The organism is Pseudomonas sp. RA_15y_Pfl2_54, assembly GCF_963971015.1.
Classification (GTDB): Bacteria; Pseudomonadota; Gammaproteobacteria; order Pseudomonadales; family Pseudomonadaceae; genus Aquipseudomonas; species Aquipseudomonas baetica_A.
The window spans coordinates 1-55191 of the sequence record NZ_CAXAPN010000017.1; the positions used below are offsets into that span (position 1 = coordinate 1).

General features: G+C 59.3%; 58 protein-coding genes and 2 pseudogenes (1 of these 60 only partly in view). 20 read left to right on the forward strand and 40 right to left on the reverse strand.

Annotation, left to right across the window (positions count from 1 at the left end; translation table 11 throughout):
- Window positions 1-237 precede the first annotated feature (237 nt).
- The 6 genes from hglS to AACY50_RS13985 all read right to left on the reverse strand — a co-directional run bounded on the left by hglS (window position 238) and on the right by AACY50_RS13985 (window position 7879).
- Window positions 238-1623, reverse strand: a complete 1386-nt coding sequence (gene hglS / locus AACY50_RS13960) for a 2-oxoadipate dioxygenase/decarboxylase HglS (RefSeq protein ID WP_339538718.1) — start codon at window positions 1621-1623, stop codon at window positions 238-240.
- An 88-nt stretch (window positions 1624-1711) separates the two neighbouring features.
- Window positions 1712-2932 (reverse strand): glycolate oxidase subunit GlcF, encoded by a 1221-nt coding sequence (gene glcF / locus AACY50_RS13965; protein WP_339466563.1) that lies wholly within the window; start codon window positions 2930-2932, stop codon window positions 1712-1714.
- 2 nt (window positions 2933-2934) lie between these two features.
- A complete protein-coding gene (gene glcE / locus AACY50_RS13970; protein ID WP_339466565.1) occupies window positions 2935-3981 on the reverse strand; it encodes a glycolate oxidase subunit GlcE in 1047 nt (348 codons plus the stop codon).
- Window positions 3981-5480 (reverse strand): glycolate oxidase subunit GlcD, encoded by a 1500-nt coding sequence (gene glcD, locus AACY50_RS13975; RefSeq protein ID WP_339538719.1) that lies wholly within the window; start codon window positions 5478-5480, stop codon window positions 3981-3983. Before glcD ends, glcE begins: the two co-directional genes overlap by 1 nt.
- Window positions 5477-6403 (reverse strand): alpha/beta fold hydrolase, encoded by a 927-nt coding sequence (locus AACY50_RS13980; protein WP_339433934.1) that lies wholly within the window; start codon window positions 6401-6403, stop codon window positions 5477-5479. The genes glcD and AACY50_RS13980 overlap by 4 nt, the downstream gene beginning before the upstream one ends.
- Before the next feature lie 21 nt (window positions 6404-6424).
- Window positions 6425-7879, reverse strand: coding sequence for a flavin-containing monooxygenase (locus AACY50_RS13985; RefSeq protein ID WP_339538720.1), 1455 nt, complete (start codon window positions 7877-7879; stop codon window positions 6425-6427).
- A gap of 191 nt (window positions 7880-8070) precedes the next feature.
- Here AACY50_RS13985 and AACY50_RS13990 point away from each other — a divergent pair, with 191 nt between their 5' ends.
- Window positions 8071-9144 carry a diguanylate cyclase gene (locus AACY50_RS13990; protein WP_339466568.1) on the forward strand — a complete coding sequence of 358 codons (1074 nt, stop codon included), beginning with the start codon at window positions 8071-8073 and terminating at the stop codon, window positions 9142-9144.
- A gap of 108 nt (window positions 9145-9252) precedes the next feature.
- Here AACY50_RS13990 and AACY50_RS13995 read toward each other — a convergent pair whose 3' ends face one another.
- From AACY50_RS13995 to AACY50_RS14030, 8 genes are all read right to left on the reverse strand, one after another.
- On the reverse strand, window positions 9253-10122 hold the full coding sequence (locus tag AACY50_RS13995) for an isocitrate lyase/PEP mutase family protein (RefSeq protein WP_221733829.1): 870 nt from the start codon (window positions 10120-10122) through the stop codon (window positions 9253-9255).
- Between the two features lie 175 nt (window positions 10123-10297).
- Window positions 10298-11332 (reverse strand): arginine N-succinyltransferase, encoded by a 1035-nt coding sequence (astA, locus tag AACY50_RS14000; protein ID WP_339433931.1) that lies wholly within the window; start codon window positions 11330-11332, stop codon window positions 10298-10300.
- Between the two features lie 61 nt (window positions 11333-11393).
- Window positions 11394-12410: an arginine N-succinyltransferase gene (locus AACY50_RS14005; RefSeq protein WP_339466572.1), complete on the reverse strand. Its 1017-nt coding sequence runs from the start codon at window positions 12408-12410 to the stop codon at window positions 11394-11396.
- Between the two features lie 118 nt (window positions 12411-12528).
- Window positions 12529-13878 (reverse strand): APC family permease, encoded by a 1350-nt coding sequence (locus tag AACY50_RS14010; protein WP_339538721.1) that lies wholly within the window; start codon window positions 13876-13878, stop codon window positions 12529-12531.
- 81 nt (window positions 13879-13959) lie between these two features.
- Window positions 13960-14712 (reverse strand): N-formylglutamate amidohydrolase, encoded by a 753-nt coding sequence (locus AACY50_RS14015; RefSeq protein WP_339538722.1) that lies wholly within the window; start codon window positions 14710-14712, stop codon window positions 13960-13962.
- The gene (locus tag AACY50_RS14020; RefSeq protein ID WP_339494744.1) at window positions 14696-16027 is read right to left on the reverse strand and encodes a glutamine synthetase; all 1332 of its coding nucleotides are present in this window, start codon (window positions 16025-16027) and stop codon (window positions 14696-14698) included. Before AACY50_RS14020 ends, AACY50_RS14015 begins: the two co-directional genes overlap by 17 nt.
- Window positions 16024-16668 (reverse strand): isochorismatase family cysteine hydrolase, encoded by a 645-nt coding sequence (locus AACY50_RS14025; protein ID WP_339433927.1) that lies wholly within the window; start codon window positions 16666-16668, stop codon window positions 16024-16026. The genes AACY50_RS14020 and AACY50_RS14025 overlap by 4 nt, the downstream gene beginning before the upstream one ends.
- A 2-nt stretch (window positions 16669-16670) precedes the next feature.
- Entirely contained in the window at window positions 16671-17525 is an 855-nt protein-coding gene (locus tag AACY50_RS14030) for a MurR/RpiR family transcriptional regulator (RefSeq protein ID WP_339433926.1), read from the reverse strand.
- Between the two features lie 329 nt (window positions 17526-17854).
- On the opposite strand from AACY50_RS14030, the gene AACY50_RS14035 reads away from it, so the two are divergent.
- Both AACY50_RS14035 and cobF read left to right on the forward strand, forming a co-directional pair.
- Window positions 17855-18424, forward strand: coding sequence for a histidine phosphatase family protein (locus AACY50_RS14035; protein WP_339538723.1), 570 nt, complete (start codon window positions 17855-17857; stop codon window positions 18422-18424).
- Window positions 18424-19179 (forward strand): precorrin-6A synthase (deacetylating), encoded by a 756-nt coding sequence (gene cobF, locus AACY50_RS14040; RefSeq protein ID WP_339538724.1) that lies wholly within the window; start codon window positions 18424-18426, stop codon window positions 19177-19179. The genes AACY50_RS14035 and cobF overlap by 1 nt, the downstream gene beginning before the upstream one ends.
- Window positions 19180-19381: 202 nt before the next feature.
- On the opposite strand, the gene AACY50_RS14045 is transcribed toward cobF, so the two are convergent.
- From AACY50_RS14045 to AACY50_RS14055, 3 genes are read right to left on the reverse strand one after another with little or no spacing between them, the layout of a single operon-like run.
- Window positions 19382-20563, reverse strand: a complete 1182-nt coding sequence (locus AACY50_RS14045; protein WP_339538725.1) for an acetyl-CoA C-acetyltransferase — start codon at window positions 20561-20563, stop codon at window positions 19382-19384.
- A gap of 11 nt (window positions 20564-20574) precedes the next feature.
- The gene (locus tag AACY50_RS14050) at window positions 20575-21240 is read right to left on the reverse strand and encodes a CoA transferase subunit B (protein WP_339433922.1); all 666 of its coding nucleotides are present in this window, start codon (window positions 21238-21240) and stop codon (window positions 20575-20577) included.
- 24 nt (window positions 21241-21264) lie between these two features.
- Window positions 21265-21963: a CoA transferase subunit A gene (locus AACY50_RS14055; RefSeq protein WP_221733817.1), complete on the reverse strand. Its 699-nt coding sequence runs from the start codon at window positions 21961-21963 to the stop codon at window positions 21265-21267.
- A gap of 149 nt (window positions 21964-22112) precedes the next feature.
- On the opposite strand from AACY50_RS14055, the gene AACY50_RS14060 reads away from it, so the two are divergent.
- Window positions 22113-22988 (forward strand): LysR family transcriptional regulator, encoded by an 876-nt coding sequence (locus AACY50_RS14060; protein WP_339538726.1) that lies wholly within the window; start codon window positions 22113-22115, stop codon window positions 22986-22988.
- A gap of 25 nt (window positions 22989-23013) precedes the next feature.
- On the opposite strand, the gene AACY50_RS14065 is transcribed toward AACY50_RS14060, so the two are convergent.
- From AACY50_RS14065 to AACY50_RS14085, 5 genes are all read right to left on the reverse strand, one after another.
- Entirely contained in the window at window positions 23014-23856 is an 843-nt protein-coding gene (locus AACY50_RS14065) for an NAD-dependent protein deacetylase (protein ID WP_339538727.1), read from the reverse strand.
- A gap of 54 nt (window positions 23857-23910) precedes the next feature.
- Window positions 23911-24957, reverse strand: coding sequence for a class I SAM-dependent methyltransferase (locus AACY50_RS14070; protein ID WP_339433918.1), 1047 nt, complete (start codon window positions 24955-24957; stop codon window positions 23911-23913).
- A gap of 215 nt (window positions 24958-25172) precedes the next feature.
- A complete protein-coding gene (locus tag AACY50_RS14075) occupies window positions 25173-26219 on the reverse strand; it encodes an NAD(P)/FAD-dependent oxidoreductase (protein ID WP_339538728.1) in 1047 nt (348 codons plus the stop codon).
- Window positions 26206-28389 (reverse strand): hypothetical protein, encoded by a 2184-nt coding sequence (locus AACY50_RS14080; RefSeq protein ID WP_339494730.1) that lies wholly within the window; start codon window positions 28387-28389, stop codon window positions 26206-26208. Before AACY50_RS14080 ends, AACY50_RS14075 begins: the two co-directional genes overlap by 14 nt.
- The gene (locus AACY50_RS14085; protein WP_339466589.1) at window positions 28386-28538 is read right to left on the reverse strand and encodes a hypothetical protein; all 153 of its coding nucleotides are present in this window, start codon (window positions 28536-28538) and stop codon (window positions 28386-28388) included. Before AACY50_RS14085 ends, AACY50_RS14080 begins: the two co-directional genes overlap by 4 nt.
- 237 nt (window positions 28539-28775) lie before the next feature.
- Here AACY50_RS14085 and AACY50_RS14090 point away from each other — a divergent pair, with 237 nt between their 5' ends.
- Window positions 28776-29048 (forward strand): DUF4242 domain-containing protein, encoded by a 273-nt coding sequence (locus AACY50_RS14090; protein ID WP_064120013.1) that lies wholly within the window; start codon window positions 28776-28778, stop codon window positions 29046-29048.
- A gap of 33 nt (window positions 29049-29081) precedes the next feature.
- Complete coding sequence (locus AACY50_RS14095) at window positions 29082-29894, forward strand: class I SAM-dependent methyltransferase (RefSeq protein ID WP_339494729.1); 813 nt, start codon at window positions 29082-29084, stop codon at window positions 29892-29894.
- Window positions 29895-30017: 123 nt separating this feature from the next.
- Here AACY50_RS14095 and pcsA read toward each other — a convergent pair whose 3' ends face one another.
- A complete protein-coding gene (gene pcsA, locus AACY50_RS14100) occupies window positions 30018-30740 on the reverse strand; it encodes a phosphatidylcholine synthase (protein ID WP_221733809.1) in 723 nt (240 codons plus the stop codon).
- Between the two features lie 258 nt (window positions 30741-30998).
- Between pcsA and AACY50_RS14105 the strand changes: the two genes are divergently transcribed.
- Complete coding sequence (locus AACY50_RS14105) at window positions 30999-31772, forward strand: tellurite resistance TerB family protein (protein WP_339538729.1); 774 nt, start codon at window positions 30999-31001, stop codon at window positions 31770-31772.
- Window positions 31773-31843: 71 nt separating this feature from the next.
- Here the strand turns inward: AACY50_RS14105 and AACY50_RS14110 are convergent, their stop codons facing one another.
- Window positions 31844-32245 (reverse strand): hypothetical protein, encoded by a 402-nt coding sequence (locus tag AACY50_RS14110; protein WP_339433911.1) that lies wholly within the window; start codon window positions 32243-32245, stop codon window positions 31844-31846.
- 80 nt (window positions 32246-32325) lie between these two features.
- Window positions 32326-32640, reverse strand: a complete 315-nt coding sequence (locus tag AACY50_RS14115; protein ID WP_221733806.1) for a DUF2388 domain-containing protein — start codon at window positions 32638-32640, stop codon at window positions 32326-32328.
- Window positions 32641-32858: 218 nt separating this feature from the next.
- Between AACY50_RS14115 and AACY50_RS28785 the strand changes: the two are divergent.
- The 3 genes and pseudogenes from AACY50_RS28785 to mqo all read left to right on the forward strand — a co-directional run.
- Window positions 32859-33617: pseudogene (locus tag AACY50_RS28785) on the forward strand (MCP four helix bundle domain-containing protein); the annotation flags it as partial.
- Between the two features lie 129 nt (window positions 33618-33746).
- Window positions 33747-34472, forward strand: coding sequence for a methyl-accepting chemotaxis protein (locus tag AACY50_RS28790; RefSeq protein WP_445261489.1), 726 nt, complete (start codon window positions 33747-33749; stop codon window positions 34470-34472).
- A gap of 516 nt (window positions 34473-34988) precedes the next feature.
- Window positions 34989-36638 carry a malate dehydrogenase (quinone) gene (gene mqo / locus AACY50_RS14125; protein ID WP_339433908.1) on the forward strand — a complete coding sequence of 550 codons (1650 nt, stop codon included), beginning with the start codon at window positions 34989-34991 and terminating at the stop codon, window positions 36636-36638.
- Between the two features lie 94 nt (window positions 36639-36732).
- Here the strand turns inward: mqo and AACY50_RS14130 are convergent, their stop codons facing one another.
- The 5 genes and pseudogenes from AACY50_RS14130 to AACY50_RS14150 all read right to left on the reverse strand — a co-directional run bounded on the left by AACY50_RS14130 (window position 36733) and on the right by AACY50_RS14150 (window position 39135).
- Window positions 36733-37161, reverse strand: a complete 429-nt coding sequence (locus AACY50_RS14130) for a nuclear transport factor 2 family protein (RefSeq protein WP_339433907.1) — start codon at window positions 37159-37161, stop codon at window positions 36733-36735.
- 96 nt (window positions 37162-37257) lie between these two features.
- Entirely contained in the window at window positions 37258-37638 is a 381-nt protein-coding gene (locus AACY50_RS14135; protein ID WP_339494723.1) for a hypothetical protein, read from the reverse strand.
- The gene (locus AACY50_RS14140) at window positions 37589-37783 is read right to left on the reverse strand and encodes a hypothetical protein (RefSeq protein ID WP_221733894.1); all 195 of its coding nucleotides are present in this window, start codon (window positions 37781-37783) and stop codon (window positions 37589-37591) included. The genes AACY50_RS14135 and AACY50_RS14140 overlap by 50 nt, the downstream gene beginning before the upstream one ends.
- Window positions 37784-37996: 213 nt before the next feature.
- Window positions 37997-38815, reverse strand: a pseudogene (locus AACY50_RS14145) (amidohydrolase family protein); the annotation flags it as partial.
- Between the two features lie 74 nt (window positions 38816-38889).
- Window positions 38890-39135, reverse strand: a complete 246-nt coding sequence (locus tag AACY50_RS14150; protein WP_339466596.1) for a hypothetical protein — start codon at window positions 39133-39135, stop codon at window positions 38890-38892.
- Window positions 39136-39264: 129 nt separating this feature from the next.
- On the opposite strand from AACY50_RS14150, the gene AACY50_RS14155 reads away from it, so the two are divergent.
- Window positions 39265-39813, forward strand: a complete 549-nt coding sequence (locus AACY50_RS14155; RefSeq protein ID WP_007950154.1) for a cupin domain-containing protein — start codon at window positions 39265-39267, stop codon at window positions 39811-39813.
- Between the two features lie 32 nt (window positions 39814-39845).
- Window positions 39846-40454, forward strand: a complete 609-nt coding sequence (locus AACY50_RS14160) for a sce7726 family protein (RefSeq protein ID WP_339538731.1) — start codon at window positions 39846-39848, stop codon at window positions 40452-40454.
- On the opposite strand, the gene AACY50_RS14165 is transcribed toward AACY50_RS14160, so the two are convergent.
- The 5 genes from AACY50_RS14165 to AACY50_RS14185 all read right to left on the reverse strand — a co-directional run bounded on the left by AACY50_RS14165 (window position 40443) and on the right by AACY50_RS14185 (window position 44330).
- Window positions 40443-41516, reverse strand: coding sequence for a beta family protein (locus AACY50_RS14165; protein WP_339538732.1), 1074 nt, complete (start codon window positions 41514-41516; stop codon window positions 40443-40445). The genes AACY50_RS14160 and AACY50_RS14165 overlap by 12 nt on opposite strands.
- Window positions 41503-42069: an ImmA/IrrE family metallo-endopeptidase gene (locus AACY50_RS14170; protein WP_339538733.1), complete on the reverse strand. Its 567-nt coding sequence runs from the start codon at window positions 42067-42069 to the stop codon at window positions 41503-41505. Before AACY50_RS14170 ends, AACY50_RS14165 begins: the two co-directional genes overlap by 14 nt.
- Window positions 42070-42073: 4 nt before the next feature.
- Window positions 42074-42715, reverse strand: a complete 642-nt coding sequence (locus AACY50_RS14175) for a hypothetical protein (protein ID WP_339538734.1) — start codon at window positions 42713-42715, stop codon at window positions 42074-42076.
- A gap of 277 nt (window positions 42716-42992) precedes the next feature.
- A complete protein-coding gene (locus AACY50_RS14180) occupies window positions 42993-43286 on the reverse strand; it encodes a fructose-bisphosphate aldolase (protein ID WP_339538735.1) in 294 nt (97 codons plus the stop codon).
- 612 nt (window positions 43287-43898) lie between these two features.
- On the reverse strand, window positions 43899-44330 hold the full coding sequence (locus tag AACY50_RS14185; RefSeq protein WP_339538736.1) for a hypothetical protein: 432 nt from the start codon (window positions 44328-44330) through the stop codon (window positions 43899-43901).
- A 164-nt stretch (window positions 44331-44494) separates the two neighbouring features.
- Here AACY50_RS14185 and AACY50_RS14190 point away from each other — a divergent pair, with 164 nt between their 5' ends.
- The 4 genes from AACY50_RS14190 (at window position 44495) to AACY50_RS14205 (ending at window position 47208) form a co-directional block, all read left to right on the forward strand.
- Window positions 44495-44884 (forward strand): hypothetical protein, encoded by a 390-nt coding sequence (locus AACY50_RS14190; protein WP_339538737.1) that lies wholly within the window; start codon window positions 44495-44497, stop codon window positions 44882-44884.
- A gap of 15 nt (window positions 44885-44899) precedes the next feature.
- A complete protein-coding gene (locus tag AACY50_RS14195) occupies window positions 44900-45322 on the forward strand; it encodes an HD domain-containing protein (RefSeq protein WP_339433245.1) in 423 nt (140 codons plus the stop codon).
- Between the two features lie 27 nt (window positions 45323-45349).
- Complete coding sequence (locus AACY50_RS14200) at window positions 45350-46369, forward strand: AbrB family transcriptional regulator (RefSeq protein ID WP_339538738.1); 1020 nt, start codon at window positions 45350-45352, stop codon at window positions 46367-46369.
- Window positions 46370-46773: 404 nt separating this feature from the next.
- Window positions 46774-47208: a hypothetical protein gene (locus AACY50_RS14205; protein WP_339466097.1), complete on the forward strand. Its 435-nt coding sequence runs from the start codon at window positions 46774-46776 to the stop codon at window positions 47206-47208.
- Here AACY50_RS14205 and AACY50_RS14210 read toward each other — a convergent pair.
- Genes AACY50_RS14210 through AACY50_RS14220 form a run of 3 tightly spaced genes read right to left on the reverse strand, consistent with a single transcriptional unit; the run spans window position 47193 to window position 50878 of the window.
- Window positions 47193-48218, reverse strand: a complete 1026-nt coding sequence (locus AACY50_RS14210; protein WP_339466098.1) for a DUF2955 domain-containing protein — start codon at window positions 48216-48218, stop codon at window positions 47193-47195. The two genes, AACY50_RS14205 and AACY50_RS14210, sit on opposite strands and share 16 nt — an antisense overlap.
- Window positions 48208-49332 carry an HlyD family secretion protein gene (locus AACY50_RS14215; RefSeq protein ID WP_339538740.1) on the reverse strand — a complete coding sequence of 375 codons (1125 nt, stop codon included), beginning with the start codon at window positions 49330-49332 and terminating at the stop codon, window positions 48208-48210. Before AACY50_RS14215 ends, AACY50_RS14210 begins: the two co-directional genes overlap by 11 nt.
- On the reverse strand, window positions 49325-50878 hold the full coding sequence (locus AACY50_RS14220) for a TolC family protein (RefSeq protein ID WP_339538741.1): 1554 nt from the start codon (window positions 50876-50878) through the stop codon (window positions 49325-49327). The genes AACY50_RS14215 and AACY50_RS14220 overlap by 8 nt, the downstream gene beginning before the upstream one ends.
- A gap of 120 nt (window positions 50879-50998) precedes the next feature.
- Here AACY50_RS14220 and AACY50_RS14225 point away from each other — a divergent pair, with 120 nt between their 5' ends.
- A complete protein-coding gene (locus tag AACY50_RS14225) occupies window positions 50999-51517 on the forward strand; it encodes a transporter suffix domain-containing protein (protein ID WP_339433239.1) in 519 nt (172 codons plus the stop codon).
- Between the two features lie 87 nt (window positions 51518-51604).
- On the opposite strand, the gene AACY50_RS14230 is transcribed toward AACY50_RS14225, so the two are convergent.
- Window positions 51605-52381, reverse strand: a complete 777-nt coding sequence (locus AACY50_RS14230; RefSeq protein ID WP_339466101.1) for an NAD(P)H-dependent oxidoreductase — start codon at window positions 52379-52381, stop codon at window positions 51605-51607.
- Between the two features lie 84 nt (window positions 52382-52465).
- Between AACY50_RS14230 and AACY50_RS14235 the strand changes: the two genes are divergently transcribed.
- The 3 genes from AACY50_RS14235 to AACY50_RS14245 are packed head-to-tail and all read left to right on the forward strand — an operon-like array spanning window position 52466 to window position 54399.
- On the forward strand, window positions 52466-53359 hold the full coding sequence (locus tag AACY50_RS14235) for a LysR family transcriptional regulator (protein WP_339466103.1): 894 nt from the start codon (window positions 52466-52468) through the stop codon (window positions 53357-53359).
- A 10-nt stretch (window positions 53360-53369) separates the two neighbouring features.
- Window positions 53370-53570 carry a hypothetical protein gene (locus AACY50_RS14240; RefSeq protein ID WP_339538742.1) on the forward strand — a complete coding sequence of 67 codons (201 nt, stop codon included), beginning with the start codon at window positions 53370-53372 and terminating at the stop codon, window positions 53568-53570.
- A 43-nt stretch (window positions 53571-53613) separates the two neighbouring features.
- On the forward strand, window positions 53614-54399 hold the full coding sequence (locus tag AACY50_RS14245; protein WP_339433236.1) for a DeoR/GlpR family DNA-binding transcription regulator: 786 nt from the start codon (window positions 53614-53616) through the stop codon (window positions 54397-54399).
- 103 nt (window positions 54400-54502) lie between these two features.
- Here the strand turns inward: AACY50_RS14245 and AACY50_RS14250 are convergent, their stop codons facing one another.
- Window positions 54503-55191: the 3' portion of an NAD(P)/FAD-dependent oxidoreductase gene (locus AACY50_RS14250; RefSeq protein ID WP_339538743.1), read on the reverse strand. It continues 595 nt past the right edge of the window; only the last 689 of its 1284 coding nucleotides appear in the window; its start codon lies off the right edge, out of view; it ends in the stop codon at window positions 54503-54505.

Sequence of the window (55191 nt, forward strand, 5' to 3'; positions counted from 1 at the left end):
AGTAGCGTGCCAGGTTTTGTGAAGTGCCCGGGAGCCGGGGGTGAGGCTGCACCTGATCGGGTTTTTGACTGTTTTTCGTGCGGATTTGAGGTCTGAAGTGCGCAACTTCTTGCGCAGTACTGCGCAAGAAGTTGCGCACTCGTCTGTACAGAACGGATTACGTGGGCTGTAGAGATGTGTCCACACGGTTATCCACATTTGAGTGCGCAAGAAGTTGCGCACAATGGCGTGTGGCCACTATTGGCGAGATTCAAGCGCAGCAACGCATTCCTCAATCGAACGTTGCTGGGTTTGCGCATACAACCCCAATTCATCAATCGTCGAGCGTCCCAGCGCCAGCTCGAATGCCTGTCGGTTGGAATGTTCGCCATAGTGGGCCTGCGCTGCATCCCCAAGGTTCGATTGAAAGATCCCCGCCGCACTGACTGGCAGGAAATCTTCGTACACCAGCGGTTCAGCTTTCACATAACCGTCGCGTAACAAATCCTCCAAAGAAGCGGCATTGAGGCTACCCGCCGCCACGCCTTTTTCCGTGGCGAAATAGCGAAAGTACGCCAGGCCCTGTTCGCGCATGCCCTCGACGCTGTCAGGAAATTCGCCAAAGTGTTGAGTCATCAGCGCGTTGTAGCGTGCGGCGTTGGCTTCATTGGGGAAGTCGCCGAGTTCGTCGCGGGCGGCATTCAGTAAACGGTCATACAGCGCCCGGCCCTTGGGCGTCAGCGCTGCGCCGCGTTGTTCGATTTCGCCGAAACGGGCGCTGTGGCTGCCGCGGGTTTCACGCTGGTCGGTGAAGGCGATTGGTTCGTCCAACGCTTTGAAACTGGTCTGACGCAGCAAGATCGGGCACTGCCGGCGTGGCGGGCCTTCGATGACCGCTTTTGGGGTGATGCCGTGGGTTGGCATCTGCGCCTGCACGCTGTCGATATCCAGTGTGCGCGGTGTCAGGTGGTTGATGTGCGGGCCTTTGAACGCGACGACGTCAGCGATCAAACGATGCTGGGCGCTGAGCGTCTGGTACTGCGCGGCGGTGACGGTTGCGCTGTGATGCCAGCGAAAGGTCTCCAGTGCCTGTAGGACAAACTCCGCGGCGTCTGCCTCACTCAGTCCTCCGGCCGTCTCAGCCTGTGCGATCAAACGTAATGCCGCCTCAGTAAAGATTGAACGCTTGGCCAGCACCGATTCGGCAAAGGCGCGCAGTTCAGGATCGTCAATCAACTCCAGGCGTAACAACGAGGTAAACACGCGAAATGGGCTGATTTGCAGCGCCTCTTCATGCACCGCACGAAACGCGGTGGAATGCACCGGTACGCCCGCCGGCGTCAGGTCGTAATAACCCACCGGTTGCATGCCCATCACGGCGAACAGGCGGGCGAGGGTGGCCAGTTCAGTCGCGGTGCCGACGCGGATCGCGCCATGGCGCTCCATGTCCAGCCGTTCGATTTCACCCGTGCTGTTGAGCTGTCGGGCGATGTCTGGCTGACGTGCGAGCACATCGCGGTTGGTCTGCTCCACCAGTGCCAGCAGTGCGCCGTACAGCGGCACTTCTTCGCGGTACATGTCGGACATCGCTTTGGAGAAGCGTTGGCGAATCAGGTCGGGGCTGACGAAAGGCTGCACGGTCATGAAAAAAATTCCTGCCACGGTCACGTAATGGATGGAGGAAAAGATCGCAGCCTTCGCCTGCGCGGGCAAACGAAGAATCCTACGGACTTCATTCTGCCAACGACTGATCCACCCATTCGACCCAGTGCAAAACCTGTGTGCGTCCAGCACTGGCCAGGTGGCTCTGACAACCGATGTTTGAAGTGACGATCAGTTGCGGGCGGCCGCTTTCCAGCGCGTTGAGGCGGTTATCACGCAGTTGCCGGGCCAGCACCGGTTGCGTCAGCGAGTAGGTGCCTGCCGAACCGCAGCACAAATGCCCGTCCGGCACGGCCGTGAGGTTGAAACCCAAACGCGTCAGCACGGCTTCCACCGCGCCGCCGAGTTTCAGTGCGTGTTGCAACGTACACGGGCAATGCACGGCGATCCGTCGTTCGCTGGCGGCACAGACCTGCTCCAGCGGTTCTTGCGCAAGCACTTGCACCAGATCCAAGGTCAGCTCGCTGATCCGCCGTGCCTTGTCGGCATAGCGCGGATCGTCCCTGAGCAAATGCCCGTAATCCTTGATGAACGCGCCGCAACCGCTGGTGGTCTGCACAATGGCTTCAGCGCCGTTTTGCAGATGCGGCCACCACGCGTCGATGTTTTGCCGGGCGCGGTCGAGGCCCTTGGCCTGGGCGTCGAGGTGATAGTCCAGCGCGCCGCAGCAGCCGGCTTCGGCCACCGGGGTGATGCTGATCCCCAGGCGATCCAGCACCCGCGCCGTTGCGTCATTGGTATTGGGCGACAAACCTGGTTGCACGCAGCCTTCCAGCAGCAGAACCCGGCGCGCATGCCGTGGGGACGGGCGCACACCCGAGCTCGGCAGGTGCTGCGGCAGTTTGCTTTCAATCATGCGCGGCAACAGCGGCCGGAATGTCGTGCCCACTCGCAACAAACCTTTAAACAAACCGGGATTCGGCGCGAGTGCCCGCAACCCTTCACGCAGCATGCGTTGCGCCACCGGGCGCGGCACCGCCTGATCGACCACTGCCCGGCCGATGTCGAGCAAGTTGTGATAATCGACGCCGGACGGGCAGGTGGTTTCGCAGTTGCGGCACGACAGGCAGCGATCCAGATGCAGTTGTGTCTGCGCAGTCGCCGGCGCGCCCTCAAGCACTTGCTTGATCAGGTAGATACGCCCACGCGGGCCATCGAGTTCATCGCCGAGCAGTTGATAAGTCGGGCACGTTGCGTTGCAAAAACCGCAATGCACGCAGGTACGCAGGATTTTTTCCGCCTCGGCGGCGCGGGGCAGTTGGCGGGATTGCTCGCTGAGGGTGGTTTGCATGGCTAGAACTCTGCGTACATTCGACCGGGGTTGAACAGCCCTTGCGGGTCGAGTTGCGTTTTGAGTTGCCGGTGATAGCGCAGCAGTGCCGGCGCCAAGGGCTGAAACGGCGTGTCGTGGCCGTGGGTGAAGCAAGTGGCGTGGCCGCCAAGGCCCTCGGCGAGGGCGTGAATGCCTTCGTTGGCAGATTTGAGCCAGCGTTGCGCGCCGGCCCAGTCGATCAATTGCTTGCCGGACAAGTCCAGTGGCCCGAGATTGTTCGGCAATGACAGGCGCCATAACGGCAGGCCTTCGTCGAAAAACGGCAAACGGTGCTCGTTCAAATCGCGCCAGAACACCGAGTCCAGCGGCTCTCCGCCCAAGCGTTGATGCGCCGCCGTCACCGAGCCTTCGCCTCCCTCAAGACGCAGGTACAGACTGTCGCCATCGTGACACGCCGCGCTGATGGGCAGCGGTTGCTGGCCCCATTCGGCCAGATTGGCCAAGGCGCGGGCGCAGTCGATGTCGAGGCGGATGCTCAGGCATTGCCGAGGTTTGGGCAGGACTTTGAGCGAGACTTCAGTCAGTACGCCGAGGCAACCGAAACTGCCGGTCATCAGCCGCGACAGGTCATAACCGGCGACGTTTTTCATCACTTCACCGCCAAAACGCAGGTGCTGGCCGAGCCCGGTGATCACCCGAGTGCCGAGGACGAAATCGCGCACCGAGCCCGACCATGGCCGCCGGGGCCCGGACAGGCCTGTGGCGATCATGCCGCCGACCGTGGCGCTTTCAGCAAACGCCGGCGGCTCGCACGGCAACATTTGCCCGGCAGCGTCCAGCGTCGCGAGCAGTTCGGCTAATGGCGTGCCGGCACGAACCGTGATCACCAGGTCGGTCGGCTCATAGTGAACAATGCCGCGATGCTCACGGGTGTCGAGTACCTCGCCGGCCACCTCGCGCCCCAGAAACGCTTTGCTGTTGCCGCCCTGGATTTTCAGTGGCGTGGCACTGTTCCGCGCCTCGTTGACCTGATCGAGCAGGGCGCTGGCGGCATCGAATTCGGCCATCAGAAACGCTCCAGCTCGGGGAATGGCAGTTGCCCGGCATGAATGTGCATGGCGCCGAATTCGGCGCAGCGGTGCAGGGTTGGAATGTTTTTGCCGGGGTTGAGCAAGCCTTGCGGGTCGAACGCGGCTTTTACGGCGTGGAACAGGCTCAGTTCAGCGCTGTTGAACTGCGCGCACATCTGATTGATCTTCTCGCGGCCGACCCCGTGTTCGCCGGTGATGCTGCCGCCCACCTGCACGCACAATTCGAGGATCTTGCCGCCCAAGGCCTCGGCGCGGTGCAGCTCGCCGGGCTGATTGGCGTCGAACAGGATCAGCGGGTGCATGTTGCCGTCGCCGGCATGAAATACGTTGGCCACGCGCAAACCATATTCGGCGCCGAGGCGGGCGATGCCTTGCAGCACACCGGGCAGTTCGCGGCGCGGTATGGTGCCGTCCATGCAGTAATAATCCGGGGACAATCGGCCAATGGCCGGGAACGCGTTCTTGCGTCCTGCCCACAAGCGCACGCGCTCGGCTTCGTCGCGTGCCTGGCGTACTTCGGTGGCGCCGGCCTTACTCATGACCTCACGCACGCGCAGGCAATCGTCGTGGACATCGGCTTCGACGCCGTCGAGTTCACACAACAGAATGGCCTCGGCGTCGACCGGGTAACCGGCGTGGATGAAGTCTTCGGCGGCACGGATGGCGAGGTTGTCCATCATCTCCAGACCGCCGGGAATGATTCCCGCCGCGATGATGTCGGCCACCGCCCGGCCAGCCTTTTCCACGGAATCGAAACTGGCCAGCAGCACCTTCGCCACTTGAGGTTTTGGCAGCAGTTTGACCGTGACTTCGGTGATGATCCCCAGCAAACCTTCGGAGCCGGTGAACAGCGCGAGCAGGTCGAAACCCGCTGCATCGAGGGCGTCAGAGCCCAGAGTCAGGCGTTCGCCCTCGATGGTCAGGATTTCGATTTTCAGCACGTTGTGTACGGTCAAACCGTACTTGAGGCAGTGCACGCCCCCGGCGTTTTCGGCAACATTGCCGCCAATCGAGCAGGCGATTTGCGACGATGGGTCCGGCGCGTAATACAACCCGAACGGTGCGCCAGCCTGGGAGATCGCCAGATTACGCACGCCCGGTTGGACTCGTGCGGTGCGCGCGGCCGGGTCGATGTGCAGGATGTTGTTGAAGCGCGCCATCACCAGCAACAGCCCTTTTGCCAGTGGCAAGGCCCCGCCGGACAAACCGGTGCCAGCGCCACGGGCAACAACGGGGACGTTTTGTTGATGGCAGAGTTTGAGCAGCGCCTGCACCTGATCAAGACGACGGGGCAGGGCAACCAGCATGGGCGTGGTGCGGTAAGCCGACAAACCATCGCATTCGTAAGGCTTGAGCTCTTCATCGCGCCACAAGACGTCGAGATCCGGGATGGCTTGCTGCAAGGCCTTGAGCAATTGAGCTTTGTTCACCTCAGGCAACGGGCCGTCGAGGCGCTCGTCGTAGAGGATGTTCATCGCTGATTTCCCAAGAACTCCCGGTACAACCGTGCGGTATTCCCCGGCTGCTCGACCATCGGCATGTGCCCCACGTTATCCCACACGTCCACCCGCAAATTGGCGATGCCCTTGCTCCAGACCGGCACGCTGCTGACGTCGATCAAGCGATCCTTGCGCCCCCACAGCAGCAGGGCGGGGCATTTGATGTCGGCCAGTTTCGGCTCCATCGGCGGGCTGGCGCGCAAGTCGCGGAAGATCTCTTCCAGTTCATCGCGTTGCTGCTCGTAGCGCTGGGCGATGGCATCCAGCACCAGGTTCGGCACCCACGGCGGCGAAGCCATGGTCATGGCATAAAACTGGCGGAATTCTTCCCGGGAGTTGATCAAAAACGGGTTATGCCCTCGGGCCAGATGACGCTCCATGTCGCTGGCCTGCGGTGCCGTCACACCGGCCGGGTCGATCAGCGCCACCGAGGCAATGCGATCCGGATACGTCGCCGCCAGCCACGCAGCAATGTAGCCCCCCATTGAATTGCCGATCACATGGACCTTCTCCACGCCGCAGACGTCGAGCAACTGGATCATGCGTTTGGCCTGCAGCGCAATGTCGTAACCGCCTCCTGCCTTGAAGCCGGTTTCACCGTGGCCGGCCAGGTCCGGAATGATCACCCGATACTGACGCACAAAATGCCGGGAGAAGCGCAGCCACAGGTTCTTGTCGCCACTGTAGCCGTGCAGCATCAGGATCGCGCTGGCGGCCTCATACGGCCCGCCCTGCCAGGTCGACACCGTCATCTCGGCGATGGGCACTTCAATTTTGTGCAGCTTGTACCACTTGGCCTCGATGGCCATGTTCAAGTCATAGAGCCAATGACCGACCGCCGGATAACTCAACCAGCTCCAGGCCACGAAAACCGCGAGGGCGACAAACAGCAAAAGCATCGACGTCTTCCTTTTACGTGTTCAGGACAGAATGTGGTCGGCCGGTTTCAGCGACCGGGTCAACCGGTAATAGCTGAAACTGAAGCCGGGAAACATCGCGATCACATGACCGCTCTTGCTTTGATACCAACTGTGGCAGCCGCCGGACTTCCAGACGGTGCGCTCCATCTCCCGGTGGATCATCTCAGTGTAGGTACGTTCCGCTTCGGGGCGTACTTCGATGCTGCGCAAACCATTGGCTTGCACGGTGCGGATGCAGTCGAGGATGTAATTCATCTGCGACTCGATAATAAACAGCGCCGAAGTGTGGCCAATGCCCGTGTTGGGGCCGGTGACGATAAACAGATTGGGGAAGTCCGGCAGGCTGGTGCCGAGGTAGGCGCGGGGATACTCGGCCCAGACATCTCTGAGTTGCACGGCGTTTTTTCCGCTGGCCGAGTAGGAAATAACGCCATCGGTGGCGTCGTAACCGGTCGACCAGACAATCAGGTCGACATCAAGGTGCTGGCCGTCCTGGGTGTTGATCCCGGTTTCATCGATGGAGGCGATACCTTGCTCACGGGTGTGCAGCGTGACGTTGGGTCGGGTCAGTGCCGGGTAGTAGGTGCTCGAAACCAGTACCCGCTTGCAGCCGATGGTGAAGTCGGGAGTGAGTTTTTCTTGCAGCTCTGGATCCGCTACCTGGCGTTTGAGAAAGCGCAGCGCTTGCTTTTGCACCAGGTGAATCGCCGGTTTCGAGTATTTGAAGGCGATGACCCGGGTTTCGAATTGCCAGTAGATCAGCCAGCGCAGGAGTTTGTAAGCCGGTTTCAAACCCAGTAGCCAACGCTGAACCGGCCCGAAGATGCGATCAGCGCGAGGCAACACCCAGTGCGGCGTGCGCTGGAACACATGCAGTCGTTCGACGTGCGCCGCAATGGCCGGAATCACCTGTGCCGCGCTGGCACCGCTGCCGACGATGGCCACGCGTTTACCGCGATAGTCGTAGCTGTGATCCCAATGGTTTGTATGAAACGTCTTGCCTTCAAAGCGCTCCTGCCCGGGGAAGTGCGGGATCACCGGTTGGCTCAAGGGGCCGGTGGCGTTGATCAGGAACCGCGCGTAGAACGTGCCCTTGGTGCCGGTGTGGACCGCCCAGTGCTTTTCAGTGTCGTCCCATTCGATGCGTTCGACATTGGCTTGCAGTTCCACCCGCTCGCGCAGGCCGAACTCGTCGATCACATGCTCGGTGTAACGGTGCAACTCCGCTTGTCCGGCAAACATCTGCGACCAGCGGTACGGCGCGAACGACAGTGAATACAGTGGCGACGGCACGTCCACTGCAGCGCCCGGGTAGGTGTTCTGGCACCAGGTGCCGCCGAAGAAGTAGCGCCGTTCCAGCAGGCGAAAATCGTCGATCCCGGCCTTGAGCAGATTGACTGCCGCGCACTGGCCACCAAAACCGCTGCCGATGATCAACACTTGGCAGGTCTGCATGGGCCTCCTTCTTATAGTTGTTTTTCCGTTTTCCTCCTTTCATGTATAGCCAAATATTTGCTTTGTGGGAGCGGGTTTGTGTACCGGGTCGAGCTCGCGGGCCGGCGATGGCTATTTAACGTCGCCCTGATAGACTCCAGACACATCCGTCTGACGGTGCGCCAAGGTTCTTTTAAACGAACGAGGCCCTTATGAGAAACACCGGGGGAAAGGGACTTTCATTGGCCAGGAGGCTTTATACATCGCGAATCCTCGGTCTGGCGTTGGGGTTGTTATGCGTGAGCATGGCGATGTACCCGCTCGATCCGTCGCTGTGGGTTTGGGCCCTGATGCTGTTCAACGGCTTGCTCTGGCCACATCTGGCGTTTCAGTGGGCGCGTCGGGCCAAAGTGCCTTACTACGCCGAACACCGAAACCTGTTGATCGACGCGTTTCTCGGCGGTTTCTGGGTTGCGGCGATGCAGTTCAATCCGCTACCCAGCGCCACGACCATTTCGATGATGGCGATGAATAACGTCGCCATCGGCGGTTTGCGTTTTTTGCTGGCCGGCACGGCGGCGCAGATTCTCGGTGTGTGTGTCGGTCTGGTGGTGTTTGCCCCGGTGTTCATTCCCCAGACAACGCCCTTGCAGTTATATGCCTGCCTGCCATTGCTGATGCTGTATCCGTTGGCGCTGGGCTGGATCTGCTTTCGTCAGGCCTACACGCTGGGCCTGCATAAACGCGAATTGCTGGCCCTGAGCCGCACCGACAGCCTCACCGGATTGCTCAACCACGGCGCGTGGAAGGATCAACTGGAGATTGCCTTTCAGCGCTGCAAACGGCAGCAGCAGGGCGCGGCGATCGCGTTGATCGACATTGACCATTTCAAGGCGATCAACGACACCTACGGCCATGTGGCCGGCGACATCGTGCTACGGCAGTTGAGCAAAATGCTCAAGCAAAACCTGCGCGTGACCGACATTGCAGGGCGTTACGGGGGCGATGAATTCTGCGTGATCCTCCCGGAGTTGCCGCTGTTCAACGCCGCCCAGGCCATGGAGGCGTTGCGTGAGCGCTTCGCGACGCTGGGTTACGAGCAGAATCCGGCGTTGAAGGTCAGTTTGAGTATTGGCCTGGCGGCGTACGAACCGGCCCATGCCGATGCGACGCGCTGGCTCAATGATGCCGATCAGGCGTTGTACGAAGCCAAGGCCGGCGGGCGGAATCGGGTGATCTGCAATTGCGACAACCTGCCCAGGCAGCCATTGCTCGACTCGGTCTGAGTCCCTCTATGTTGCATCCGCGATAGAGCGAATTCTGACGCGGGCGATGCAGCGGGAGGTGGCGTACAAGGCGCCGGTTTAGCGGCTGACGTCAGTCCGGCCACCGCGTTACTCCTTGACGCTCATGTATTCCTTCGCCCAGAGAATGTACTCCTCCGGCTGGGTATAGGTGTGCGTCAGTTCGGTCGCGCTCAAGTCCGAAGCCTGGGTGAAAATCTGCCGCTGTTCGCGCAGGCTGTCGTAGGTGGCCTTGATGGCCGCGAAGTAAGCGCCATGGCCATCGATGGTCACGCGCACGCCCAGTTCGGCCAGACGCTTGTCGTCACGCAGTGCCGGGTTGCCGTAGGTGACCAGCATCAGCGGCACGGTCAGGTGTTCGGCGATTTGTTCCAACTGATCGAAATCCTGCACCCCGACCATGCAGATACCATCGGCGCCTGCGGCCTGATACTGACGGGTGCGGCTGATGATTTCCTGGTTCGGCAGGATGCCGGCGTTGGTGCGGGCGATGATGGCCATTTCCGAATCGACCCGGGCTTCGAGTGCGGCGCGGATCTTGCCGACGCCTTCGGCGACCGTGATCAGGTCGGTGGATTTGCGCCCGAATTGCGCGGGCAGCAAGGTGTCTTCGATGGTCAGGGCGGCGACGCCGGCGCGTTCCAGTTCGACGATGGTGCGCATCACGTTGAGGGCGTTGCCGTAGCCGTGGTCGGCGTCGGCGATGACCGGCAATTGGGCGACGCGGCCAATGCGGGTGGCCTGTTCGGCAAACTCGCTGAGGGTGATCAGGGCAAAGTCCGGGGCGCCGAGCACCTGCAACGAGGCCACCGAACCACCGAGAATCCCCACTTCAAAACCCAGGTCAGCGGCAATGCGGGCCGACATCGGGTCGAACACCGAAGCCGTGTGGTAGCAGGTATCGGATGCCAGAAGTTGACGGAAATTACGGCGCAAATCTTGATGAGAAAGCCTGGTCATACGAGTTCCACCAATACAAAGGAATGGAAGGGCTTGAGCAAAGGTGTCAACGCCGAAGGATGAAAAGGCTATCACGCGAATGGGTCAAGGATCATGACGAATTTGCGGGGCTGGGGTTAAACATGCGCCTTTGGCTGAAAGGATTCATCTTTGGCGGCAGATTTCCATGGCCGGTTCATGCCGCCACGGCATGCCGCTGTTGATTGGGCAGCATCACCGCCCGTACCGAGTTGCCTGGTTGCAGTTGCAGGCGTTTGGCCGTGAGGCGGTCGATCACCAGGCTGCTGCCGACGCAACGGGCGCGAGCGACGGTGATGCGGCAGTTTTCCAGGCGACGGTTGTGGATCAGCCACAAGGGGGCCTGCTCGTCGGGGCTGCCGAGGCTCAAGGTCAGCTCAAGGCTGTCGCGCACCGTGCGGATGTTTCGGATCGGTGATTCGATCACCGGGCCACCATCGAAAATGTCGATATAGCCTTTGTGCGCAAAACCTTCGGCCTGAAGGATTTTCAGCGCCGGCTCGGTATTGGGATGCGCCTGACCGATAGCGGCCTGGGCCTGCTCAGTGAGCAGGCAGGTGTACAGCGGCTGGCGTGGCATCAGCTCGGCGATGAACGATTTGTTGCCCAGCCCCGACAGGTGATCGGCGTGGCTGAAGTCCATCTGGAAGAAATGCCGGCCCAGGCTGTCCCAAAACGGCGAACACCCCAGTTCATCGGCGCTGCCGCGCAGTTCGGCGATCATCTTTTCGCCAAACAGATGCGGAAATTCGGCGACGAACAGCAAGCGCCCCAGTGACAAAAGCCGACCGTTACTGCCATGGCGCTGGTCATGCCGCAGGAACAGCGAGCACAGTTCCGATTGGCCGGTCAATTCGTTGTTCAGGAACAGCGTGGGAATCTGGCGTTGAATGCCCAGATCCGGCGCCGAACTCACCGTCAAACCGACCCGATAGTTGTACCAGGGCTCGCGCAGGCCGACCGCTCCGGCCATTGCGCTGACACCGACCACGCGCTGGTCATCGTCTTCGAGCACAAACAGATAGTCGGCATCGGCACGTTCCACTTGCTCGGCGAATGCACGTTGCGCCCAACGCACGCGGTGGGCCAGGCGATCTTCGTTGACCGGCAGGGTGGTGAACCCCGGGCCGGCCTGTTGTACCAGCGCCATCAAGGCGGGCAGGTCACTGACTTTAACCGGGCGGACAATCATGCTGTAACTCCTTCTGCGCGCCTGTTCGGGCACTGTCGTTGGGTGCGGAGCCGGGCGCGGTTCACAGGGCTATCAGCCGGATCGGGTTGCCATCGGTCACATTCAGCGCCGCACACATTGCAGGGGTGAGAGACAGCGGTTGATCGGGGTGGTAATCGAGTTCGGCGACGATGCACCGAAAACCGTGCAACGCATCGTTGCTCAGCAGATAACGGCCACGCGCATCGATTTGCGACTGTTGCCGCACGTGTACCGTCTGGCTGCGGGCGATCGAGCGGATAGTCGCTGTGCGTGCATACAGGGTCGGGCCGGCGTCGAACAGATCGATGTAGCTGTTGGTTTCAAAGCCTTCACGCTCAAGAATGTCGAAGGCTTCCTGACCGTCCGGGTGGATGCGGCCAATGCAGTCTTGTGCGGCCTGCGGCAGCATCGGCACGTAGATCGGGTATTGCGGCATCAGTTCAGCCAGAAACGTACGGTTCTGCAATCCGCACAGACGCTCGGCTTCGGCATAGGGCAGGTCGAAGAAGTGCTTGCCCAGCGCGTCCCAGAAGGGCGAATGGCCGTTTTCATCGCTGTAGCCGACGATTTCGGTAATCACGGCTTCGGCGAACCGTTGCGCATGGGCCGCGATGAACAGCAGGCGCGCCCGCGAGAGCAATTCGGAAAACGGCGTCCCCACCAGCGCAGCGTTGATGTGGAAACCGCGCAGCAGCGTGTGGTCGTTCAGGTCGTGGCACAACGAAAGCGCCGGCACGCCGTGTTCGATGTTCAGCTCTCGCGAGGCGCTGGTGAAATGGCGATTGCGCAGGCTGTAGAACGGTTCGTCGAAACCGGCAGTGGCGAGGATTTCGGAGCAACCGAGCAGTTGTTGGCTGTCGAGGTCTTCCAGCACGAAGAAGTAGTTCTCCGGGCCATGGGCGGTGGCGTCTGCGGCAAACGAAGCGCAGGAACCGGCGATTTTTTCACGCAAACGGTCGCTGTCGTCCGGCAGGGACGTCACGCCCACCAAACTGTCGCGGGCCAGTTGTTGTAGCTGGGGCAGGTCAGTCTGCGCGACTGGGCGTAAGGCCAGCATGGATGTACTCCTGTATCAAAAGGTTCGGCGAATTCACCGAACCTGACTATCACTGTCGGTTTCCACGCGTTAAATCGGCGTGCGCCTGATTTGTTGTCAGACGCTGCTCTTTTTCTTGTCAGCCGTTGCTTGGGTCCGGCAGCGCGGTGCTAGCCCCGAGTTTGTTGAGGAAGAACAGGTACACCAGGCCCAGAGCGATCCAGATCAGGCCGAGTTTCTGTGCATCGACGCCCATGTTGTACATGATGGCCGCGACGATGATGAAACCGATCACCGGGCAGATCAGATGGCGCACGATCTGACCGGACTTCTGCCGACGCCAGTAGTAGTTGATCACGGTCAGGTGCAGCAGCATGAAGCCGCTGAGCGCGCCGAAGTTGACCAGCGACGTCAGGGTGTCGACCGAGTTGATGAACAGGTAGCAGATCACCAGCGACAGCACCGCCACCAGATAAATGCTCAAGTACGGTGTGTTGTGTTTGGGGTGGACCTTGGCCAGCACTTTCGGCAGTTTGCCGTCGCGGGCCATGCCGAACAGCAGGCGCGATACAGCCGCTTGCGAGGTGATTGCCACCGCTACACCCCAAGCCAGGGCGGTCGCGACACCGGTCAGGGTGGCAAGCCAGCTGCCAGCGGCGATTTCGGCGATTTCATAGAACGCAGTGTCGGCGGACGTGAAGCCCATGCCGGCGGCGAGGTCAGTGGCAATCCAGGTTTGGGCAACGAAAATCACGCCCATCACCACCAGCGTGATCAGTGCCGCTTTGCCGACACTGCGGCCCGGATCACCCTTGATTTCTTCGGCCAGGGTCGAGATCGCGTCGAAGCCCAGGAAGGACAGCACCGCAATCGACACCGCTTGCATCAGCAGGGCGAAGTTGAAGGTCTCGGTGTTGTACAACGGCGCCAACGTCAGTTCGCCGTTACCGCCACCGTTGTGCAGGGCCGTCCAGGCATAGAAGAGGAAGATGCCCAGAACGACCAGTTGGGCCAGCAGGAAGATGATGTTCATCCGTGCGGTGAAGGTGATGCCGCGCAGGTTGACGAACGTCGCACTGACCAGGAAGGCCAGAATGAAACCGACTTTCGGAATATCCGGGTACAAATGGTTGAGTGCCATCGCCGCGTAGACGTAGAGCAACGGCGGAATCAGAAGGTAGTCGAGCAGCATCAGCCAGCCGGCGATGAAGCCGACATGTTGATTCAAGCCGCGTTGCGCGTAGGAATAGACCGATCCGGCAATCGGAAAGGCTCGGGCCATGCTGCCGTAGCTCAACGCTGTAAAAAGCATCGCCACCATGCCGATGATGTAGGCCAGCGGCACCATCCCGGGCGCCTCGGCATTGACGTAGCCATACACGCCAAACGGGGCGATGGGGATCATGAAGATCATCCCGTACACCACCAGGTCAGTAAGTGTCAGGCTACGTTTCAACTCTTGCTTGTAGCCGAATTCTTCAATTTCCATGAAGCGCAACTCCTTGTCAGCCAGTCGGTCATTTTTTAGTTGTTCTATCGGTCCATCATGTACAACGTCAGCAGTGTTTCTTTACAGCAATGGTGCGAGGTATCCGGCCCAGCGCGATACGGCTTCGGGGCTGTGCAGCAAGTCGTTGCGCACCTCGATGAGCACTGAATCCAGGCCCCGGGCATCGCCGTGAACCGGCACGGTCATGTCGCCCAGTGGGTCAATTCTGTACGGCTGATTGCCGGCCACGTTCAACGGATGTTGCTCCAGACCGTCGAGCAGACGCTGGGCATACACCTTGGCCTGACCGAACAGCACGCCGACTTCCACCGTTCGCGGCTGGCCGTAATACACCGGCGTGAAACTGTGAATCCCCACCACCCGTACCGGTTGGCCCAGCGCAATCCGCTCGTCGATCAACATTTGCAAGCGCGTGTGAAACGGTTTGAACAGTGCCTGGCGCCGGTATTCGCGAGTGGCTTCGTCCAGCTCGCGGTTACCCGGCACCTGATAAATCTCACTTTGCGCCGGAATGCTGTCCGGGGCGTGCCGTGGCCGATTCAGGTCGATCAACAGACGTGAATAGTTGGCGCTCAACAGCGTTGCACCGAGTGTTTGCGATAACTGCTCGGCCAGTTGCAATGCGCCGATGTCCCAGGCGATGTGTTCACGCGCGGCGATATCGTCCAGGCCCAGGTTGTTCAGGGCCGCGGGGATGTAATGGCTGGCGTGCTCGCACACCAGGATCACCGGATGCGTCGAGTCGGCGCGGCTCAGGTTGTAGACCGGTCGGGTATACAACCCAAGCTCGGCGGGCTCAGTACAGGCGTGCATAGTGCTCACACAGGTCAGCGGGCGAGAGCTGTTCCGTCAGCGCCAGTTCCTCGGTTTTAAGGGCGTGATACGTGTCGAGCAACGGCTTGGGCAGCCATTCATTGAAGGCTGCACTGTCGCGCAGGCAATCCAGCGCCTGGGCCAGCGAGGCGGGCAGGGCAACGATACCCCGGGCCTTGCGTTGCTCGTCGTTGAGTGAATCGGGAATGTCATCGGTGATCGCGTTCAGCGCCAGACGCTGTTCGATCCCCAAGCGGCCGGCGATCAGCAGTGCAGCCATTGCCAGGTGCGGCGAGGCGGTGGCGTCCATCGCCCGGAATTCAAGGTTGAACTGTGTGGCCACGGATTTGCCGCCCAGTGTCACGGTCGGGCAGATACGCAACGCCGCTTCACGGTTCTGCTGGCCAAGGCACGCATAGGACGCGCTCCAGTGGTGCGGCTGCAAGCGCTCATACGACACCGGGGTTGGCGCGGTGAACGCACACAGCGCCGGCAAATAATGCACAACCCCCGCCGCCCAATGCTGGCCGAGGGTCGACAAGCCGTTGCGGGTGCCGGCGTCGTAGAGCATTGGCTGACCGGCCAGGTCGAGCAGGCTGACGTGCAGGTGCACGCCGTTGCACACCGCGTCCGCCGAGGTCTTCGGTGCGAAACTCAGGTCCAGGCCCATCTGCCGGGCGATCTCGCGGGTGATTTCGCGCACGTTGACCGCACGATCCGCGGCGGCGACACCCAGGGTCGGCCGACAGGTGATTTCGTATTGGTGCTTGCCGTATTCGGGCAGGAACATTTCCGGCTCGACGCCACCGGCGCGCAAGGCGCTGAGCAGCCAGCCGCCGAATTCGGCGCCCTGACGCTGGGCTTCGAGGGAAAACGCCAGATGTTCGACAAAACCGGCGTGCAGATTGAACTCGTGTTCAAACGCGGCGTTGACCTGCAAACCCAACTGGTCGCGATAACGTTCCACCTCATCACGCAGCAGCGTACGCGGGCAGGCCCCCCACGGACGGCCATCGGTTTCGCGGATGTCGCCGTGAATGAAATCCAGCGCCGGTGCGTCGGCATCCGGGCCGTTGCCGACAATCACGCGGCTGGCCAGATCCGGGATCAAACGCAGGTCGCCATAGGCGCCCCATGGATTGGTCGAGGCGATGATGTCCTGAGGTGTCAAGGCGCTGTTGGCGGGCACCCAGCCACAACCGGCGGCCTGGTAGTGCTCAAGTTCGTCGGTGGGGAACGAGCGGCCACGGGTGATGCCGATCAGGTCAGTGGTGACGATAGTGGTCATCGGCAGCGGTGTCAGGCGGGGGCTCATGGCTGCATCTCCTGCAACCGGGCGAGCACGGTGTCGGTGTCGGTGATCCAGCAATACCCCTTGATCGCGTTCAGACAGGCGTGATGGCGCTCGGCGCTATAAGTGGCGCAGGCGTCTTCGACCAGGGTCACCAGATAGCCACGGTCGGCGGCATCGCGCACCGCCATGTCGACGCACTGGTCGGTAACGATACCGGCGATGATCAGATGGCGGGTTTGCAGATTGCGCAGCACATAGTCGATGTTGGTCGAGTTGAAGACCCCGGAAGAGGTTTTCGGCAGGACGATTTCGTTTTCCACCGGGGTCAGGTCATCAATGATCCGCGCCTGTGAGCTGCCTTTGGGCAGGTGCATGTCCGAGAGCTTGTGGTCAAGCGAGCGGTCGCGGCCATCGGCGGTCAGACTTTCAATCAGGGTGTGCAGTACGTTCTGCCGCGTCTGACGAAAGGCACTGAGCAACCGGCGTTGATTGGGCACCACCTGCATGTGGGTGCGGGTCAGGAAGTACTCGGCGTCCGGGCCGTTCAGGTGCGGGTCGAACTGCGGTTCGAGCCAGGCACGCTGCATGTCCACCAGCAGCAACGCGGTGTGGTCAGTGACAAATGGCAAGTCCCGCGGCGAGCGGTGGGGAAGGCTGAACATCCTTATTTATCCTCCAGCAGGTGGGTGTTGAAGTCATTGCGCAGGGCATCGATGCCTTCCAGGCGATCGGCCAGATTCTCACTGCGCAGGGTCAGACAGGCTATCAGCGCTTCGACCTGAGCCAGTGCTGGCACCATGGTGTCGAACGGCGAAGCCGACTCCACCGGGGCGCTGATGATCAGGTCGGCCAGTTCGCGCAGCGGCGAGGCGTAGATGTCGGTGAACAGCACCACGCGCGCGTTATTGTTTTTTGCTGCGCTAGCGACGCGCAGGGCTTGGGTCTGGTAGCGGCGATAGTCGAACACCAGCACGACGTCCTGGCGCTGCAGATCGAACAGGCGATCGGGCAGTTGCGCATTGTCATCCAGGGCAAAGCAACCAGGGCGCAGCAGGCGCAGGTGATTGAGCAGGTAGTTCGCCATCAGGCTGGAGAAGCGCCCGCCAAAGCAGTACACCTGATGCCGAACGTCGAGCAGCCAGTCCGTGAGAATGCGCACATCTTCGGGTTGAGTCAGCGATTGGGTTTCGACCAGCAGACGATGACTGTCGCTCAGGTAGTGGCTCCAGGCGTCATCCTTGTTCTGGTGCGCGCGGGGTTGCAACAGGGTGCGCGGCGAGCGCAGGCGATGATCCATGTCGCTGAGCAGCGCATCCTGGAATTGGGCATAACCGCCGAAGCCGAGTTTCTTTACCAGGCGCACAATGGTCGGGTCGCTGACACCGGCATGCTCGGCCAGTCGTGCCATGGGCCCCAGGCCGTTGCGCGGGTACTGATCAAGCAAGGCGCGAACGACTTTGCGCTCCGACGGCGTGAGATCGAGGTCGGGGTCGGTGATCAGGTCTCTGAGAGGGGGCATCCTGGCTCCTGCTGGATGAAGGTGTCGAATTTGCTTCACAATTCGCTAAAACAGTATTTATGTAACTTACGCTACATGTCTAGTGAATTTTTTATCCTGTTGAAACGGCCCCAAAACAGGGCAGGATGCCCGTGTAACAAGGGCTACACGGAAGTCGACGTGTCTTGTAGTCCATTGCCCGTGGAGGTGTCAGATATTGCCACTTTCCCAGTGTCGGCGGGTATCGCGGTATTTCATCGGGCAGCCCTGGAGCCCTTTATTTACGGCACAATTGCCAACACTTCGGCATCAGGCCGTTGATTTCATGGTGCTCGACAGAGGAATTCATTGTGCAGACCACCCGTTTGACACTGATTTGCCATGCGCGAACCGTCTCACAGAAATTGGCGCATTTTCCTACGAATGAGCCTGTTGAAAATATCCGGTCAGCGTCTGATGCGTTGGCCTCACGTTTCAGTTCCGCCCGCCGTTTGATTTGCGGCCCTGAATTGCGCACCCGACAGACGGCGGCGTGGTTCGGCGCGGATGCGCAAGTTGACGAGGTGCTGCGTGACTGTGACTGGGGGCGCTGGCACGGCCAGTCGATCAAGGACCTGCAACTTAAACAGGAACAAGCGCTGTACGCCTGGCTCCAGGACCCACACGCCACGCCCCACGGTGGTGAGTCGGTTGCGCATCTGTGTGAGCGAGTGGCGGCATGGCTGGTCAGTTTGCAAACCACGCCGGGACACGTCGTGGCAGTGACCCATCCGTTTATCATCCGCGCCGCGTTGATCCAGATGATGCGCGGCTCGGCGTTTCATGACATCGATGTCGAGCCACTGTCAGTGGTCGAACTGCGCTTCACCGAGCGCTGGCGCCTGCGTCTGCCCAGTCTCGATGATGGAGGCGCTGTCTGATGAAACGACTGCTGGTCATCGGCATTGGCGCTGGCAACCCGGACTACATCACGATGCAAGCGGTGAAGGCGCTGAATCGGGTGGATGTGTTCTTTTTGATGGACAAAGGCCAGAGCAAGGACAAGTTGATGGATCTGCGCCGCGAGATCTGCGAGCGCTACATCACGGATCCCGCCTACCGCTTCGCCCAAGTCCACAGCCCGGAGCGTGAGCGTGGCGACGCGGACTACGCCACCAGCATTGATGATTTGAACCGGGCGAAGCAGCAAATCTTTGCACGGCTGATCAATGAAGAGCTGGTTGACGGCCAGTGCGGCGGTTTTCTGGTGTGGGGCGATCCGGCTTTGTACGACAGTACCGTTCGTATCCTGCGGGCGCTTCTGGCGTGCGGTGCCTGTGAGTTCGAGTTCGAAGTGATTCCCGGCATCACCAGCGTTCAGGCATTGGCAGCGCAGCACAAAGTGCCGTTGAACACAATTGGTCGCTCGATTGAAATCTCCACGGGCCGGCGTTTGGCGGCAGGGCAGGTGAGTGATGCGGACAGTCTGGTGGTCATGCTTGATGCCGAAGATGCCTACCACCGGGTAGCCGATCCGCAGACCGAGATTTACTGGGGGGCTTACCTGGGAACGCCGGATGAAATTCTCATCAGCGGCAAACTCGGGGAGGTCGCGGATCAAATCGAGCAGGTGCGCAAGGCCGCGCGGGCTGAGCATGGGTGGATCATGGATACGTATTTGCTGCGCAAGCCTTAGAGCTTTGCTGGCGGGGCTGACCCGCTGTCGCTCGCGAAAACGGTGTGTCAGTCGCCGGAGATGTTGGCTGGCCGGACGCCTTCGCGAGCAAGCCCGCTCCCACAGGGGGATGGTGGTGGATACGAGATTTGGGTCTGTCCCCGAAACAGGGTGGGAGACAGCGAGCGGATGTCGTGGATCCGCCCGCTGTCTGTATTGCTCTTTATGCGCGTTGCAGTGCCAGAGCGACGCCTTGGCCGCCTCCGATGCACAGGGTCGCCAGGCCCTTTTTCGCATCACGCTTGATCATTTCGTGCAGCAAGGTCACCAGTACGCGGCAACCCGAGGCGCCGATCGGGTGACCCAAGGCGATGGCGCCGCCGTTGACGTTGACCTTGTCCTGATCCCATTGCAGATCCTTGGTCACCGCCAGCGATTGTGCGGCGAACGCTTCGTTGGCTTCGATCAGATCCAGTTGCTCAATCGACCAGCCCGCCTTGTCCAGGCAGCGGCGGGTGGCTGAGACCGGGCCGATGCCCATGATCGCCGGGTCAACACCGGCGTTGGCGTAAGCGGCGATGGTCGCCAGCACGGGCAGGCCGAGCGCTTTGGCTTTTTCGGCGCTCATCAGGATCACGGCGGCCGCGCCGTCGTTGAGCGATGAAGCATTGCCGGCGGTGACGCTGCCGTCCTTTTTGAAGGCCGGACGCAGTTTCGCCAGGGATTGGGCAGTGGTTTCGCCGCGTGGCTGTTCATCAACCTTGAACGCGACCGGATCGCCCTTGCGCTGCGGAATCAGGATCGGGGTGATTTCATCAACGAAGCGCCCAGCCTCGATGGCTGCGGCTGCTTTTTGCTGCGAGGCTGCCGCGAAGGCGTCCTGCTGTTCGCGGCTGATGTCGTATTTGTCGACCAGATTCTCGGCAGTGATGCCCATGTGGTAATCGTTGAACGCATCCCACAGGCCATCGCTGATCATGGTGTCGACGATTTGCGCATGACCCATGCGCAGACCGGTGCGTGCGCCCGGCATCACGTAGTTGGACAGGCTCATGTTCTCCTGGCCACCGGCAATGATCACCTCAGCGTCGCCGCAACGGATGGCCTGTGCGCCGAGGTGCAGGGCCTTGAGGCCTGAGCCGCAGACCTTGTTCAGGGTCATGGCCGGCACGGCGTGAGGCAAGCCAGCCTTGATTGCCGCCTGACGCGCCGGGTTTTGGCCGGCGCCGGCCGTCAGCACCTGGCCCATGATCACTTCATCAACCTGCGCCCCGTCCAGCCCGGTCTGTTCGAGCAACTGGCGGATCACCGCCGCGCCCAGATCAACCGCGCTAACGCTGGCCAGAGAGCCCTGGAAACTGCCGATCGCGGTACGCGTGGCGGCAACAATGACGACGTCTTGCATTTTCGAATTCCTCACTGGGCAGCGAACTGCATTTGCGGTACGTGGTCAGGCACGATCAGTTTACCGGCGGTTTTGGCGACGATCTCTTCGACGCTGACGCCCGGCGCACGTTCTTTGAGAATGAACGCACCGTTCTCGATTTCGAGATAGGCGAGGTCGGTCAGCACCCGTTTGATGCACCCGGCACCGGTGAGTGGCAGGCTGCACTTGGACAGCAGTTTGGACTCACCGTCCTTGGAGGCGTGAGTCATGATGACGATGATGTTGTCTGCGCCCGCCACCAGGTCCATGGCGCCGCCCATGCCCTTGACCAGTTTGCCGGGAATCATCCACGAGGCGATGTTGCCTTCAACGTCCACTTCGAACGCGCCCAGAACGGTCAGATCGACATGACCGCCGCGGATCATCGCAAAGGATTCGGCGGAGTTGAAGATCGACGCGCCAATGCGCGCGGTCACGGTTTGTTTGCCGGCGTTGATCATGTCGGCGTCGATGGTTTCTTCTGTCGGAAAAGGTCCCATGCCAAGCAGGCCGTTTTCCGATTGCAGCATGACTTCCATGCCTTCGGGGATGTAGTTGGCGACCAGGGTCGGAATGCCGATGCCAAGGTTCACGTAGTAGCCGTCCTGCATTTCGCGGGCGACGCGCTGAGCCATTTGTTCGCGGGAAAGTGCCATGTTTTTATTCTCCGTCAGCCTGGATTATTTGCGGATGGTGCGCTGTTCGATGCGCTTTTCGAACGTGCCGCAAATGACCCGGTCGACGTAGATGCCCGGTGTGTGGATATGGGCGGGGTCCAGTTCGCCGGGTTCGACGATTTCTTCGACTTCGACCACGGTGATCTTGCCGGCAGTGGCGGCCAGCGGGTTGAAGTTCTGCGCGGTGTGGCGGTAGATGACGTTACCGAAATGGTCGGCTTTCCAGCCTTTGACGATGGCGAAGTCGCCGGTGATGGACTCTTCCATCAGGTACTTGCGACCGTTGAATTCACGCACTTCCTTGCCTTCGGCGACCGGGGTGCCGACGCCGGTGGCGGTGAAGAAGGCCGGAATGCCGGCGCCGCCTGCGCGCATTTTTTCGGCGAGGGTGCCTTGCGGGGTCAGGGTGACTTCAATTTCGCCTTTGAGCAGTTGCTCTTCGAACAGCTTGTTTTCGCCGACGTAGGAGGCAACGACTTTGCTGATCTGGCGGTCGGTCAGCAGTACGCCGAGACCAAAGCCATCGACGCCGCAGTTGTTGGACACGACGGTGAGGTCGCGGGTGCCTTTGCGCTTGATCTCGGCGATCAGGTTTTCCGGAATGCCACACAGACCAAAGCCGCCGGCGATGACGGTCATGCCGTCCTCAAGCCCGGCCAGGGCTTCCTCGTAGGAACTCACGCGCTTGTCGAAACCTGCCATATGCACCTCTTTTATTATTTGCGGGCGGCTGGCTAGCCGAATGACTGGAGTGTCTCGCTGAAGGATATATTTGTTAAGTTGATTTTTAAGGTTGATTGATTGATAAAGATCAATAATCCATTGGATTCTGATACGGAAGCATAGCGTTCATGACCATCAAGCAGATCCGCGCCTTCCTCGCCGTGGCCCAAAGCCTGAGTTTTGCCGTCGCCTGCGAGCGGTTGCACCTGTCGCAATCGGCGCTGAGCCTGACCATCAAAGCCTTGGAAGAGGGGCTCGGTGGGCGTCTGTTCAGCCGCAACACCCGCAATGTGGCGCTGACGGCGGAGGGTGAATCCTTGCTGCCGCTGGCCCGGCGCCTGATTGTCGACTGGGACAACGCCGAAGACGAAATGCGCCAACGGTTCAGCCTGCAACGCGGGCGAGTCACGCTGGCGGCGATGCCGTCGTTTGCCGGAAATCTGCTGCCGCCGATCCTCAAGACCTTTCGGGCGCGGTATCCGAACGTCAGCGTCACGGTCAACGACGTGATCAACGAGCAAGTATTGGAAATGGTCCGCGACCGGCAAGTGGAGTTGGGCGTGGCGTTCGAACCGATGCAGAACACCTCGATGACATTTACACCGCTCTATATGGATCGGTTTGTGGCGGTGGTCTCGCAGGAGTCACCGCTGGCCGTACGCACCGAGATTGACTGGCAGACCTTGTTGCTGGAGCCGTTCATTACCTTGCAGCGACCGTCGACCGTGCGGGTGATGCTCGAAGAGCATTTGCAGGCTCGCGGCATGAAGCTACCGGTGGAATTCGAAAGCCATCAACTGTCGACGGTCGGGCGGATGGTTGCCAGTGGCTTGGGAGTCAGTGCAGTGCCGGCGTTGTGTGCCGAGCAGATGCAGGAACTGGGAGCCCGGTGCCTGACGTTGAATGACTCGGTGGAACGGGCGATTGGCGTTTTGACCGAACCGGGCAATGAACTGTCGGCGGCGGCGCAGGCGTTGTTCGATATTTTGAGGGAAAAATACTGACCCGGTGAAAACGGGCTGTGCGTGTTCAGGTGGTCAGGCGTTGTGTCAGCAGGGGCAAAAGTTGCTCGCACGACCCTTCAACCTTCAAATCCAGCAAATCATCCGCCCGGGTCTTGCCCAGGTTGATCGCCAGCAACGGCTTGCCGCGATCCGCGATGACCCGGCACAGGCGAAACGCCGAATAGGCCATCAACGAAGAACCCACCACGAGCATTCCTGCCGCATTTCGCGCCGCTGTCATGGCCCGTTCCGCCGTGTGTTGCGCGACGTTCTCACCGAAAAACACCACGTCCGGTTTCATTCGCTCCCCTGCGCAATGAGGGCAAAGCGGTACCTGAAAACGTGCTTCGAACGCCGGGTCGAGCAGGGTATCGCCGTCCGGCGCCTGCACCGCATCGACGCCGGCCAGGTACGGGTTGTGCATTTCCATCAACCGCTGTATCGCATCGCGCTCACTTCGCTGTCCGCAATCGAGGCACAGCACCCGATGCAAGCTGCCGTGCAATTCGATGACGTCAGGACTGCCGGCCTGATCGTGCAAGGTGTCGACATTCTGCGTAATCAAGCCGCTGATCCGCCCCTGCGTCTGCAAATGGGCCAGCGCTTCGTGCGCCGCATTCGGTCGCGCCTGGCGCACGCGCGGCCAGCCGAGCATCGCCCGCGCCCAATAGCGGCGGCGTGATTCTGGGGCGGCGAGAAATTCCTGATACATCATCGGCTGGCGTCCACGGCGCACACCGTCACTGTCGCGGTAATCCGGGATACCCGACGGCGTGCTGATGCCGGCGCCGGTCAGTACCAGAAAGTCGCCTTCGGCCATCGCTTGTTGCAGCGTGTCGAAGTGTTCGCGGATCGGGCTGTCGAGCATGGTCAGCGCTCCGGGGAGGACGGTGCCAGCAGGTTAGCACGCGATACGCGCTGCTTACTTGCGCGCCTCCAGAATCAGGTTGAACGGCGTTTGCGTCGCTCGTCGGAACCGCTTGAAGCCAGCCTCGGCAAACACTTTGCGCAGACGCACTTCACCGGCCTGCGCACCGAGGCCCAGGCCAACCTCCTGGGACAGGGAGTTCGGGGTGCAAATGAACGTCGATGCGGCATAAAACAAACGCCCGACCGCGTTGATGTTGTCGTCCAGCGTGTCATTGGCAAACGGTTCGACCAGTAACACCGTGCCGTCGTCTTTTAACGCGTCGTAGGCATGGCGTGCGGCGCCGACCGGGTCGCCCATGTCGTGCAGGCAGTCGAAATAGCAGATCAGGTCGTAGTCATTGCCAGGGTAACTTTTTGCCGAGCCCTCGAAGAACTTCGCCCGGCTGCTGACACCACCTTCTTCGGCGCGTTGGGAGGCGACGGTGATCGACGGTGCGTGATAGTCGTAGCCGACGAAGCGCGAATTGGGAAACGCCTGAGCCATGATCACCGTCGAGGCGCCGTGGCCGCAGCCGATGTCGGCGACTTTCGCACCGGTCTCGAGCTTGGGGACCACACCGTCCAGGGCCGGTAACCATTCGGCGATCAAGTGACCTTTATAGCCGGGGCGGAAGAAGCGTTCCGTGCCGGTGAACATGCACGGATGATGATCACCCCAGGGCAGGGCGCCGTTACTGCGCATGGCTTTGACCAGTTTGTCCTTGTCATGGAAAAACGACGCTACCACCCCGAGGCCGCCAGCGATGTACACCGGCGAGTCTTCGACAGCCAGCGCCTGGGCCTGTTCTTCCGGTAAGCGGAACTGGCCGTCGTGGTGCTCCATGTAGCCGGAGGCGGCGTGCGCGCTGAGCCATTCGCGTACCAGACGCGGGTTGCAGCGGGTTTTTGTGGCGAGGGTTTCGGGGCTGATCGGCTGACTGTCGGCCATCGCCCGGTAGAGCCCGAGTTCTTCGCCGACGATGACATTGGCCAGCATCGCCGCGCCGCCCATGTCGTTGACCAGTTTGCCCATGAAGTCGTTGAGTCGGGCCTCGTCCATCAGGTGTGCTCCTGAAACAGGATCACAGTCCGGCGGCGTTGAGGGTCGAGGCATGCGCCACCGGGCGGTGGTCATGGAAACGGGCAGGGCACAGCCTGAGTCCTGCGTCCCCCTCGACTGGGTACTGTTTGAGTCTAGCTGCGTTTGCGAGACTGACACTGAACAAACAGGTCGGTTAATGGTTGGGGTGAGGGCAGTGACCGACGTCGCCTGATTCAGGTCTCGGTCAACCACCGGGGAGGGTACGGGTGTTGGCGGTAGAAATGGCGGAGTTGTTCACTGTCACGTTCGAACCAATGGTTCAGCCATTGGCAATAGTGCGTTTGCGCCGATGCTTGCAACGCCGGTTGGCGAAGGCAATCGAACACGGCTTGCGCTGCCTGCATGCCCGTCATCAAGGCTTTGAGTACGCCATGTGAAGAGGCCGGATCGAGCACGCTGGCGGCATCGCCCACCATGAAATATCCGGTGCCGGCCGCTGCGGTGCTGATCCGCCAGGTCACGTCGGCACCGCGAATCGGGCCGATAGGTGGCAGTGTTTGCAGTGCCTGGGGAAGCATTCGGCTAACGTCTTTTTGTGGGGCTGAACGGGGTGTTTCGAAGTCCAGGTGTGTCCAGTGCAGCCGTTGTTTCTGGACTTGCGCAATCCATGTCCAGCCTCTGGCATGGGCCAGCAAGTGCGGCGCGGTTTCATAAGGCGCGATACAGCCTTGCAGATAGCCGTAGCGAGCCACCATTGGCGGTGAACACACTTGGGTTTTGAGGTGGAGCTGGCGACTCAACCAACTCGCTGCTCCGCTGGCATCGATCAGGCAGGAGGTAGAAAACGGCCCGTGAGTGGTAGTCAGCCCAACGATGCGATTGTCCTGTTTGAGGACGTGCCGGGCCTGACATGGTTGGTGCACAGTCACCCCGAGCTCTTCGGCCTGGCGCAACAATGTCGCATCCAGTTGCGCTCTGGCCATTTGAAAACCCCGCCATGGACCGTGTTCATCGCTACCCAAAGCGTGGAAACGCGCCGGCCCGTTCCATTGCACCCAGTGGCCGGCAAAGCGCATGGCTTGCTGATGTAACAACAGCGTATTCACGCCCAGTTGTTGCAGAAGCGGTTCAATGCCCGGGTGCAGGCTCTCACCGGGGCGAAACCTTGGGAAGCGCTGACGTTCGATCAGTGCCACACGCAAGCCGCGCTGGGCGCAACTGATTGCTGCGGCACATCCGGCAGGGCCGGCGCCGACCACTACCACATCAAAGCATTTCAACAGCAATCTGCCATGGCGTGTCTTCGCGCTTGATCAGGATTGCTTCGGCGCTGACGAGGAAAGTCACCTGCTGCTTGACCTCGACATTGCGCAACTTGAAGTCACCTTCCGGCGTCCAGATAGCGCCGCGTTCAAACATCAAGTAGCGATGAATCCAGCCGTGAAGCGTGATGCCGGTTTGCTGCTGCGCGGCGTCCACTTCGCCATTGGGCTGCTTTACTTCGAGGAAGGACAACACCGGCCACCTGTTGCGCAGCGGTTTGTCATTGGCGGCGCCGAGCACGGTGTACACCCGATACATCGACAGTACGCGGTTTTCATACGCCGATTGTGAGGTGCTGCCGGTCTGTTGCACGCAGAAGCGGTGATCGAGGGCCACTTGTGTGTAATCGGCATGGGCGTAGGCACGGTACTGAACGATCACACGATCCTCGTGCGGTATCAGCCGGGGGGGTGGCTGGTTATCCCAGGCCATGCCACCCTCCTGGCCGATTTCCTGATCGGTCAGTGGGATAACGGTGTGCAGGCTTGAGCGCGGCTCGAAGATACGCGCCGAATCTGGCGCCACCCCTGGCCAGAAAGAGCCCAGAGCCGCACAGATTTTGGCGTCTTCGGGAAAAGGGCTCGCCATCTGATAACCGGCGAGGATGTTGATCCAGGCATCGTCCGCGCCACGCTGGCGAACCCAGCCTACTTCCCATCCAGGGCCGAAAACCCCGGCCGCGCCATCGGGCAGCGAGGTCGGGCGCGAGACGGCGGACGCTGTCTGGCGCGGGTGCGAAGACCCTGTTTCAGTCGGCAGGGCAACAATCGCCGTAACACCGCGGTCCAGCGGTGAGAATACCTGGTCTTTCAAGTCCAGATTGGCGCAGTAACGGACGTTGGATAACGCCTCCAGTCGAGCGTGCCAGATATCCGGTGCGGGGAAGACGGGTTGCTCATCCGCCCAGTGCAACAGCTTGCGCTGGGTGCACAGCGGGAAAAAATCCGGAGGGCCGATCACCGAATACGCCGCCACCGTTGGCAAAAGCTTCTCGAGAACCTCGCATCGCGCTCGAACCCAGCCATCCGCCGTACCGTCGTGGTAGTGCAGTGCTTGATACCCGCCCAGACGAACCCGTTCTTCCACACCTTCGTGGTCGTTCAGGTCGACGATGCTGCCGTCCGCTTCGACCTTGTGACGACCATGCACCATGCCGGAGGTGTTGGGCGGCAGCAGAAAGGACAGCGGCTGCCCCTCAAATTCGACCGGCTCGACCAGTCGGGGCCTGACCTGTGGCAGCAGCAGGCCGGATCCCAGATCCGTGGTGTTCGCCCAGTCGGCCAGCCCCTCGGTGATGACAAAGGGCGGCCGACTGATCTCGGGTTCCTGCCAACCGGTGCCGGTGTGACGCAAATGAATGTGCCGCAGTTTTTCGTTGATCTGATGGTTGTCCAGCCTCAACGTCAAATCCATGTCGGCCAGACACTCCGGGCCATTGAATACCTTGTGCAACGGCACCCAGAAGTCCAGCCCGGGGTCGACATCCGCCTGGAAGTCCATCGGCCCGAAGCGCTCGGCGTCGCCCTTGAGTTGCATGGCGATGTAGGCGCTGTAGCGTACAGGCATTACCCGGATGCCATGTGCGTCTTCATGCACGGAAGGCATAAAGCTGCGCAATCTGGCGTCATAAAGCGCGGGGTCGGTGCCCACACGGGCAATGCCCGTGCGAGAGAAGCACAGGTCTGCATGCTCGCCTTTGACGGTGTCGCCAGCGCAGCGATATTCACTGGCAAACGCGACTAGCGCCAATGGCGCACCCTGAGCCCGCTGTTGCAGGTCATCGAGTGTTGGCGGGCGGATGCCGTAGACATAGTCCAGAACGCTCTCAACTTCGCCTGCGGTTGGAAAAATCTGCAGCGCTTTTCCGGTTTCGTCGAGCGTGACTTGTGGCGAGGCCAGTGCGTGATAAAGCAGGCTGCGGGCCGGTGCCGCAGCTTCAATCGCACGACTGCCGCCAGAGGAGAAATCCGCAAAGCCGGCCAGCGAGCGGTCGACGGTCAGTGGTTTTTTCAGTTCGGCATCCAGCGGCACGGCGAGAATATCCAGGCCATGCGCCAGCATCAGCGAATGCCAGCCACCTGGCGCCAGACGTGTACACACTTGGGTGACGGATTCCAGCAGTGTCATGGTGCCTCCCGGTAAGTTTGTGCCGCACCGCCACCCAGACGTTCACCGTCGAGGGCGATCAGGCAGGCCTCGTCACCGTTGCCTTGGCCTTCAGGAAAGGTGGCGCGGTGATGCAGGTGCCGAGCTAGCCAATCGAGACGCCGTGACATCGCTTCAGTCCATTGCGAAGGTGATTGAGCATCAGAAACCGATCCTTGAATGCTGGCAAGGCCGAAGGTGTTTCAATGCCTTGACAGATTCCCACCACTCATCGGCAAAGCCCCTGTTTTGCTGGCTTGCCGGACGATCGGCAAAGACGTCGGACAGGCTCGGCGCGATAGTAGTCGAGCCGGGCGGCTGTAGGCCCTGCCAATGAATCCGAACAACAATAAGAACGCGAGGTTGCCATGCCGAAATTCGTGATTGAACGCGAGATTCCAGGGGCCGGTAAGCTGTCGGAGCAAGAACTCAAAGCCGTGTCGCAAACGTCCTGTCAGGCGTTGCGCGAACTCGGGCCTCAGGTGCAGTGGCTGCAAAGCTATGTCACGGCCGACAAAATCTACTGCGTGTACATCGCCCCCGATGAAGCACAGGTGCGCGAGCACGCCAGGCTCGGTGGATTCCCGGCCAACAGCGTGGCGCGGGTAGTGACGGTTATCGACCCGACCACCGCCGAATGATGCCGGTACTCACTTCTAGCGGAGTTCGACTTCATGGGTAGCCCGATTGATCTGACTGCTTTGAAGGAACGCCAAAAAGTCGCTTGGGCCAGTGGTGATTACGCCGTGATCGGCACCACGTTGCAAATCGTTGGCGAGAACCTCGCTGAGGCCTGCGACCTGCGCTGCGATGAAGCCGTGCTGGATGTTGCTGCCGGCAACGGCAATGCGACGCTGGCGGCGGCACGCCGGGGCTGTCTGGTGACCTCGACCGATTACGTCGCGGCACTGCTTGAACGTGGACAGGATCGCGCCCGGGCCGAGCATCTGGAGGTGACGTTTGAGGTGGCCGACGCTGAAGCATTGCCGTTCGCCGACGGCAGTTTTGCCGCGGTGCTGTCGACATTCGGGGTCATGTTCGCTCCTGATCAAGCCAAGGCCGGCGCCGAACTGGCGCGGGTCTGTTGCCGGGGCGGGCGGATCGGCCTGGCGAACTGGACGCCGGAAGGCTTCGTTGGCCAAATGTTCAAAACCCTGGGCCGCCATCTGCCACCGCCAGCGATTGCCCAGTCGCCGTCAAACTGGGGCACGGAGGCGTGGCTGCACCAGCACTTCGATGATCACGATTTTGTGGTGCAGGTGACTCGCCGAACCTTCAATTTTCGCTATCGCTCGGCGGCGCACTTCATCGACATCTTTCGCCATTGGTATGGGCCGATGCACAAAGCGTTCGCAGCGCTGCCGCCGCAAAGCTGTCAGGCGCTGGAGAGTGATCTGGCGGATTTGCTCAACCGGTCGAATCGGGCGGGGGAGGACTCGCTGGTGGTGCCGAGTGAGTATCTGGAAGTGGTCATTACCAAACGCTAGTCCGCGTTCAAGCGACTTCCCCTGTGGGAGCGTGCTTGCTTGCGAATACGGTAAATCAGTCGAAACATCTTGGACTGACCCACCACATCCGTGGGCAAGCCCGCGCCCACCGTGTGCAATGGCTTATTTCACAGGGGATCGATCCAGCCACTCCAGCGCCGTCCGCCAGATACAGATCCCCAGAAAGTAAGCCGACATCAGCAGCCACAAAGCCATCACCATCGGATTGATCACCGGGTGATTGAGCACCAGTGACAGGCTGCACAGCAGCCAGATTGCCGTCACCGCAATGTTGATCGGCATGAAACGGCGTACGCGAAACGGGTGCAGGAATTTCATCCGCGTCACCGTCAGCAGCGCCAGACCGATCACGGTCACCAAGGTGATCCACGGGCCGGGGCCGATTATGTAAAGGCACAGAGCAACCACATTCCACGCGGCGGGGAAACCGACGAAATAGTTGTCCTTGCTCTTCATGTTGACGTTGCAGAAACAGAACAGCGACGACACCAGAATCAGCGACACCGTCAGCAGCAGCGTGTAATCGGGCAGGGGAATATAGCGATAGATAAACAGTGCCGGAATGAAGACGTACGTCAGGTAATCGATCACCAGGTCAAGGATCGAACCGTCGAAGCTGGGCAACACTGATTGCACATTGACCTTGCGTGCGAGCGCGCCGTCGAGGCCGTCGACGATCAGCGCCACACCCAGCCACATCAGGCAATGGGTTGGCTGATTTTCCAGCAGCGCAAGGGTGGCCAGGAACGCGGTGACCACGCCGGTCGCGGTAAAACCATGGGCGCCCCAGGCCTTGAGCCTGGCAAGGTGGACGGTCGATATCACGGGGGCGTTCTCCAGAAAGTGAAGCAAGCCGGGTACCACCCTCGGGCAAAGGGCGCCGGCAAACCGGGTCGGGGTTGCAGCTATCGACCGGTCTGGCCGGGATAAGGTTCACCCTCCTTGAATCTTAGCTGGCCGCGGAAAAAATACGCGGGCGAAATCTGCCAGCGTATTTGGCAGCAGCCCAACGGTGTTGGCGCAATGGCCGCAGCGGTCTATCGTTGCCAGACGCAGTCAATCCCTATGCCTGAGGACGACGTCATGAACACCAGTGATTTGCTTGAACAACTGCTGCGAGGCCGAGCCTCGGCGGGACAACAAAGTGGCACCTCGGCCGATGATGGTCTGGGTGGCCTCGGTGGGTTGCTGGGCGGTCTGCTTGGCGGCGCGGACTCCTCGGGTACCCGCGCAGGCTCAGCGGCCGGCGGGCTTGGCGGGTTGGGCGGTTTGCTCGGTGGCTTGCTGGGGAGCGGTGGCGCTGGTGGTTTGGGCGGCGTATTGGGTGGCGCACTGGGTGCAGGGGGCGGTACTCAAAGCCGTTCCGGCGGCACCCGTTACGCTGCGCTGGCGTCGCTGGGGATGATGGCGTACCAGGCGTATCAAGCCTGGCAACGCAGCCAGGCCAGCGCCGCGCCATCACAAACGCCACAAACGGCCAACCTGCTCGCCGGGCCAGACATTGAAGAGCACAGCCATGCCGTGCTCCGCGCACTGATCGCGGCAGCCAAGGCTGACGGGCGCATCGACGAAGCTGAAAAACGAATGATCGTCAGCGAAATCGGCAAACACACCGATGATCCGCAATTGCAGCAATGGCTGGATGCCGAAGTCGCCAAACCACTGGATGCCGCTGAAGTGGCCCAGTCAGCGCAGGGCGATCCGGCAGTGGCCGCCGAAATGTACCTGGCCAGCGTGATGCTGGTGGACGATCAGCAAGACGCCGAACGCCGTTATCTGGACGAACTGGCGGCGGCGTTGCAGATCGATCCCGATTTGCAGGTGCACCTGGAGCAGCAGGCCAAGGGTGTGGCCTGACGCACAATCAATAGACCAAAGCCAAATCCGGTCCCGCCCAGATGCATAAACGGGGCGGCATGAAGCCACGATCAGGTGTCGCGCAGCAAGTCGTGGGCGTTGAGCAGTTCGAAAGCGATTTGCGGGTGACTCTCCAACCCCCGGCGAATCGCCGCCGGGATTGCCTGCCGGGTCTTGCGGCACAGGCCGGGTAATTCATCGATGTGAATGGCGATGCCGCGCATGGTCCGCACTTCGTTGAAACCGGGCACGACCTCGACGCGGATACCCAGTTGCTCATACATGCGTTGTTGCAGGTGCTTGAGATCGGCAAGGTCTTTGAGCCTTTCCAGTCGCGCGAGCAAGCGTTTTTCTTCCTCGCGGGTCAGGCGCAGGATGCGCAAATCCGAGCCGGGCGTCTCCAGCAACGGATCGCGCCCGCAAATGCAGGCGCCGGGCGGGCAGGGTGAGCGCAACGGCGCAGAAGTCGTCATGGCCTCCATCATAGAGGCCGGCGGACAATTTTGCCTATGCGCTGTCAGGTGCCATCCATCGGCCGTTTCATCCCTGGCAGCTACTGATTCAGGCCTTCGTAATGCACCAGAATCGCGTTGGCGAGGTCTTCATCGCTGGCGTTGATGCCTGGATTGTCCTGGCGAACCTGTTGCAGCACCGACTCAAGATAAACCCCACGAATGGCCCCGCCACTGGCGACAAATGCAGACAAGTCGTCACGGGCCGGAATCACCATTTTGTGATCCTTGAAGGTCGAGTACAGCGACGCGGAGACACCTGCCGAGGTGGCGACATCACCCGCATCAACGCGGGCCAGCGCCGAACCGACGGGCAGGCACAAAAGTAAAGAAGAAATGAGGACTGACTTGCGCATGACGGTATTCCTCCACAAGCGCGAAGCAAAAGGGAAGTACTACATAGTGTGAGAGGGGCGCAGTGGGAGGGAGTTCCGTGCGGTGAACAATCCTGAGCGTTTGCCAGTGTTTTTCATCGGCCTCGTCAGTTGGCAGCGTGCTGGCTGCATTCGCGCGCAAATAGGCTTAACTCAAACCCTGACGAGCGCATTTACGCGTGCCCGGGGAGGACTGGAAAGTGTCGATCAAACTGCGTTTGGTGTTGCTGATTGCGACCAGCCTGCTGACAGCCTTGATCGTGAGTCTGGTCAGTTACATCGGCAACCTGAGAATGGCGTCGGCGGTCAGCGACAATGCCGTCAGCATGAGTGCGCTGCGTAACCACATGGAGGCCGACATGATGCACGACGCCCTGCGCGCCGATGTCTATTCGGCAATGCTGGTGGGGTTGGGCAAAAGTGCCGACACGGCGGCCGAAGTGCGCGATTCGATCAATGAACATGCCGGGCATTTTCGTGAGGTGCTCGATGAGAACCTCAAATTGCCGATCAACCCGACCCTGCGTAGCGCACTGGAGCAGGTCAAACCGAGTCTCGATACGTACATCAACGCGGGTGAGCGGATTGTCGGGTTGGCGCTCGACAGCCCGGATGCGGCGCAGCAGGAACTCGGGACGTTCAACACGGCGTTCAGTCAGCTCGAAACGCAAATGGCGGCTTTAAGCGAGCTGATCGAAACCAATACCCGGCAGACCGCCGAGGGCACCGAGGCGGCGATCCGCAACGCGAATCTCGCGCTCGCAGCGGTGCTGGTTGCCAGTCTGTTGTTGCTGCTGGTGCAGGGGCGCTGGGTGATGTTGAGCATCACGGGGCCACTGAAATCCGCCAGCCGCATCGCCGAAAGTATCGCCCACGGCAACCTCAGCGAACCGATTGCCGAACCGGCCGGCAAGGACGAGGCCAGTGCCTTGATCCGAACGCTGGCGACCATGCAGCGGGATCTACGCGACATGATCGATGTCGTGCGGCGCAACGCCCACGGCGTCAGCGGCATGAGCGCGAAGTTGAGCCACGGCTGTCATCAGGTCGCCGACAGCAGCCAGCAACAAAGTGTCGCCGCGGGGACCATGGCCGCAGCGGCCAGCCAGATGACCGCAAGCATCGAGGAAATCACTCGCCATGCCCAGCGCGCACTGGGCATGGCCAATCAGGCCGAAGCCCTGGCCAAGGAGGGGGGTGGTGTGATTCATCAAGTGGTCAGTGACATGGACGACATCGCCCGCTCTGCGCAGCAGTCGGCGCAGGTCATCCGCACCCTGGATCAGGACTCCGAGGGCATCTTCAATATCATCCAGGTGATCAAGAGTATTGCCGATCAGACCAATCTGCTGGCGCTCAACGCCGCAATCGAAGCCGCTCGGGCAGGCGAACAGGGCAGGGGCTTTGCGGTGGTGGCTGACGAAGTGCGCAACCTTGCTGCCCGGACCAGCGCCTCCACCCAGGAAATCGCCACAATGGTTGCGCGCATCCAGCACAGCACCCGTGAGGCGGTCAGCAGCATGGAGGCCGGTGTGGCTCAGGTCGATAAGGGGATGGCGGTGACGGCCGATGTCGAGCGCGCGATCCGCGAGATCCTTGAGGCGACGTTGAGCACCACGCAACTGGTCAACGACATAACCCGCACCATTGGCGAGCAAAGCCAGGCCAGCAATGAGATTGCCCATCAAGTGGAAATGATTGCGGGAATGTCCGAGGGCAATAGCCGGGTGATCGGGCAAACCGCCGACACCACGGATGAACTGTCGACGCTGGCGGGACAATTGGCGCAGTCGGTGGATCGGTTTCGGTTATGACAGTGGGGTAGAGCCCTGCCCGTGAGGTGGCTGGACTGACGCCCTCGCGGGCAAGCCCGCTCCCACAGGGTTTTGCTGTGTCAACACGGGCGTATTCACAACATCAACACCTGAACGCCCGCGCCCCACCCACAATCACTGGCCCTCACCGGTGTCATGTTCAGTATCAGACGGCCGATAAGTCCCTGAGCGCAAAAGACTATCAAGTCAGGAACAGACGCCCGGGTTTGCCCTGACGTGATATTCTGCGCGCCAACTTGGTTTGACCTTATTCAGTTTGCTTGCCTTCGGGCGAGCTGACGGAATCCCTGTCGCTCAAGTAGCTGAAGCCAATAATGATAAAAAGTCAGTTCAGAAGGGACATTAACTGAGGTCGATGCAGCATGTCGGCCTTGTGTGCCCACCCGTCAAAATTGAAGTGTGCCGGAATCTGCGACGCCAGCCTGAGCGTCATCAAAGCGGATCGCATGCAGATAACAGCGGCGGGCGGAAGGCGTTTTATCATAGGTGCAACGGATGTTTAAGAAAGTGAACACAGCCTTGCTAGGGCTGGCTTTGTCGATGGGGCTGTCGTCCGCTCAGGCGGAAGAGGCAAAGAAAGTTGATGTGCTGTTGATCGGCGGCGGCATCATGAGCACCACGCTGGGTGTGTGGATCAACGAGCTGGAACCAAGCTGGTCGATGGAAATGGTCGAGCGTCTTGACGGCGTCGCCCTGGAAAGCTCCAACGGCTGGAACAACGCCGGTACCGGTCACTCGGCTCTGGCTGAGCTGAACTACACCCCGGAAGATGAAACCGGCAAAGTAGTGATTCCCAAAGCGGTCGAGATCAACGAAGCGTTCCAGATCTCCCGTCAGTTCTGGGCCTGGCAGGTTCAGCAAGGTGTGCTGAAGAACCCTCGTTCGTTCATCAACACCACGCCGCACATGAGCTTCGTGTGGGGCGATGACAACATCAAGTTCCTGAAAAAGCGCTACGAAGCCCTGCAAGCAAGCCCGCTGTTCGCCGGCATGCAGTACTCCGAAGACCCGGCTGTGATCAAGAAGTGGGTCCCGCTGATGATGGAAGGGCGTGACCCGAACCAGAAAATCGCGGCCACCTGGAGCCCGCTGGGTACCGACATGAACTTCGGTGAAATCACCCGCCAGTTCGCTGCGCACCTGCAGACCAAGCCTAACTTCGATCTGAAACTGTCGAGCGAAGTCGAGGACATCACCAAGAATGCCGATGGCACCTGGCGCGTCAGCTACAAAAACCTGAAAGACGGCACCAAAACCGAAACCGACGCCAAGTTCGTGTTCATCGGCGCCGGCGGTGGTGCACTGCACCTGCTGCAGAAGTCGGGCATTCCAGAAGCCAAGGAGTATGGCGGCTTCCCGGTGGGTGGTTCGTTCCTCGTGACTGAAAACCCGACCATCGCCGAGCAACACTTGGCCAAGGCCTACGGTAAAGCGTCGGTTGGCTCTCCGCCAATGTCCGTGCCGCACCTGGACACCCGTGTTCTGGACGGCAAGCGCGTCCTGCTGTTTGGCCCGTTCGCCACCTTCAGCACCAAGTTCCTGAAAGAAGGTTCATACCTGGACCTGCTGACCAGCACCACGACCCACAACATCTGGCCGATGACCAAGGTCGGCATCAAGGAATACCCGCTGGTCGAGTACCTTGCTGGCCAACTGATGCTGTCGGATGAAGACCGCATGAACTCGCTGAAGGAATACTTCCCGAACGCCAAAGCCGAAGACTGGCGCCTGTGGCAAGCCGGCCAACGCGTGCAAATCATCAAGCGTGATGAAGCCGCTGGCGGCGTGCTGAAACTGGGCACCGAAATCGTTGCTGCACAAGACGGCTCCATCGCCGGCCTGCTGGGCGCATCGCCAGGCGCGTCGACCGCTGCACCGATCATGTTGAGCGTGCTGCAGAAAGTCTTCAAAGACAAAGTCGCCACCCCAGAATGGCAAACCAAGCTGCACCAGATCGTTCCAAGCTACGGCACTCAGCTGAACAGCGATCCAGCCAAAGTGGCTGCAGAGTGGGCTTACACCGCCAAGATCCTCGAACTGCCGACGCCTCCAGTGATCGGTCAGGCTGTGGCTCCGGCTGCAGAGGCTGCCGCTGACAAGGCTGCTGCACCGAAGGAAAACGCTGCACGTGACATGGCTCTGTAACTAGAACCCTGACACACAAAGCCCACTGAACCGGCGACGGTCAGTGGGTTTTTTTGTGGTCCAAACCTTTAACTGCCGCCGGGTTGTTGTGTGCTCAGGCTTTTGCGGTTGCCAGATACGCCCCAACCCGCCGTCCCATCTCTTCGCCCAACGCCTGCAACCCACTCAACGGCCGCACCATCACTTCAAACTCGACAATCTTCCCGTGTTCATCGAAACGAATCATGTCGATGCCCTTGAGCTCTTTAGCGCCAACCTTGGCACTGAACTCCAGAATCACGTTCAGCCCATCTGCGGTCGCCAGTTCTCGGTGATATTCAAAGTCTTCGAACACCTCGAACACTGTGTTGAGAATCATCGCCACCACCGGTGCGCCGGGGTAGGGCGTGTGCGCCATCGGCGAGCGGAACACGGCTTGCGGATCAAGCAGTCCGGGCAGCGCACTCAAGTCGCCGGTGCGAATCATCTCGTGCCAACTTCGCAGGGATTCGGCGACATTGGGTTGCAAGTTCAGGTCAGTCATTTGCACTCCTGGATTTTTGTTGTTCTTCATGCGACGGCAATGACTCTAGATCAACCATGACGAAACGGGACCTTTGTGTGCCGATCTGAATGTCGGTTAATCGCTCAAGCGGATCAGATCTTCATCTGATCCGTATTTTTCTGCTTTATCTGCCTCTGTAACCAGCTCAGTCATCCGCTCAAAATGCCCCGGCAGTTCGGTCACTCGCGACAGTCCTTCATCCCGAAGCGTCCAGTGCACCGCAAACTCAGCATTGAGGAGAGCAACATGAACAAGATGGCGTTTTTTCTGGGTGGATTTTTGGTACTGACCATTCTGATCGGCCTGCTCGCGACAATTTCTCCGATCTGAGCCATGCGCTTCAAATGACGGCCACAGGTGTGCTGCGCCAATCGTGCTTAAATGCTGCGCCTCACACCTGGCAGATTCACGATCCTGACTTGCCCTGACGGCGCTCAATACCGTCGGGGTTGCCAATGTCCAGCAACCTTCTTTCCACTAATACATTCTCAAGTGCCTGACGCTCGACCGGCGCCATCTGGTGTTCGCGTTTTTTCAGTTCCAGCAGGATCGGGCTGGACCAGGTGCGGTAGGTCTGTTCGAAGTTGGGGCGCGATGTCATCAGTCTCTCCTTGATCAAGAGCCCGGTGTGGCTGGCAGGGGCTCTGTCCGATGCGGGAGTAACTTTAGTCGAGAAATCGGGAAGCGGCTAATGCACCTGCTTTTTTGGGAGCTGGCTTGCCAGCGATAGCGGTGGGTCAGTTGACATTGCTTTGACTGACAGTCCGCCATCGCTGGTAAGCCAGCGATCACAGGGTTAATTAGTGCGAGCAATTCACTCCTCGATCGTCATCATCGCCTGCACGCCTTCCCACGCCTCCGTGCGCATGTGTTCGATATCCAGCCCCGGAATCACGCCGTTGTCCATCACCACCACACGGCCGCCGACCAGGCTGTATTTCACCGTGATCGGTTCGCCCGCCACCACGGGTGCGACGCCGCTACCGAGGCGCGCATTGCTCACCGGGCAGTGGGATATGCCAGTGCCGGTCTGCGCGAGCAGGCGGATTTCGCCGGGTTGCAGGTGCACGGCGTGGGCAAACCAGACGTCGGGGCCGAGCCATTCGTGTTCGGCGACGAACTCTACGGGCAGGCAGTTGTATTTTTCGCGGCAGAAATTCACGTAGTTCTGCGTTTCGGACAAGTGCGTGTGCAGGTGCAAACCGAGCCCGCGTGCGGTATGGGCCAGTTCACGCAGCAAGGTCGGTGGCAGCGAGAAAGTCGGCGTAGTTGGCGCGATCACCACACGGCGCATCGCATCCGGCGTGTTCTGGTGATACAGCGATTTCAGTCGCTCGATGTCGCCGACCATTTGCTCAAGGCTTTCCGGTTGCAGCGCGGTTTTCGAGAGGCCCGGATGAGCGCTGGCTGACTCCAGTGCACCGCCTCGGCACAGCACAAAGCGTAGACCGAACTCATCTGCCAGATCTAACAGCAAGTCACCGGTCTCGGTGCTGCCGTGGGCGTGATAAAGGTAGTGGTGATCGGCGCAGGTGGTGACGCCGCACAGCAGCAACTCGACCATGCCTGACCTTGCAGCGATCCTTGCCAACTGCGGCGTGAACCGGTTCAAACGCGGGTAGGGCACGCGGGCCGCGCAGACCGGTCATCACCGCGAGCGGATTTTTAATCACGATGTTTTGAAGTTGAGTCATGGGCAGGCTCCAGTCAGAGGATGTGCGAGGCAGATTTACCGGCGGTGGTTTCGGGCGCGCTGACGCCATTGAGCGCGGCATTGAGCAGCACCGACACCAGGCAGGCGGTGACCACGCTGCTGTGCAGGAACGGCTGCGACCATTCGGGTAATTGTTTGAACAGGGTGGGCGCGAGCACCGGCACCAGGGCGGCGATGGTGAAACCGACGATCAGCACGTTGTAGCGATTTCCCCACCATCCATCGAACCTGCTGAGCAACACCACCAAACGTGATTTAATAGCCGCCTTTCACGGTTCCGGGACACGGGAGCAACGTGATCCGCGCGACCTGCGCGGCACCCGCCACCCACCCCCATCGCCCTTAAGTCGTTCTCACATAAGGCAGTCATGGATACGGGTTCTCGACTCAAACTAGTACGCGAAAGCTACAAACTCTCCCAGCGCGAGCTGGCCCGGCGTAGCGGCGTGACCAATGCCACCATCTCCCTGATCGAACAGAATCGCGTCAGTCCTTCCGTCAGCTCACTGAAAAAGCTGCTCGAAGGCATCCCGATGTCCCTGGCCGACTTCTTCACCTTCGACCAGCCCCCACGCGAACACCAATACGTCTTCCGCGCCAACGAACAACCCGACCTCGGCCGCCACGGCCTGCGCCTGCTGCTGATCGGAGCCTCGGTCCCAAGCCGCCAGATGCGCCTGCTGCGCGAGCAATACGCACCGGGCGCGAGCTCCGGGGAAGAGCCGATTGTTCACGCGGAAGGTGAAGAGTGTGGGCTTGTTACGCGCGGGACTGTTGAGTTGACGGTGGATGGGTCGGTGAGTGTTTTGAATGCCGGGGATGGGTATTACTTTCCGACGACGTTGCCGCATAAGTTCCGGAATATCGGGGCGGATGAGGCTGAGATAATTAGTGCGAATACGCCGGCGAATTTTTGAGTTGCGTGGTTTCTTCAAGAGTATGGCGAAGGATGAGAGAGCTTGAAATAAAGCGTGCTTTGGTAGAGTACCTTATTGGTGATGCTAAGACGGAAGTGATCTCTACCGAATTTCCTTTTCATTTTGGACGGAGAAGAGCAGATTTGATTTGTGTGCAAGAGGGTGAAGTTGTTGGTTATGAAATAAAGTCCATGTTCGATAGGGTCGACAGGTTGTCCGATCAGTTGGATTCATATCGAAAGCTGTTTGATTTCGTATATGTCGTTTGCGATAAAAAGCATTTATCAGTTATACGTGCATCCATTTCAACTGCTGTAGGGATCTATGTCTGTGATGAGGATGGCATGCGGCGAGTGCGTAAAGCAAAACTGATAAAAAGTTTCGATGCACTAGTTACTTTGGATGCAATTCCCATGGAGGTTTTGCGAAAAGAGTTCAAGGTGTCAGCTAAATCAAAGTTCGAGCTCTGCAAAAAAATTGCATGTCTGCATAGCAGGGGCTCTATAAAGGATTTTTTTCGAAAATATATTATCTATAAGTTTGGGGCGAGAACCGTCACCTTTCAAAGTGAGATCAGCGCCGTAGTGACGCTAGATGACGTGTTTTCGTTGGGGTTGCCCTTCGTTAAGTTAGATGCTTAATATTTTTGCCCTTCTTGTCATGTAGTTGCATGCGCGGACGGAAATCCAGAAAGAGGGGCTAATTCCTGATGGGGTACCTAAAGCTGCGCTAAATATTTCGTTGTCTCCCCATGTGTAATTATTGGCAAAGTTAGCGTCGGCAATAACTTGTTTGGCGCACCATGTATAGGATCCGCTTTCGCGACGCTTTCGGTAATAAAAGAATTTGTCGTCAGTGCAGAAATCAATGCGTGGTACGAAAGTCCCACCTCGCATCTCAATTTGGCTTATGTTGATCGATGCATAGTCCCCAAATTGCATGCGTGGTCTATTGTCTTTTAAGTGTAAATAAAGACCGTGTTCGTATATGTCGAAATTTCCAGATTCATCACCCTTGCCTTCTTTTTTTACGAGTTGAGGGAATGAGCCTGCAATGCAAACTATTTTTTCTAGCCAAGTGTTTGGAGTGTAGAGATTGATTAGTTTGTCAAAGGCTGATTGGTAGTTTTGAGCGACAGAAAAGATAGAGCTATCTTTTACGGGGGAGCGAATACATCCATCATCTAATAGGATGAATAACTTGGATTCGCCAAGTGCGGGAATTATCGTAGAGAGGATTTTTCTATACTCTTCTTCGGATAAGTCTGTAGGTAAGCGAAGAGCCATTTTTGGGTGATTTCTTGCTACGGATATAACAAATTTTTTTGCTTCGCTAAGATCCTCATCATCATCAAAATTTATATGAATTACTGGGACTATCAACAGATCATTATGCGTCTCGAGCCATTCTCTCCAAAAACGATATCCTTCTTCTGGAGATAGTATGTTTTCTATCTGCTCATTGATTTGTTTTGGGTCCGTTGACACGTCCAGAATAAAAGGTAAGCCATTCTGAATTGTACGGATTTGATCAAGCCTCTTAGCAATGTCTCCGAGCGAGTTTTTCTTTGTTATTCTGGATTTGGTTATCTCATATATTGGGAGTGTTTTTTCTCTTGTGTTTTTGTCAATCGATGTAATTGCTTTTAATTCGGCGTCTTTTGTTTTTAAAACAGGGAAGTAAACAAAATTATTCCAGTCCATGTCCTTTCATTCCTAATTGTTTGGCCCTAACTCTTACAGCAAGTGTTGAGGTTTTAAAGCATTGTGCAATGGCTTCAATGCTTCCGTTGAAAAGTTTAACTCGATCCCTGAATAGTACTTCTGGCATGAGTAACTCGCCTGCAAATCGGTTCGCCTCCGCTTCCATTGCATTTGTATCACCTTTTCTGAAGAAGTTTTGATCCTCGAATTGTGCTTGTAATGATCTATGGCGTGCAAAATGTGCTAGCTCATGCGCAATAGTGAATCTCTGCCGGTTGGGATGGTGTAACGCATTGACCTTGATGATCCACTCTTTGCCATTTTCTGAAAGGCTGAGAGATCCGGAGATTTCATCTTTCATAGGTATGCTTACAAGCCTTATACCCAGAGATTTCACTAAGGCATGAATATCTAGAGGTGCGGTTTCTATACCGTCTTTCTTTGCAAAATCAATTAGTTGTGTGGTGGTTAGTTTTTCGGTTTCATTGATGTCGACACTTTTTGTGCCGATTATTCCAGTCCGAGGCTTTTCGCTTTTTCGTATGAAAGCCATATGGTTACCTAATTACCGATTCTTCTGTCTTTAATTCATCATCTTCAGAATTGTCTAATTCTGCTAGACGATTGCTGATGACAATTATAGCATCATCGGTTGAATTTGCTCTAGTGCCAAGCTCTTCAATTGCATCAAGCATGTCGCCATATGTTAGATTGATTTTGGTAACTTCTTTCTTTGCTTTGCGCTCAACAAGTTTTGTGAAGTTTCCGCTTCGCGAGAATTCTCTAAATTGCTCGATGGAAGACTTTATGACCTCTGCTTTCGATGAGCTTCTAATTATTACAAATGCGATGACAAGTATGGCGGCATTTAGTGCTATTAATAGGCTTACTATTGTTTGGTAGAATGAAACTTGCATAGACCATAAGCTATCTACCGTGATTATCGACTTCTCCTTTATCATGCGGTCTATAATGACTTGCTCGTACTCGCCTAGCTCTTTGAAGTCTTTCGTAGGTGCATATTGGGTATGACTGATCAGAATTTCACTTATAGGGGAGAAGTGTATGATGGCTAGCGTAAACAAAAGTGAAATGGTGGTGGCGAGAAGTGTCGCGTAAATAAAACTTCTGTTATTCACTAGTGACATCGCCGGCGATGTCTTTTCAGGGCTTTGTTGTACATCCGTTTTACCTAGCATTGGTTGTTTTGCCTCGAATTATACTTTTGGCTTGGACTGCACCAATTTTTGACCGGCTAGCTGTTTCTGTAGTTAGACGATCATTAGGATTTATAGCTCATAGATTCGCCTTGATTCATGTCAGGGTGCCAGCATTTTTTCTCAAGAGGAAGCGGGTGCGACGAAGGACGACGTCTGTTGACCAGTGTTGAGGGCATGCTGAGCAAGCGTTAGCTTGCTCAGCTTCTTTTGAGTCGGAGAGAAAAAACTCAGCTATTTGCAATTTTTGGTTATCAATTTATTGCTCGATTGTTATGTCAAACCCCCGCTGCTCAATCACCCGAAACACATCACTCACATCCTGCACCATGATTCTGGCGATATTGGTCACGGTGTTGATGTCGTGCTCGGCGTAGTCGCGGAGGCTGGTGCAGGCGATGAGGTCGAGGTATTTGAGGATGGCGTTTAGGCGTTCGGCCAGGCAGGCGTGGAGGTCGCGCAGTGGGGCGTCGGCGTCGATGAGGAGGACAGGGTTGTCGGTGGCTGGGTGGGACATGTGGGCGTAGTGGTGGAGCGGTTTTTTGATCGTCATTAGGAATGGTCTCTCAATAAAAAATGAGCCACCGTTCTGCTGCGAAACATAATGGGTGGCGGCTGTGAGCAGGTTCGCAGACCGAGGAGAAACCAGACTCGGCAGACTCGAAAGTCTCCCGCACACAGCCGCCATAAAACGTAATGCCGGCGAATTTTGCCAGAATTGTCGTTAGACGGTGTTATCCAATTTCTCCTTAGGGCTGCGAAACCCATCGCCAACTGCGGTCAGCGACAGCCCCACTCTAGGCAGCAATTCCCGCCGCCACAACCGACCTGTAGGACGCAAACCCCACACCTGTGGCGAGGGAGCTTGCTCCCGCTCGGCGACGCAGTCGTCGTAATCCGTGGCCTGCGGCGTGTCTGGAGAAATGAGCTCGCCGGTTTGGGGCCGCTTCGCAACCTATCCGGGCTGAATCCCCTCGCCACAAGGGGTGTTTTCCTACGCGTTTTTCAGACTTCAAATTCGGTCGAATCTCAAATCATGGCTTTGCATGTTGGTACAGGGGCTGCTTCGCAGCCCAGCGGGAGCAAGCTCCCTCGCCACGGTGATTGCATCGATATTTAAAAAGGGACACCAGTGGTGTCCCTTTTTATGTGCGCTAAACAGCCGTTACTTCGCCTTCCAATGTCCACCGCCACTTTCACAATCAATCTTCGCCTGCCCCAGATTCTCCGCGCCGTAGTAATACGTGGTCACCTGCGCGCCATCCGGAATATTCAACGCTTTGGCGTTTTTGTCCTTACTGGTGGAGTGCGGGTTGGCGAGGGATTCTTGGGTGAGGGTGGCGATGCAGGTGGCTTGATAGTGGTCATCGCACTGCTGGACCTTTTTCTTGACGGCGTTGACCATGTCTTTGCTTTCGTTGCTGCACGTCCAGTCGATGGAATTGACGGGCATGCCTTCGTATTCGTAGCAGCTATGGCCGGATACGGTGGGCACGGAGGCGCTGGAGGAGCGGGTCTCGACGTCGCAGGCTTCGGCCATGACGCAGGTGGGGATGACGCAGAACGTGGCGAGCAGAAGCAGGAATCGAATGTTCATCGGGCTTTCCTCTTCAAGGGCGCCGGTTCTGATCAATGATCGGGCGCTTATGGTTTCGAGATTATGCAGGGGAAGGAGGTTCCATCAGGTTTCTGATTTGCGCTGTTCGCGTAGACTGCGAAACAATCGGACACATCTAGCGCCCAAGGATTGGAATATTGCCCATGATCGAGATCGGCGGTCGCAACAACGCCCCCACTCCGCAGCACAAGACCCACGACGTCTACTTCTTCAGCATCGACTTGACCCGAGCGGCCACGCCTTTTTGTTTCGAACAATCGATTGGTGGCGGGCATGCCGAGCAGGGCGGCGCGATCTGGTTGGCGCTGGATGAGCTGGAGGCCTGGCCCGGTGAGTGGCGTGAGCATTTGAAGAAGTCTGATAGTGCCTGGGTCGCTGAGCTGATCGATGCACATCTTGGTGTGGATCAAGTGACATTGGTGTCGATGATTCTCAAGCGTCACTCCGAGCCAGCGAAGCCCGTCGGTTGCTTGAAGGCCATTGGTGCCTGGCTCAAACGCAATATCCACGTTGGCGGCCGGTATGGCATTTAACCTGCGGGGATTCTCATGACTCAAACGCTTGAACGGGCAATCGCCATCGCCGCTACGGCCCACACCGGGCAGGTGGACAAGGGCGGGGCACCGTACATTCTGCATCCGCTGAAGGTAATGCTGCGCATGACCACGCTGGAAGAACGCATCGTCGCGGTGCTGCACGATGTGGTCGAGGATTGCGATATCAGCCTTGATGATTTGCGCAAGGAAGGCTTCAGCGAGGAGGTGCTGACGGCTATTGCGTCGGTAACCAAAGTACCGGGTGAGTCCTATGAGGATTTTGTCGATCGCGCGGCGCAGAACCCGATTGGCCGGGTGGTGAAACTGGCGGATCTGGAAGAGAACAGCGACCTGTCGCGAATTGCCTCGCCGAGCTGGGAGGATTTGGAACGGATCGAGAAGTACCGGCGCGCGATTGGACGGTTGCGCGCTTAAGCCAGTTGAATTGCCAGGAAGGCGAATATGAAATCCATTCTGTGTTTGTTGGTCGCCGCCGGTTTTGGCGCGGTGTTGCAATCCCTCGGTGTGCCTCATGGTTTGCTGTTGGGTTCGATCCTTGTCACGGCACTGGTCGTCACTAAATCAGGCTTCGTACCCGCAACGCCTTATGGTTTGGGCTACATCCAGGTCACCCTGGGCATCGCCACCGGGCTGATGTTCGAAGCGTGGGACAGTGCGACGGCGTCGACCATGTTGCCCAGCCTTGGCGTGTTGCTGCTGTGCCTGACGGTGCAGATTGCCCTGGCCGGTTGGTGGCTGACGCGTGGGGCAGGGTGGAATCGCACCGATGCGCTGCTGGCGGTGTATCCGGGTGCTTTGGCGGCGGTGTTCGATTTGCTGGAGTCGGAGAAGGCGTCGAGCAAAGTCATCATCGTGCATCTGATGCGGTTACTGCTGATCACGGTGTTGGTGAGCTTTTTGATTCCGGGGCAGGTGTCGGTGGCTGCTGTTGATAGCGATCCGTTGACCACCGGCATGGCGTTGACGGTTTTCTCGGTAATCGGCTTGAGCGTCGTGCTCGGTCGATTGCTGCTGGTGATCGGCGTGCCGGCGCCCTTCATGCTCACGGCGATCATCATCACCGCAGTCTTTGTAAAAGCAGGCTGGTTGCACGGTTATCACATGCCCGACTGGAGCTTGAATCTGGCGGCACTGATTCTCGGTGTGCGGATCGGCTCGCGGTTTCAGGGGTTGGGCGTCAGGGAGTTGGGCCTGCATGGCCGCACGGCGCTGGTCTCGGTCGGGTTGATGATTGTGGTGGCGGCGGTGTTTGCAGAGGTAGCGGCGCGGTGGTTGGGCAGCGATCCGTTGTCGCTATGGCTGGCGTACATGCCGGGGGCGATCGAGACGATTGCGATTGTCGCGTTTGCCGGTGGGCTGAACGTGGTGTTTATCCTCACTCACCACTTGGCGCGGATGGTGCTGCTGCATTTTGCGCCGGCGTTGTGGGTGCAGGTGCGGCGAGTACGGGAGGGGGCCTGAACGAATCAATCGTCGCCGTACATCAACTCCAGTTGTTCTATCCACGCGGCGCTGGCATTGAATCTTGCGTAATAGCGCTGTTTTTCAGCGTCACTCAAACACGTAAAAAACGGCAGGAAATAACGCTCGTTTTAGAACCCTTGGGCTCCTGTATCCGGCAAAAAGTGGCTTTGCCTCAGGCTTGATGAGCGCGGCAATTCGGCTGAGTAAACGACGCATCGAGATCCGTGATCGGCAAAATTGGGGGTGTCGGGATGGTATCCATAACGGCGAGTGCGAGCCACTGATTCCATAACGGTGAGGTCAGTATCCTCTCCTCTTAAGCATTCTTCCTCGAGCACATTGAACTACACTCCCGGACTACCCCGCCTCGCAGCCAACCCCAGGCCCCGCCGGAGGTAATCGTGATTCGCATAGCGTTCATCCCACTCGTGATCGCTGCCATCTTCACCACTCAAGCCAGCGCCGAATCCGTCGTCCCGCTCAAGGGCCAGACCTCGCAACAAACCCAGATCGATATCAACGACTGCCGCTCCATTGCCTCGACCTCGACGACATCAGCCCCGCAAACCGGCGGTCGTCTGAAGGACGCAGCCGTGGGTGCTGCGGCCGGTGCAACAGCGGCTGAGGTGCGCGGCCGCCAGCACGACGAGTTCTACGATGCGGTCGACGATGATCGTCAGCAGGATTACCGGCAAAACCGCGCCGGGCAATCGGCTGCCGCCGGCGCTGTAGTCGGTGGCGCACGGCAGCGCGCACAGAGCAAAACCGATGCGGCAGCCAGTTCCAGTGCTTACACGGGGTGTCTGCAGGGGCGCGGCTATCAGATCACACCTTGACGCTGAGGCTTGTGCGCTACGAGCAGGTGCATCATCAATGCGCTGTAGAGCGTCACCAGGATGAACAGGCCCATACGCACCGCGAAGGCGCTGTAGACGTCTTTGCCTGCCGCGCTGTCCTGCACCGATTGGCCGAGCAGGATGATCATCGTCACCAGGGTGTTGAGCCAGAAACCGGGGCTGAACGTTGTCGGGCCCAGGCGATAGAGCTTGCGCGCCAGCCATAGCCCGAACAGCAGCGTCCAAAGAAAGAACATCCACACATGCACGAACAGGCTCAAACCACACCAGAGCAGCACAGCCAGCAAGCCTCCAAGCAGGGTCGAGCCGAGCAGTTCGCGCCCGGCGTGGCGGGTGTTGGGGGTAGAGGTTTGTTGGCCGAGACTGACGGCTTTGAGGATGATCGGCAGGTAGCTGGCCGGGTCGCTCAAGGCCAGTAAAAACGTCGGCATGACGATCAGGGTGGCGCGCAGCGCCACGCGCGGGACTTCGTCGTCGGGCAAGGTGGGCGGTTTGGGTGGAGCGGGGCTGTCGGGTCGTTCCGCAAACACCGCGTGGCTGACACCGACCACCGCGACGGCCAGTAACAAGCCTTTGACCAGCGCGCCAATCACCGCCATCGCCAGATCGAATTCGGCAAACCCGGCGGCGCAGATCATGGTCATGCCGATCACCAGAAAGGTCACGATCAACGGATTGCCGCCACGCAGACCGAAGCGAAATACCAGAAACAAACCGAGGCCGATCAACAGCACGCCGCTCATCGGGTAATAACGCAGCAAGGGCACCAGCAGCAGGCCGATACTCGTCGTCAGCGCAGCAACTAACGCCAGCACCAATGCGCCTCTCAGTGGCAATGGCCGAGGCAAACTGGCCAGCAATAGCGCCGTCAGTACCGGTGAAATAAACGCCAGCGGCAAGGCCAACGCATAACTGGCGGCGGTGCACAGCGCCGTGCCGAACGCCAGGCGCAAGGCCCGTTGCGCCGGGACGCTGCGCTCAGTAGGCATACGACAGCCAGCTCATCAGGCCGACAAACAGCCGCCCCAGCGGATTGAGCGGATTGCCTTCAGTGGGGAAGGCCATGACTTCCGCCTGGCCACCGGCACGGATCGCGCGGCTGTCGATCAGGTGTTTCTTTGCCTCTTCAGAGAACTCGATGATCACCGGGAAACGTTGCGCCGGGCGCAGCCAGTCGCGGCTGTTCCGAATGCTCGGCAGGGTGCCGGGCGCGGGTGTCTGGCCGACGCTCACGCCATAACCGACGCTGCGCACGCGACCGTCGAGGACTTCACCGGGCAATGCGTCAAGGACGATGGCGACCGGGGTTCCGGGTTGCACATGACCGAGATTGTTTTCAGTCAGGTCGGCGCTGATCCATACGTCGTGGATGGCGATCAAGGTCATCAACGGACTGCCGGCAGCGGTGAACTGGCCGACGTCGGTGCGCAGGTCGGTGATCAAACCTGCAGAGCGTGCGCCGATGCGGGTGTTAGACAAATCCAGTTCAGCTTTGGCCAATGCAGAAGCTGCGCTGCGCAACTGTGCGTTAGTGTCCGTGCTACCACCTTCCTGTTCCTGCGCACGTTGCACTTCGGCGCGGGCGGCGGCGACTTGGGCCACGGCTTGCTCACGGTTGGCCCGCGACACTTCCAGAAGCCGCACGGAGACAGTGCCCGGATCCTGTTTGTACAAGCCCTCGAGCCGCTGATTGTCCTGCCGCGCCTTGAGTTCGTTGGCTTGCGCTGCTCGTAACGAAGCCTGCGCCGAGGCGATGCCAGCGGTGCTGGCGCCGACCTGACGACGGGTCGACTCCAGATCGGCTTTTGCCCGGTCCACGGCAATCTGCAGCGGCTGCGGATCGAGTTCAAACAGGATATCGCCGGCCTTCACATCCTGATTGTTGCGCACGTTGACCCGGATCACCCGACCGGCGACTTCCGCCGCCACCGGAATCACGAACGCACCGACCCGCGCCTGCTGGGTGTAGGGCGTGTAGCGGTCGGCGAGCAGGTACCAGGCCAGGCTCAGTACGATCAGCAACAGCACCCAGCGGATGCCTTTTTTTGCAGGATCAGCCTGGGCAGGCGCGAGGGCCGGGGCGGGTGGCGCGGCTTCAGTCATGACGGGTTACCTGCGATGGAAGGGGATACGCCGGTCGGTCGGGCGGCGCGCTGAGCAAATCGCCCCAATTAGTGCGTTGTTGCATCTGTTGCCGTGTCGGCTCATCGACCTGCGGCGCGTTGCTTTGCCAGCCGCCGCCGAGGGCTTTGTACAGGGCGATCAGGTTGCTCACGGCGTTGCTGCGGCTGACCAGATAGTTGTCTTGCAATTCGAGCAGGGCGCGTTGCGCGTCGAGCACCCGCTGAAAGTCGGAATAACCCTCGCGGTATTGGGTGTTGGCCAGCACCAGCGAACGTCGCGCAGCGCCTTCGGCCTGGCGCAGAATGCGTTCGCGCTCCAGCGCTTTGCTCAAGCCGCTGGCAGCATCGTCGGCTTCGCGCGCAGCTTGGCGGACCTTGTCGCGATAGGCTTCGATCAACTGCTGCAAACGCGCGTCCTGCACCCGTATGTTGTTACGGATGCGGCCGTAATCGAAGATGTTCCAGCGCAGGCTCGGGCCGCCGATCAGGTCGAGACTGCGCGGGGTGGCGCCGAGGGTATCGCTGGACCAGACGATGCTGCCGAGCAAGGTCAGCGACGGGTACAGATCGGTTTCGGCGACACCGACCAGCGCCGATTGCGCGGCGACATTCAGTTCTGCCGCGCGTATGTCCGGACGACGCAGCAGCAGATTGGCCGGGACGTCTTGCAGCACGGCGCGATCCAGCAAGGGAATCAGCCCTGGTTGTTCGGCCAGCAACGCCGCGCCACCGGGTGGCTGACCGACCAGCACGGCCAAGGCGTTGCGGGTGCGCAGAACTTGATCTTCGAATGCGGGGAGGCTGCTCAGCGTGCCGAGGTACTGGGTTTTCGCCTGTTGCAGATCGAGTTCGGCGGTCTGGCCGCTGTTGAAGAGTTTTTCGGTGATCTCGAAGTTGCGCTTTTGCTGGACGGCGTTTTCCCGGGCGACACGCATCCGGGCTTCGGTGGTGCGCAGGGAAAAATAGGTGTCGGCCACTTGCGCGCGCAACAGCACCAGCGCGTCTTCGTAGTTGGCCTGAGCGGCGAAGTAACTGGCGTCGGACGACTCGATGGCTCGGCTGAAACGGCCCCAGAAATCCAGCTCCCAACCGACATCGAACGCAGCGCTGTGTTGCCAGAAGTGCAGATCCTGTGGGTTGTTGCCCCCGGACTGATGGCGGTCGACGTACAAGCTGTCGACGCCGACCTGTTGCAGTTGCGGGTAGCGACCGCTCTCGGCGATGTTCAGTTGCGCGCGGGCTTCGAGCACCCGCAAGCCGGCGATTTTCAGACTGCTATTGTGCGCATCGGCTTCGGCAATCAGGCGATCGAGTACGGGGTCGGCGAACACTTGCCACCATTGGCGCAGATCCGGCTCGGCGGCACGTTCGCTGGCTTGTTCCAGCGCCACGCTGTTCCATTGCTTGCTCCACGTCTCGGCGGGCGGCTGGAAATCCGGCCCCAGGCGCACGCAGCCGCTCAAACTCAAGGCGACAAGCAACAACAGATGACCGGGCCGCGTCAGCAGGGCTGTTGTCCAAGGCATTGCGTTATGTCCCTGACCCGCAAGTATCAGTGGAGCATAGACGACGAACTGCAAGTTGTTCGGGCGAATCTGCTGCTACGCTTTTCGGGCATCAGCCCCCACCCAAACAGGTACGAGACCATGGAAACTGCCCAAGATCCGGTGACACCGGGCCACGCCACCTGGCGCTTCAAAGTCGGTGTCGGGATCATCTGCCTGATGCTCGGCTCGTGGCTGATGGTGCCGCTGGCCGCCGCCCTCGATGTACCCGGCTCGAAGGTCGCGGCGCTGACCGGCGTGCTGTTCATCAGTAACAAGGTGTTGTTGCTGCTGGTCATCGCGGTGATGGGCAAGGCGGGGTTCGCTGAACTCAAGCGCACGATTGGCCGGCATGTCTCGGGGATGCTGCCGACGCCTGTCGCGGAAGTCTCGCCGCTGCGGCATCGGGTGGGCGTGGTGATGTTTTGCCTGCCGTTGCTGACGTCGTTTCTGGAACCGTATTTCGACAACTTCTGGCCGGGGTTGCGGCCCAATCTGTGGCAACTGCAATTGTTGGGCGACTTGATGTTTATTGGCAGCTTTTTTGTGCTGGGCGGGAATTTCTGGGAGAAGGCGCATGCGTTGTTTGTGCGCAAGGCGCGGGTGGTGGTTGCTGATTAAGATCAAAAGATCGCAGCCTGCGGCAACTCCTGCGTTGGGATTGCGTACCCCCGGTAAGAGCTACTGCAGGCTGCGATCTTTTTGGGCTTAACGAATGTGTGCGGCGAAACCTTCACTGTCCGGGGCAATGGCATCTTTGAGCGTCAACGCCGGAATCTCGTAATCCCCTGCATTCTGATGTCGAAACGCAATTGGCCGCGTGCTCCACAACTCATCCAGACGCCGTCCCAGTTCATCAGTCGTCTGGGCATACCGCGCTTCATCCATGCGACTGGTGCGGTAAATCAGGAACGGCGGCAGCACCTCAAAACCGGGGTAGTGCAGAATCCCGTGCTGGATCGGAAACAGCAGATCATCCATCGGCCCATTGATCCCGCGCGGGCTGTAATGCGATTCCCAGCCACCGGTGGTGACCATCAACATCGCCCGTTTGCCTTTCATCTTCCCTTCGCCATAACGCTCGCCCCAACGACTGTCGGAGTGTTCACCCACACCGTAGGCAAACCCGTAGGCGTAAACCCGATCGACCCAGCCCTTGAGGATCGCCGGCATCGTGAACCACCACAGCGGGAATTGCAGGATCAGCGCGTCGGCCCACAGCAGTTTTTCCTGCTCGCGGGCGATGTCGGCGGCTTGTGTGCCTTGGGCGTAGGCGCGTTTCGAATCGAGGGAGGCGTGGAACGGCTGGTTTTTATCGCGCTCTGGGGCGTCGTCGGCGTCGAGGGTGGCTTTCCAGTTCATCGCGTAAAGGTCGGAAACCTGCACGCTGTGACCGGCGGCTTCGAGGCGCTGGACGGTGAAGTCCCTGAGCGAGCCATTGAGGGAGGTGGGTTCGGGATGGGCGTAGACCAATAGCACTTTCATGGGGGAACTCCGTGGCTGAATGGCAGCAGGATCGGCGTTCCACAGGTATATTGGAAATGAATGTCTGATATGTCTGGTATAGCCATGAATAATTTGAGACGGCTGGATATCAATCTGCTGTTGACCCTCGACGTGTTGCTGTCCGAGCACAACGTCACCCGCGCGGCGCAACGGTTGAACCTCTCGCAGCCTTCGGTGAGCGTTCATTTGGCCAAGCTTCGTGACATCTTTGGCGATCCGCTGTTGCTCCCCGGCCCACGCGGCATGCGTCCGACGGCGCGGGCCGATGAGTTGCGCGAGCCTTTGCGCGAGGCGCTGCAAGCACTGGAACGGGCGGTGGCGCCGGCTGCTGCGTTCGACCCCGCACTGGCGACCCAGACCTGGAAAGTCGCGGCGACGGATTACGGCGAATCTACCGTTCTCCTGCCAGCCCTGAGTGGTTTGCGTACGCAGGCACCGGGCACTCGGCTGGCGGTTATCGACCTGATGCCAGCGCAATTGGTCAAGCAAGCGGAGCAGGGCGTGTTCGATCTGGCGCTGCACATCACCGAAGACGCGCCGCTGGACCTGCATCAACGGGTGCTGTTTACCGAGCGTTACGTGTTGGCCGGGCGTCTCGGGCATCCCGGTTTGACCGGTAAACCGAGCCGCGATGAGTTCTGCGCACTGGAACACGTGCTGGTGTCGCGTGAAGGCGGGGGCTTTTTCGGGGTGACTGACAAGGTGCTGGCCGACGTGGGGCTGTCGCGCAAAGTGGTGCTGTCGGTGCCGCACTTTTTGATGGTCATGGCGGTGCTGGCGAGCACCGATCTGGTGGCGATGCTACCGTCACGGCTGGTGCGCGGTAACCCGGCACTGCAAGTGGTCGAGGCACCGCTGCAGGTGCCGGGCTACGAAATGGCGATGTTCTGGGGCGAGCGACTGCACCGTGATCCCGCGCACAAGTGGTTTCGCGAGCATCTGGCAGCGTCGGTTTGATGCCTCAGGCGTGACCCAAGGCAACCGCGAAAGACACGACGATCATGCAAGCGAAAGCGAAATTGAGATTCATAAGGTGTTCATCCTGAAGCCTGTTGAGTGTGGGGGCATTCTGAACAGGCGCAATGCAAAGAAAAAATTCGGCGTGTTGATTCCAATGATCGAAACAATTGATACCCGCCTGTTTGTGTTTGCCCGGGGCTTTGGCTAATCTCGGTTAAAACCTGCAATTACAAGCATAAACAGGCATAACCATGCACGATCATTCGGTCACCGAACTCCCATCCCTGCGTCGGCAGAAAATCCTCCTGATCCTCGAACGCGACGGCAAGGTCATGGCGTCCGAGTTGAGCCAGCACTTCGCTGTGTCCGAAGACACCATCCGCCGCGACCTCGCCGAACTGGATAATGCCGGCCTGGTGCAACGGGTACACGGCGGTGCTTTGCCAAGGCCGAAGGACACCGGCAAGGACTACTTCACCCGCATCAGTGAAACCGATGAGGTAAAGACGCGCCTGGCGCAGCTTGCCGCCGGGCGGGTGAAGGAAGGTCAGATTGTGCTGTTCGACTCTGGCACCACCACGTTGCAGATTGCGCGGTCATTGCCAGCGGATATCCGCATCACCGCGGTGACCACCTCGCCGATGACCGCCATCACTCTCGCCGAATACAAGGGCATCAAGGTGATTCTGGCGGGCGGGCAGTTGAACCTGGCGACCATGTCGGTCAGCGGTCACGAAACTGTGCGTCTGCTGCAAAGCATCAAGGCTGACCTGCTGTTTACCGGGGTGTGCGCGATTCATCCGGAGGTGGGACTGAGTTCGCTTTATTTCGATGAAGTGCCGGTGAAACAGGCGCTGTTCGAAAGCGCCGCGCAGGTGATCGCGGTGACCACGGCGGACAAGCTGGGCGCGGTTGAGCCGTTTGTGGTGACGCCGTGCACGCGGGTGCATACGTTGATTACCGAGCAGCATCTGGCGTCGGGAAGTGTCGAGGATTACCGGCGCTTGGGGATTGAGGTGGAGCAGTTGCCCGATTGAGATTTGTATAGCGGCTCAGGGCCTCATCGCAGCAGGCTCACTCCTACAGTTGGAATGCATTCCCCTTGTAGGAGTGAGCCTGCTCGCGATGGGGTCAGTCCAGTCAACGCAACTTTTCAAGCATCTGGTAATACCACATCCCCGCCGCCAACAACGGGTTACCCAGCAAATCCCCCATCGGCACGCGAATGTGCTGGCACGCGGCAAACGTATCGAACTGCTCCATCTGCCCGGTGATCGCCCGGCTCATGATTTCGCCCATGATGTGGGTGGTGGCGATGCCATGCCCGGAGTAGCCCTGGCAGTACCAGACGTTGTCCGAGAGTTTGCCCAGTTGCGGGATGCGGTTGATGACGATACCCATCGCGCAGCTCCACTGGTAATCGATCTGCACGCCTTTGAGCGCCGGGAAGGTCTGCTCGATGCACGGGCGCAGTTCGGCGGCGATGTCGCGTGAATCCTTGCCGCTGTAGTTGGCGCCGCCGCCGAACAGTAAGCGGCCGTCGGCGGTCAGGCGATAGTAGTCGAGGACGAAGCGGCAGTCGTAAACCGCGAGGTCTTCGGGGTTGATCTGTTTGGCCAGATCGCCCAGCGGCGCGGTGGTGACGATGCCGCCCATGGCCGGAAAAATCTTGCCCTTGAGCTGGCCCGGTTCGAGTTTGTGGTAGACGTCACCGGCGAGCATCACTTGATTGGCGTCGATCTGGCCTTGGGCGGTTCTCACACCTGGCGTAGCGCCGTGAATGATCTCCAGCACTTCGCTGTTTTCGAAGATCAGCGCCCCGAGACTTT

Bases quoted from the DNA above. Each gene is read 5' to 3' on its own strand.
- hglS (WP_339538718.1), bottom strand. From the start codon at position 1,623: ATGACCGTGCAGCCTTTCGTCAGCCCCGACCTGATTCGCCAACGCTTC.
- glcF (WP_339466563.1), bottom strand. From the start codon at position 2,932: ATGCAAACCACCCTCAGCGAGCAATCCCGCCAACTGCCCCGCGCCGCC.
- glcE (WP_339466565.1), bottom strand. From the start codon at position 3,981: ATGGCCGAATTCGATGCCGCCAGCGCCCTGCTCGATCAGGTCAACGAG.
- glcD (WP_339538719.1), bottom strand. From the start codon at position 5,480: ATGAACATCCTCTACGACGAGCGCCTCGACGGCCCGTTGCCTGAGGTG.
- AACY50_RS13980 (WP_339433934.1), bottom strand. From the start codon at position 6,403: ATGCTTTTGCTGTTTGTCGCCCTCGCGGTTTTCGTGGCCTGGAGCTGG.
- AACY50_RS13985 (WP_339538720.1), bottom strand. From the start codon at position 7,879: ATGCAGACCTGCCAAGTGTTGATCATCGGCAGCGGTTTTGGTGGCCAG.
- AACY50_RS13990 (WP_339466568.1), top strand. From the start codon at position 8,071: ATGAGAAACACCGGGGGAAAGGGACTTTCATTGGCCAGGAGGCTTTAT.
- AACY50_RS13995 (WP_221733829.1), bottom strand. From the start codon at position 10,122: ATGACCAGGCTTTCTCATCAAGATTTGCGCCGTAATTTCCGTCAACTT.
- astA (WP_339433931.1), bottom strand. From the start codon at position 11,332: ATGATTGTCCGCCCGGTTAAAGTCAGTGACCTGCCCGCCTTGATGGCG.
- AACY50_RS14005 (WP_339466572.1), bottom strand. From the start codon at position 12,410: ATGCTGGCCTTACGCCCAGTCGCGCAGACTGACCTGCCCCAGCTACAA.
- AACY50_RS14010 (WP_339538721.1), bottom strand. From the start codon at position 13,878: ATGGAAATTGAAGAATTCGGCTACAAGCAAGAGTTGAAACGTAGCCTG.
- AACY50_RS14015 (WP_339538722.1), bottom strand. From the start codon at position 14,712: ATGCACGCCTGTACTGAGCCCGCCGAGCTTGGGTTGTATACCCGACCG.
- AACY50_RS14020 (WP_339494744.1), bottom strand. From the start codon at position 16,027: ATGAGCCCCCGCCTGACACCGCTGCCGATGACCACTATCGTCACCACT.
- AACY50_RS14025 (WP_339433927.1), bottom strand. From the start codon at position 16,668: ATGTTCAGCCTTCCCCACCGCTCGCCGCGGGACTTGCCATTTGTCACT.
- AACY50_RS14030 (WP_339433926.1), bottom strand. From the start codon at position 17,525: ATGCCCCCTCTCAGAGACCTGATCACCGACCCCGACCTCGATCTCACG.
- cobF (WP_339538724.1), top strand. From the start codon at position 18,424: ATGAAACGACTGCTGGTCATCGGCATTGGCGCTGGCAACCCGGACTAC.
- AACY50_RS14045 (WP_339538725.1), bottom strand. From the start codon at position 20,563: ATGCAAGACGTCGTCATTGTTGCCGCCACGCGTACCGCGATCGGCAGT.
- AACY50_RS14050 (WP_339433922.1), bottom strand. From the start codon at position 21,240: ATGGCACTTTCCCGCGAACAAATGGCTCAGCGCGTCGCCCGCGAAATG.
- AACY50_RS14055 (WP_221733817.1), bottom strand. From the start codon at position 21,963: ATGGCAGGTTTCGACAAGCGCGTGAGTTCCTACGAGGAAGCCCTGGCC.
- AACY50_RS14060 (WP_339538726.1), top strand. From the start codon at position 22,113: ATGACCATCAAGCAGATCCGCGCCTTCCTCGCCGTGGCCCAAAGCCTG.
- AACY50_RS14065 (WP_339538727.1), bottom strand. From the start codon at position 23,856: ATGCTCGACAGCCCGATCCGCGAACACTTCGACACGCTGCAACAAGCG.
- AACY50_RS14070 (WP_339433918.1), bottom strand. From the start codon at position 24,957: ATGGACGAGGCCCGACTCAACGACTTCATGGGCAAACTGGTCAACGAC.
- AACY50_RS14080 (WP_339494730.1), bottom strand. From the start codon at position 28,389: ATGACACTGCTGGAATCCGTCACCCAAGTGTGTACACGTCTGGCGCCA.
- AACY50_RS14085 (WP_339466589.1), bottom strand. From the start codon at position 28,538: ATGTCACGGCGTCTCGATTGGCTAGCTCGGCACCTGCATCACCGCGCC.
- AACY50_RS14090 (WP_064120013.1), top strand. From the start codon at position 28,776: ATGCCGAAATTCGTGATTGAACGCGAGATTCCAGGGGCCGGTAAGCTG.
- AACY50_RS14095 (WP_339494729.1), top strand. From the start codon at position 29,082: ATGGGTAGCCCGATTGATCTGACTGCTTTGAAGGAACGCCAAAAAGTC.
- AACY50_RS14105 (WP_339538729.1), top strand. From the start codon at position 30,999: ATGAACACCAGTGATTTGCTTGAACAACTGCTGCGAGGCCGAGCCTCG.
- AACY50_RS14110 (WP_339433911.1), bottom strand. From the start codon at position 32,245: ATGACGACTTCTGCGCCGTTGCGCTCACCCTGCCCGCCCGGCGCCTGC.
- AACY50_RS14115 (WP_221733806.1), bottom strand. From the start codon at position 32,640: ATGCGCAAGTCAGTCCTCATTTCTTCTTTACTTTTGTGCCTGCCCGTC.
- AACY50_RS28790 (WP_445261489.1), top strand. From the start codon at position 33,747: ATGGCCGCAGCGGCCAGCCAGATGACCGCAAGCATCGAGGAAATCACT.
- mqo (WP_339433908.1), top strand. From the start codon at position 34,989: ATGTTTAAGAAAGTGAACACAGCCTTGCTAGGGCTGGCTTTGTCGATG.
- AACY50_RS14130 (WP_339433907.1), bottom strand. From the start codon at position 37,161: ATGACTGACCTGAACTTGCAACCCAATGTCGCCGAATCCCTGCGAAGT.
- AACY50_RS14140 (WP_221733894.1), bottom strand. From the start codon at position 37,783: ATGACATCGCGCCCCAACTTCGAACAGACCTACCGCACCTGGTCCAGC.
- AACY50_RS14155 (WP_007950154.1), top strand. From the start codon at position 39,265: ATGGATACGGGTTCTCGACTCAAACTAGTACGCGAAAGCTACAAACTC.
- AACY50_RS14160 (WP_339538731.1), top strand. From the start codon at position 39,846: ATGAGAGAGCTTGAAATAAAGCGTGCTTTGGTAGAGTACCTTATTGGT.
- AACY50_RS14165 (WP_339538732.1), bottom strand. From the start codon at position 41,516: ATGGACTGGAATAATTTTGTTTACTTCCCTGTTTTAAAAACAAAAGAC.
- AACY50_RS14170 (WP_339538733.1), bottom strand. From the start codon at position 42,069: ATGGCTTTCATACGAAAAAGCGAAAAGCCTCGGACTGGAATAATCGGC.
- AACY50_RS14175 (WP_339538734.1), bottom strand. From the start codon at position 42,715: ATGCTAGGTAAAACGGATGTACAACAAAGCCCTGAAAAGACATCGCCG.
- AACY50_RS14180 (WP_339538735.1), bottom strand. From the start codon at position 43,286: ATGACGATCAAAAAACCGCTCCACCACTACGCCCACATGTCCCACCCA.
- AACY50_RS14185 (WP_339538736.1), bottom strand. From the start codon at position 44,330: ATGAACATTCGATTCCTGCTTCTGCTCGCCACGTTCTGCGTCATCCCC.
- AACY50_RS14190 (WP_339538737.1), top strand. From the start codon at position 44,495: ATGATCGAGATCGGCGGTCGCAACAACGCCCCCACTCCGCAGCACAAG.
- AACY50_RS14195 (WP_339433245.1), top strand. From the start codon at position 44,900: ATGACTCAAACGCTTGAACGGGCAATCGCCATCGCCGCTACGGCCCAC.
- AACY50_RS14200 (WP_339538738.1), top strand. From the start codon at position 45,350: ATGAAATCCATTCTGTGTTTGTTGGTCGCCGCCGGTTTTGGCGCGGTG.
- AACY50_RS14210 (WP_339466098.1), bottom strand. From the start codon at position 48,218: ATGCCTACTGAGCGCAGCGTCCCGGCGCAACGGGCCTTGCGCCTGGCG.
- AACY50_RS14215 (WP_339538740.1), bottom strand. From the start codon at position 49,332: ATGACTGAAGCCGCGCCACCCGCCCCGGCCCTCGCGCCTGCCCAGGCT.
- AACY50_RS14220 (WP_339538741.1), bottom strand. From the start codon at position 50,878: ATGCCTTGGACAACAGCCCTGCTGACGCGGCCCGGTCATCTGTTGTTG.
- AACY50_RS14225 (WP_339433239.1), top strand. From the start codon at position 50,999: ATGGAAACTGCCCAAGATCCGGTGACACCGGGCCACGCCACCTGGCGC.
- AACY50_RS14230 (WP_339466101.1), bottom strand. From the start codon at position 52,381: ATGAAAGTGCTATTGGTCTACGCCCATCCCGAACCCACCTCCCTCAAT.
- AACY50_RS14235 (WP_339466103.1), top strand. From the start codon at position 52,466: ATGAATAATTTGAGACGGCTGGATATCAATCTGCTGTTGACCCTCGAC.
- AACY50_RS14245 (WP_339433236.1), top strand. From the start codon at position 53,614: ATGCACGATCATTCGGTCACCGAACTCCCATCCCTGCGTCGGCAGAAA.